Origin of the sequence: Pedobacter superstes, from assembly GCF_037622515.1 — a bacterium.
GTDB classification, from domain to species: Bacteria; Bacteroidota; Bacteroidia; order Sphingobacteriales; family Sphingobacteriaceae; genus Paradesertivirga; species Paradesertivirga superstes.
On sequence record NZ_JBBJCN010000002.1, the window covers coordinates 518,705 to 576,375 of the forward strand.

Consider the following 57,671-nt stretch of genomic DNA (forward strand, 5'->3'; position numbering starts at 1 on the left):
TCCAGCTCAAAAGGTGTTTGGATAACATTTGCAATACTATTTTTAATCGCCACAATTGGGGGTCTTGCTTATTTCTTTTATCCGCAATATTTTAAGAATATCAAGTTCTCTGCGAATAATACGCCAAAAAATAAAATCACTGCCCCGGTTGTCAGACGGGATTCAATTAAAGATTCAGTATCCTTTGCTGATAGTATTGTAAGACAATTGGAATCTCAGGGTATGCAAGGTGCTCAGGTCGAAAAAGCGCGGGATACGTTCAAAATCAGCAGTACCGTTACCTCTCCAGATACCTTAAAAGCGGCACCACAGGCCGAAAAGGTTTATGAAATCATCGTCGCTTCATTTGGATTAAAAAGAGAGGCAGAAACATCCTTAAGAAATTTACGGCATAGGGGGATCGATGCGAAAATAGTATTCGATGTACGCAGGCCTAAATTTAAAATCAGCATCGGTACATTTCCTTCAATGGAAGCAGCCAGTAAAGAAAAAAAACGTATACAGCAGGACTTATTTAGAGACGCCTGGATTTTAACTGTAATTAATAAAAAAAACTAATACACACATGTTTTTACTACAATCAGATTCATTAAATAATATAATGCCCGACACAGTTGCAAGCGCAGCTACTCAAACCGCTCAAGTAGTTGAAGAACTAAGATTTATTGATTTACTGATAAAAGGTGGATGGGTTATGATTCCCATCGGGATTTTATTTTTTTTAGGCTTGATTATTTTTATTGAAAGATATATCACAATCAGAAAAGCGTCAAGGGACGAATCCAACCTGATGATGCAGGTTAAACAAAATATCTTATCAGGAAAACTTGATACTGCCATTGCATTTTGCCGGAACAGCAATACACCTCTGGGCCGTATGCTTCAGAAAGGATTAACCCGTATTGGCCGGCCGATTAAGGATATCGAAGGTGCTATTGAAAACATTGGCAAGCTTGAAGTTTCAAAGCTTGAAAAGAACATTAGTATCCTTGGAATCATTGCCGGCATTGCACCCATGTTTGGGTTCGTTGGAACAATATCAGGGGTAATCAGGATATTTTACAATATTTCATTATCTGATAACATCAGTATGGGAATCATTGCCGGCGGGTTATATGAGAAAATGATCACCTCAGCCGCAGGTTTAATGATCGGTATAGTAGCTTATATCGGCTATCATGTCTTAAATATTATGGTCGACAGAGTTATTTTGAGGATGGAAACCGATGCTATTGAGTTTATTGATTTGTTAGAAGAACCGGGACGATGAATTTAAAAGGAAGAAAACGCCCTCATGCAGAATTGCATACTTCTGCAATGAATGACATCATGTTTTTTTTGATGTTGTTCTTTCTTATTGCTTCAACAGTAACCAATCCGAATATTATAAAACTGATGCTCCCAAAATCAGATTCCGGACAATCAGTTTCCAAAAAAACCGTTACAATATCAGTAACTAAAGAGCTTGAATACTTTCTGGATAAACAACAGGTTACTCTGGATGAAATACCCGGACGGCTTTCTGTTTATAAAAATCAAGCCCAGGAGCTAACCATTGTTTTGTATGTAGACCGGACAGTGGCAATTCAGGATGTGGTTCAAATAATGGATATAGCTAATAAAATGTCTATTAAATTAGTATTGGCAACAGAACCTAAATAATATGCGTTATCAGGAAGAAAATAATTATCCAAAAGCCTTAGCCTATTCTACAGGATTAATGGCTTTGATTATTTTGATAAGCTATTTTATAGTTTTTGGGATGCAGGCCCCGCCACAGGATTTAGGAATGGGGGGAATTGTTGTGAATTACGGAACTTTACCTGAAGGAATGGGCGATGACTTTAATAGTATTGAGGAACCGTCTGTTTCGCCTAATGCAAACCAAACAGCCCCCGATAAAGTTGTACAAAACCCCGAAGAGCAAACTAATCCCACTTCAGAAACAAGTGATAAAGCTGTTGTAACGCAGGATTTAGATGATGCTCCGGCAATAACAACCACCAAAAAGAGTAGTACTTCTGCACCAACGACCTCTCCGGTAACAAAAGAAAGCAAGCCAACGGTTAATGAAAATGCCTTGTATAAGGGTAAAAAAAATGACGGTACAGGTCAGGGCGATGGAACAGGCAGCACGCCGGGAAATCAGGGTGATCCTGATGGCTCCACATTAGCACCTAATTACGGTGAGGGCGGTACTGGATTTGGTAACGCTCGTTTGCCTAACAGAACATCTGTTATTAAACCTAAAGTAGAGGACACCGGTCAGGCGTCGGGGAAAATAGTCATTGATATAAGAGTCGATAAAAATGGTTCCATTATATATGCCAGGGTTGGCAAAGGAACAACGCTAGGAGATTATCAATTGCAACAAAAATGTATAAGAGCGGTTCAAGGCGCTAGATTCAACCGTTCCGAGAGCGCCCCCGAGATTCAGCAAGGCAGTTTCGTATTCAACTTTAAAGTAGATTAAGCTTTTGCTTTTCAGAGTTAATGGATTATCAGCAAACCCTTACTTATCTTTATTCGCGCTTACCCATGTTTTCCAATTTGGGCGCTTCTGCAATTAAAAAAGATTTAGTTAATACTATTGAGCTTTGCTCCCGCTTAGGGAATCCTCAAACTCAGTTTAAAACTATTCATGTTGCCGGAACAAACGGAAAGGGTTCTGTATCGCACATGCTGGCTGCAATATTACAAACAGCCGGATTTAAAACCGGTCTGTACACATCACCTCACCTTCGGGATTTCCGGGAACGAATCCGTTTAAACGGAGTCATGATTCCCGAAAATGAGGTTATTCAATTTGTCGAAAATCAGAAAGAAACAATTGAAGAAATAGAACCCTCTTTTTTTGAAGTAACCGTTGCGATGGCTTTTCAATACTTTGCAACAGAGAAAGTCGATATAGCAATAATTGAAGTCGGCCTTGGCGGGCGCTTAGATTCAACAAACATCATCACTCCTCTCCTATCTGTTATTACCAATATCGGATACGACCATACCAATATCTTAGGCAACACACTTTCAGAAATCGCTTCTGAAAAAGCCGGGATAATAAAATCAGGCGTTCCTGCTATTGTCGGGGAGCGGCAGCAGGAAATTGAGAATATATTTATAGATAAGGCAGGATCAATGGGATCAAATCTCGTATTTGCATCAGATGAATGGTCTGTGCTTAAATCTGAACAAGAAAAAACGGCAAACGTCCTGAGTTTCGATGCTCTTCAGCTCTCTGATCAATCAGTCATTTCCCTAAATCTTGACCTCACCGGAAGTTACCAGTTAAAAAATATTAAGACGGTATTAAGTTCAGTTAACCTAATTAAAAAACTCGGCTACACTATTACTGATGAACATCTTCAAAAGTCTTTAAAAGCAGTGAAATCCCTTACGGGATTGATGGGGCGATGGGAAACCATTGGCACAAATCCACTGATTATTTGCGACACGGGACATAATGAACATGGGATCAAAGAAGTGATGAAAAACATTCTGGCTACGCCTTATAACACCCTCCACATGGTTATTGGGATGGTTAAAGATAAAGACGTCACCAAGGTTCTTTCCTTACTTCCTGCAACAGCGAAATATTATTTTTGCTCGCCAAAAATAGAGCGTGCAAAACCTGCCGGTGAATTAGCTAATGAAGCAGAAATATTTCATCTGCATGGCGAAGTCTTTCCTACTGTTAAGGATGCGGTAGAAGCGGCGAAAAAGGCTGCAGGAGAAAATGATTTGATTTTTATTGGAGGAAGCACTTTTGTGGTGGCCGAAATCATCTGATCAGCATTCCAAAAGTTTAAAACTTCTGGAATGCTTACAATTCAGACCGCAGGTTCTTGCTGGCTGAGGCAATGGAAACTACCTAATCCCCATATAATCTCAGTCGAATCAATACCAACTACTTCCCGCTCCGGAAAACACTGGCCAATAGTTTCGAGGGCTTTATCGTCCTTATCACATCGGTAAGTAGGTACAATTACATGTTTATTACTGATATAGAAATTAGCATATGAGGCCGGCAGGCGCATTTCATCATAAACAACTTCGTCTGGCATCGGCAGTTCAACAACATTAAGCTGCTTGCCATTCAACAATCTTAGTTTACTTAAAGATCTTAAATTCTTCTGAAGCAATTCATAATTCTCATCATTCACTTTGGTTTCGACCACAGATAAAACTGTATCCTCATTTACGAATCGGATAGTATCGTCTATATGTCCATCGGTATCATCACCAATTATTCCTTCATCCACCCAAAGAACCTGGTCTATTCCGTAATAATCTGATAAATATTTTTCAATCTGATCTTGCTTAAGATGCGGATTTCTGTTTTCATTAAGCAAACAGCACGTTGAAGTTAATACCGACCCCTTACCGTTAAATTCAACAGAACCTCCTTCCATTACAATACCCGGATGAAAAACAGGCGTATTATAGTGTTGTCCGATTAAAGATGGGATCACATCATCCAAATCATAAGGAGGATATTTATTCCCCCAGGCATTGTATCCCCAGTCAACAATTACTTTTTTTATATCAGCATGGGGGTTTATTAAAAAAGCCGGACCATGATCCCGGCACCAGGCATCGTTAGTGGGATGAAAGAAAAATTCTATTTTACTCAAATCAACTCCGGCTAACTCAAGATGACTTAAAGCAAAGTTTTTCATTTGCTGATCCTTCACGTTAATCCTAACTTTCTCGCTCAATGCCAGGATCTTCACAAACTGACAATAAGCAGGATAAATTTCATGAATTTTACCCGGCCAGCTTTCTTCTTTATGCGGCCAGCTAAGCCATGTGGCTTCATGTGAAGCAAATTCTGCTGGGAAATAGTAGCCTAATTCCTTTGGTGTTTTAAGAGTATCCAATAATCTGGGATTAAATATAAGAATTAGTCCTCGTCTATATAACGTTTTGTAATTGGGGAATATGAATCAATACGTCTGTCACGCAGAAATGGCCAGTGAGTGCGGTAGCCGTCAGATTTTGATAAATCCAATTCCTGGACATGTATCTCTTCTTCCTTATGGGAAGCCTGATAGAGCACCGTTCCAAAGGGATTTGAAACGAAAGAACCTCCCCAGAACTTCATAGGACCTTCATCGCCCGAACGATTCACACTCACCACATATACGCCATTTGCAACTGCATGACTTCGTTGAATAGTTTGCCATGCATTGTACTGCTCAGTATTTGTTTCCGTCTCCTGGGATGAAGCCCAGCCTATAGCAGTAGGATAGAATAATATTTCGGCTCCCATTAAAGATGTGATCCTTGCTGCTTCAGGATACCACTGATCCCAGCATATTAACACCCCAATGGTTGCGTACTTCGTTTTGAAAACTTTATATCCTAAATCGCCTGGTGTAAAATAAAATTTTTCATAATATCCGGGATCATCAGGTATATGCATTTTACGATACTTTCCCAGATATGCCCCATCTGCATCGAGAACAGCAGTAGTATTATGATATAATCCTTCAGCCCTCTTTTCAAATAAAGAAGCTATTATAACTACATTCAATTCTTTTGCTAAATCTGACAAAGCATTCGTGGATGGCCCGGGGATAGATTCCGCAAGAAGAAAATTATCATAATTTTCCTCATCACAAAAATACAGCGAAGTAAAAAGCTCTTGCAAACACACAATTTGTGCACCCTTTGCTGCGGCTTCCCTGGTCTTGGAAATAGCTTTTGCAAGATTCTCATCCTTATTTGCGGTGCAGGTCATTTGCACTAATCCAACTTTAACGTTACGTTTCATTGAGTCAATTGAACCACAAAAATAATTAAATGGTTGATTGGACCGGCTAAAAAAGTTAAGAATAATCTGCATATTTACCTTGCATAAACATATACTTATTATTTACACAGCTATTTAGCACAAGTACTTAAATGGAACATGAAAAACCAACTGATACTTTTTTTAAAGATGAAATAAAAAAGGTATCGGATTTTAAATTCAGCAATAAAGTTGCTAAAGTTTTTGATGATATGGTCAGCAGATCTGTACCATTTTATGGGGAAATCCAGCGAATGATATCAGAAATTGCAGCTGATCATATACAACCAGGAACGAATGTTTATGATCTGGGCTGCTCTACCGGCACAACAATGATCGGAATGGATACGATGATTCCTGATGATATTAAATTTATTGGTCTGGATGACTCTAAAGAAATGCTTGAAAAGTGCGATCAAAAACTCAAGGAGGCTTGTTTTAAAAGGCCATATGAATTGATTGAAGCTAATATGCAGGAAGGCTTTAAGGTAGAAAATGCTTCCGTAGCCGTCCTTTGTCTGACCTTGCAATTCATTCGGCCAATAAGTCGCGAGAAAGTATTAAAAACAATATATGATGGCCTGAAACCTGGAGGTGTATTGATTTTGTCAGAAAAGATTTTAGCTGAAGAAAGCCTGTTCAACAGGAACTTTATAAAATATTATTATAATATGAAGCGACGGAACAATTACAGCGAAATGGAAATATCCCAAAAAAGGGAAGCTCTGGAAAATGTTTTGATCCCTTATAAACTGAGTGAAAATATTTTAATGCTTCGCGATGCGGGATTTGCACATTGTGAAGTTTTTTTTAAATGGTACAATTTTTCAGGATTAATTGCAATAAAAAACTAGGATGATCGGAATAGGAAATTTCTTTTTCAAATACAGAAACTATTTATTTATTTTTTTATATCTGGCCATATTTATTCCCTCCAGATTGATTTTCACCGAAAGTCAATTCGGAGAAAATTATTATCTGATTCCTATAATATTAGGATTGATCATCACCTTCTCAGGGCAATTAATCAGAGGACTAACAATTGGATTAGCCTATATCGTTCGTGGCGGACAAAATAAAAAAGTCTACGCAGAAGATCTTGTCACCGGCGGAATTTTCAACCACTGCAGAAACCCTTTATATGTAGGTAATATTTTAATGCTGCTTGGAGTGGGTATTATATCCAATTCTTTGCTCTTTGTAGCTTTTTTTATGCCCTTATTTCTTTTTATATATCAGGCTATTGTACTTGCGGAAGAAAAGTTTTTAAGAGGCAAATTTGGCGAACAATTTGATGTCTATTGCCAAAGAGTAAGCAGGTGGTTAATCAATTTCGATGGGATAGGTGACACAATTAAAAGCATGAAATTCAACTGGAAACGCTGGATACTTAAAGAATACAACACCCAGTTTGTATGGCTCTCAGGAATTACCCTTCTTCTTCTGTTAAAATATCCTCAAATAATCTACGAAGACATCGATTTAAGAAATTTACTTATAGCTGTAGTTCTTAGCGTATTGCTTGCTGCTTACCTATTTATCAGATATCTGAAGAAATCAGGGAGAATGGTTGCGTAACCTGACTTAGTAATTTTCAAAAAATAATTCAGCTGTACCCTAAACAGTACAGCTGAGCTTTTAAACGATAAATTTCTTAATGGTTGCCTGAACTTATGCAGGCAATCGGCGGACTATTACTTTATTGCAGTATCTGATTTTCTCCACAGATAATAAACCGGCAGTCCAATCAATACAATGATTAATCCTGGCCAGGTATATTCAGGCTTGAAAATAATCAGCAGTGTGCAGAACGCCAGACCCATTAGTATATATATTGCCGGTAACAAAGGGTATCCAAAGGCTTTATAAGGCCTTTCTGCTTCAGGCTGTTTTCTTCTTAGAATAAAAATTCCAAAAATTGTAAGCACATAGAAAATTACGACCACAAATGAGATCATATCTAAAAGGTTGCCATATTTTCCGCTTAAACATAAAATACAAGCCATAATACACTGAATCCAAAGTGCAAATTCAGGAACTGAATTTTTGTTAAGTTCAGCGGTTTTCTTAAAAAATAATCCATCATTAGCCATAGTATAATACACCCTCGCTCCTGCCAGAATAAGTCCATTATTACATCCAAAAGTTGAAACCATTATCAGCAGCGCCAAAAGCGTTGTTCCTAAAGCTCCGAAGATTTCATTAGCTACCGACAAGGCAATCCGATTATCTTTTGCAAATGCTAATTGTTCAATGGGTAAAACAGCCAGGTACATCAGATTTGCAGCAACGTAAATCAAAGTGACGATTAAGGTTCCAAGAAACAAACTTAAACCAATATTTCTTTGAGGATTTCTGACTTCACCTGCTATAAAGGTTACGTTGTTCCAGGCATCACTGCTAAAAATACTCCCAACCATGGCAGCAGCAAAAGCGCCCATAATAGTTAGGCCAGTTAAATTCACCCAACTATTTTCGGCAATACTGACGTCAAGACGAGAAGCATGCTGCTTCATAGTCCATGCATCCTGCCAGTTAGCATTCCATACACCTGAATTGGCGGCTATAAAACCAAAAATAATTAACCCGAACAGTGCAAGAAGTTTTGCAGAAGTAAAAACAGTTTGAATCAACTTTCCTGTTTTTATACCGCGTGTATTTATGTACGTGAGAAAAACAATGAGGATGATACCTACTGCCTGAGCAGCCGAAATCTTGAAACTTTCATTTAGGGAAAACAATATATTGTTATCACCAAAGTCTTCATTCAGATATCCAAGGAATTTCCCAAAAGCCACTGCAACTGCAGCAATAGTTCCGGTTTGAATAACCGTAAAAAAACTCCAGCCATATAAAAATCCAATCAGTGGATTATATGCTTCCTTTAAATATACGTATTGTCCGCCGGCTTTGGGAAACATCCCGCTTAACTCACCATAACTAATGGCAGCAATTAAGGTCATGATCCCGGTAATCAGCCAAACCAGAATTAACCAGCCGGATGATCCCACATCCTTTAGCATATCTGAACTGACTATAAAAATACCTGAGCCTATCATGCTTCCGGCAACTAATAATGTCGCATCCAGCAAACCGAGCTCACGTTTCATTGTTGAAGTATCCTGTAGTTTAGTCATAATAAAAAGAGTACCTTATGTCGCTTCTAAGATATTTAAAAATAAACCCCCTTTGCAAATGATTTAATTTAAACTTATAAAAGTGTTGCTTTTGCACTATTTAATTTGGAAAGTTGATTTTCCCTTTTATTTTTGATTTTCACTAAACAATTAATCTAACTCGACCGCGTATTTATGCAATTTTTACATGAAAATTTAATTTACTCTATTCCTTTGTTTGGATTGATCGGCATCCTGGTAATGCTGTATAAATCGGCATGGGTAATTAAACAAGATGCAGGTGATGAAAATATGCGAACCCTTTCAGGTTATATAGCCGATGGGGCTATGGCCTTTCTTAGGGCAGAATGGAAAATTTTAGGATATTTTGCGGTTATAGCTGCAATTATACTGGCATTTTCCGGCACTATGGTTGAAACATCGAGCCCTGTAATAGCAATTTCATTCCTTATCGGAGCTTTCACCTCTGCCTTTGCCGGATATATTGGAATGAACATCGCTACTAAAGCTAACGTTCGAACCACGCATGCTGCACGCACAAGTTTAGCTCAGGCACTTAAAGTCTCATTTACTGGAGGAAGTGTAATGGGAATTGGTGTAGCCGGTCTCGCCGTATTGGGTTTAGGAAGTTTGTTTATTGTCTTCTACCAGTTATATGTTGTACAGACTGGTGGCAATGTTAACGGTCCTGAAATGGAGAAAGCCCTTGAAGTGCTTGCAGGCTTTTCGTTAGGCGCCGAATCGATTGCCTTGTTTGCCCGTGTTGGAGGAGGCATTTATACCAAAGCTGCGGATGTTGGTGCCGACTTGGTTGGTAAAGTGGAAGCAGGCATTCCGGAAGACGATGTGCGCAATCCTGCAACCATTGCCGATAATGTTGGAGATAACGTAGGTGATGTTGCCGGCATGGGTGCCGACCTTTTCGGATCCTTCGTAGCAACAATTCTAGCGACCATGGTATTAGGGCGCGAAATTAAGTCTGTAGATAATTTTGGAGGAATAGCTCCGATTCTATTACCCATGTTAATTGCCGGTCTGGGTTTAATATTTTCTATAATTGCCACCTCCTTTGTGAGAATAAAAAATGAAACGGATAGCGTTCAGAATGCACTTAATATGGGCAACTGGTCGTCTATTGTATTAACAGGTGCGGCCTCCTTTTTTGCTGTTAAATGGTTATTGCCCGATACCATGAATATAAGAGGCTATGATTTTACCAGTACAGACGTTTACCTCTCTATTGTCGTTGGTTTAACAGTGGGAACATTAATGAGTTTAATAACTGAATATTATACCGCGATGGGTAAACGACCGGTAAACTCAATTATTCAACAATCCTCTACGGGTCATGCAACAAATATAATTGCTGGTTTGGCAGTTGGCATGGAATCTACTGTTCTTCCAATTTTAGTTCTTGCCTCAGGCATTTACGGTTCGTATCATTTTGCCGGATTATATGGTGTTGCCATTGCAGCTGCAGGTATGATGGCTACCACGGCTATGCAGTTGGCAATTGATGCTTTTGGACCTATCGCAGATAATGCCGGAGGTATAGCAGAAATGAGCCAGCTGCCTGAAGAAGTTCGTCACCGTACAGATAACTTAGATGCTGTTGGAAACACTACGGCTGCTACCGGGAAAGGCTTTGCTATTGCATCAGCAGCATTGACGTCTTTAGCACTATTTGCAGCTTTCGTTGGAATTGCAGGTATAGACCGGATTGATATTTATAAAGCAGATGTACTTGCCGGCTTATTTGTCGGAGGAATGATTCCTTATATTTTTTCTTCTTTGTGTATTTCTGCTGTGGGCCGCGCAGCCATGGAAATGGTTCAGGAAGTACGGAGACAATTCCGCGAAATTCCCGGGATTATGGAATACAAAGCAAAACCAGAATATGAAAAATGCGTAGCTATTTCCACTAAGGCATCGTTAAGAGAGATGATGCTTCCTGGTGCCATTGCATTAATTGTTCCGGTAATTGTAGGCTTTTCGCTTGGCCCTGAGGTTTTAGGGGGCTTACTTGCAGGTGTAACGGTTTCTGGTGTGTTAATGGGAATGTTCCAGTCAAATGCCGGCGGCGCCTGGGATAATGCTAAAAAATCATTTGAAAAAGGAGTTGAAATTGATGGCGAAACTTATTATAAAAAATCCGATCCGCATAAGGCCTCTGTTACAGGTGATACAGTAGGAGATCCCTTTAAAGATACATCCGGACCGTCAATGAATATCCTTATTAAACTAATGTCGATTGTTTCATTAATAATTGCGCCCCATATTCATGTAAACGGAAACGAAACAACAAAGGTAAAATCTGAAGTAAAAAAAGAGATCAGAGTTGTCCAGGGACATCCAGGAATAGATAAAAGCTTTAATAATCAAAATTCACAATAATATACGCTTCGCTTTCAAGCTATTCTATAATAATACTAATTTGCATTCATGAGTTTATTTATAAAAAAACCAATAAATCAGCTTCTCGCAGATTCTGCTGAGTCTGAAAAAGGATTAAAACGTACACTTAGTGCCACTTCCCTGGTAGCATTAGGCATTGGAGCTATAATCGGTGCGGGATTATTTGTAAGAACCGCAGCCGCTGCAGCTCAAAATGCAGGTCCTTCGGTCACCCTTGGATTTATTGTTGCAGCGATAGGCTGTGCATTAGCAGGACTCTGTTATGCAGAACTCTCTTCTTCTATCCCTATCGCAGGTAGCGCATACACTTATAGCTATGCTACAATGGGGGAATTAATTGCATGGATAATCGGATGGGATTTAATACTCGAATATGCTGTCGGCGCCGCTACTGTAGGTATTGCCTGGAGCGAATACCTCAATAATTTACTGGTCAATGTATTGCACTTACCACCTATTCCCTACGAGCTCAGCCACTCCCCTTTTCAGCAATCACTTGAGGGAGTTTCAGGAGTAATCAATCTTCCTGCTCTGGCTATTGTTTCTTTATTGACGATGCTATTAATTAAAGGAACTCAAGAATCCGCATTTGTAAACGGTATAATAGTGGTTGCCAAAGTAGCTATCGTTGTATTAATAATTGTTGTTGGCTGGGGTTTCATAAATCCGGCAAACCATCAAAATTACATACCTGAGCCTAGTGTGTATGTTGACCATCAGGGAATTTCACACAATTTTGGCGGTATTATGGGAATCTTAGGAGCCGCGGGAGTCGTGTTTTTTGCATTTATTGGATTTGATGCTGTGAGCACAACTGCCCAGGAAGCTAAAAACCCTAAAAAAGATATGCCTATTGGAATTTTGGGATCGCTGGCAGTTTGTACCATCTTATATATTCTATTTGCTCATGTATTAACAGGTGTTGCAGGAATCGAAGATTTTAGAACTACAGGTAAAGAAGCATCAGTAGCATTTGCAATTGAAAAATACATGCCAGGATATAGCTGGCTTGCTCAGCTTGTAACTGTTGCTATTCTGGCTGGCTTTTCTTCGGTAATTCTTGTAATGCTATTAGGACAATCAAGAGTATTTTATTCTATGAGCCGTGATGGCTTACTTCCTAAAATGTTCAGCGAAATACATCCCAAATACAAAACACCATATAAAGCCAACTGGTTCATCCTGATTTTAGTAGGGTTATTTGCTGCATTTGTGCCCGGAGATATTGTGGGCGACATGACGAGTATAGGAACATTATTCGCATTTATGCTGGTTTGTGCTGCTGTCATAGTTCTACGAAAAACAAATCCTGACCTACCACGACAATTTAAAACCCCATGGGTGCCCTTTATTCCTATATTGGGTATTCTGGTTTGCGGCGCTATGATATTTGGTTTAGGCTGGACAAACTGGCTGCGTTTATTTGCATGGCTGGCCGTCGGCTTTATAATATATTTCATGTATAGCAGAAAGCACTCCATTCTAAGAAACCAACATAAAGTGGTTTTGCCTAAAGATCCAAATCCAAAGATTATAGAATAAAATTAGAAAAGGCTTCGGATATACGGAGCCTTTTTTGCTTGCTTGATTTTATTAATTCCTCAAATCTGTATTTTTAATCATGGACAATTTCTTCAACCTTGATCAAAAGCAAATTTTATCAGTAACAATGATTCTGTTTGCGATTATTGATATAATAGGCGCTATACCTGTTGTAATTTCATTAAGAAAGAAATCAGGACATATTCAATCTGAGAAAGCCAGCCTGGTTGCTCTCGTACTAATGATTTTGTTTCTCTACCTCGGGGATGAATTATTAAGCCTTATTGGGTTGGATGTAGCCTCTTTCGCTATTGCAGGTTCAATTGTTATTTTCATCATTGCTATGGAAATGATCTTAGGCATCAACCTATTCAAAGAAGAAGTTCCAAAGACTGTTTCTATTGTGCCACTGGCATTTCCACTTATAGCAGGGGCAGGAACTATGACTACATTATTATCATTGCGATCTGAATATGAGATTCAAAACATTTTGGTGGGCGTAGTTATTAATATGCTGTTTGTATACATTGTTTTAAAAAATACGCTCACCATAGAGAAACTTATTGGTCTCTCTGGCCTGAATATTCTTAGAAAAGCATTTGGCATAATTTTACTGGCTATTGCTGTCAAATTATTCAGAAATAATACAGGTTTATAAACGAGAATAAAATTCAGAACCCAGATAGCTTAATCAAACTCTGTTAATTAGCCTTTCTTCCTCTACTAAAATTAAAAAGATCATCTTCAGCTTGATTCTCACCCGTATCTTCTATAATTTTCAATACATCCTGTGGAGAGATTGGCTTCATAAAATAGCCATATAAATTACTGTTTCTGAAATCAAGGTCAAATCGTTCCATGGATGCCGAACATACATAATGTCGGGTGTTTTTTGCAAGCTCGGGCTTAATTTCGCAATATTTTTCAAGATATTGCCATCCGTTAAGAAAAGGCATCCTAACATCAAGCAGAACTATATCAGGCAGATTATTGACGTTGTGAGCATTTACCTTAAAATAATTTAAAGCCTCAAGGCCATTAGAAAAATCAATAAATCTATAATTAGGGCAAGTTAAGAGTATAATCTTCTTATAAATATAACGATCAAGCTCATCATTGTCAATAACAGCAATAAGGTTATTCTTCATATTCTCTTATACTCAAATCATAAAAAAAGGTTAGTGAAATTTTAGAACATTTTAAATGAAATGATAGTTATTTAATAAAACTGAACCCTTAATCAAAGATCCGATGAAGCTTAACGATTTCTTTAAATTATCTATTGATGAGCAAGTGGAAACAGTTTCACAAGGGGACTTTTTAGGAGAGAGAGAAGCCAAACCATACGTGGTCTTCCTCTTTAACATTGATAATTTTTATGCGGAAGTATTTTACGATGAAATAAAAAATAAAATCACGCGCGTGAAGCCCTTTAAAGCGGTACGAATTCTTGATCCATATCTTGAAAAAGTGGATATTGACAATCTTTTGAACTGATCTCAGGTATTAGTCGGCGAAAATAAAAAATTTACGAGAAGCTATTTTAAGCAATATTACAATTGACGTAACCAGCCGATAATCCATCCTACAATAGAAATAACTATTAAAGCAATGGCAAAACCTCTAAGATAGATAACAATCTTAGGGAGCTTTTTATATGTACGAAAAATCATCATAATAAAGTTTCAGCAACTACAAAATACGAAAGTTTCAAGATTTTGTTTCAAAAAAAATTTTAAGTTATCTAACAACGCTCTTAAGAATCATCCGTAGATGAAAACGTGAATTTTTAGCTTTGACAAAAAAATACAGAAGAAATCCATTACTATTGTTAAATGAGCACTCAAGAGATTACACCTCGTAACGATGCAGGTAGAACGTACATTAATAATCAAAAAATTTATTGGGACTTTAACGATAGTAACCTGCTTGAAGTGGAGATCGCTTCAATTTCCGCAATTGGTGAATACACAACGGTTCATGCTTTACACAGGAACGAATGGTTTATCGTATTTATCCTGAACCAAAAAGAAGCGTTGCAGATTTCTGCCTATGCACAGGGAATGCAGGAAGTTTTAGAAAAATTGTCTGAAATACTATCTTCTGAAATAGCAGGCAAACTGGCGATGGCTTCCGATTTTAAAAGCAATGTTATTTACCCCGAACAATTGGCCGGACAAGAATTATATGAGCTAAGAATAATTGAATCTAAAACATGGTTCGACAGGTTTAGAGCACGGATGGGTTTTGGAGATCCTTTAGAATTAGTACTTAAAAAATATGTGAATGAATGGGTAGAAGAAAGACAATAGAAAAAAACCGCTATCAAATCACTATTTAAATCAGATAGTTTGTGCGGCAAGATATTTTTCAATGGCCTCACCTATCTCAGCAGCTGGTAGGGCAACAGAGTTTGAACTCTGCAATGAAGCCTCCCATTTCCCATCGGACCCTTTACCTATCATACCTGAAGTATTGGCATTACTTACAGAGTAAAAACCTTCATGTAATTGCGGTATAACAGAATATTCAAGTCCGTTGACATTAACTGTAAATGCGTTCATTAAAGTTTAATAACGGTGACCCTGATTTTGTTTTCAAAAAACCTGAGGTAAAAAAAAAGCATCCGCTTGAGGCGGATGCTTACGATTTATATATTAGTGCTGTTTAGCTAACTTTTACATTTACCGCGTTAAGACCTTTTTTACCTTGTTCTACATCGTAGCTCACGGTGTCATTCTCGCGAATGTTATCAATTAGGCCTGAAGAATGAACGAAGATTTCGCTACCACCATTACTAGGTGTGATGAATCCGAAACCTTTAGTTTCATTGAAAAATTTTACTGTTCCTTGTTGCATTATTTTATTTATTTATAAGTTGTAAAGGTACAATTAAATAATCTATAAATCAGGATTTTATTTCATTTAATAATTTATCGTGGTATTAAAGGAAAATTATATTTGCCACATGAATATTCAAAACTATAAAAATCACACACGATACTATTATCCGCATCATTTTATTTTTTACCCTGTTGTTATTTTATTAATCATATTAAGTGTTCGGGCTTATACAAATTATAAAGAACTTCAATTAGAATTCGTTTTACTTGCTTTCGCATTCACCCTGATAGGCTGGCTGTCATTTATGATGAGACAACATTACGCTCTCAATAATCAGAACCGTATTATCAGGCTGGAGCTCCGATTACGATATTATCAGCTAACCAACCAGCGTCTGGAAATTCTGGAAGACAAATTGTCTATGGCTCAGCTAGCCGCCCTCCGGTTTGCATCAGATGAGGAGTTTCCAAGCCTTGCTCAGTCTGCAGCAGATAATAATTTATCCCCCGCCATCATTAAAAAATCTATAAAAAATTGGCTTCCTGATAATATGCGTGCCTAAATAGCGTGAATTTAAAACTAAAACTCAACCCTGTTAGTTCTAATTAAAAGCTTTTACATGGAACAGGAAGAAAGAATCATTAATGCCCCCAATGAGGACAAATTATGGCAGGAGTTAATTTCCGATTTTAACAAAAACCCTGATCAGTCCGATTATCATGTAGTTCTGGAACAAAACGAAAGAAGGGTTATTCTGGATATTTGCAACAATCATGGAGTTGGATTTGAAGCGGTGGAGTATACTTCTTTGAGTGCCTATCTTTATAGCCGTAATAATTTTCGATTTGCCATTCATAACCAAAACTTCAAAGATGAAGTAGGCAAATTCTTTGGAATGCAGGATATAATTTTAGGTTTTACAGAATTTGACGGGAAATTTATCATTAAAACTAATGATGAAAATAAAACGGCATTAATTTTCGCAGACAACAAAGTAAGGAATACACTTCAAAGTATACCGGATTCGACTTTTGGTATTGTAGAATATACTTTGGAAGATGGAAATGGAAAGGTACCCTTTCTTGAATTAAGAATTGAAAAAGCTATTACCGATTTAACTCAGCTGAAAGCAATTTATACTGCTTTCTTTAAGGTATTAGTAATGATCGAACAATAGCTATTCATTGCGATTAAAAAGTCTTCCGCTATTAGCTAAGCGTTTTTAGAAGAAGACTTTTTGTTTTTATTCTCAAAAAAAGGAACAACCACACATAGTACCAGTAAAGCTACAATGAACACATAAATATCAAGATGGCTATTTCCAGAATTGGTCCCGGCAGTATTACTTAAGTCGCTATCCACAGGATTGCCAACGGCGAAAGCATTAGCACAAAACAATATGAAAACAAGTGTTAACAGAGAGGAAAGAGCAGTGATTTTTTTAGCTATATTCATGATGTATTTATGACATTCTATTTCAAGTACAATGGTATTAAAAAAACTTTATTTAAGCATAATCTAGTTTTGCAAAAGTACTATTTTAATAATCTAACCTCATAAAGATCCTTTCTTCTGTCCTTAAGTATTTTTACGGTTCCAAAATGGTGCAGTTCATCCAACAAATGAAGATCTACGTCAACGACCAGCATCATCTCCGTATTTGGTGTAGTTTCCGCTTTAACCGCATTGGTTGGAAAAGCAAAATCTGATGGAGTAAATACCGCCGACTGGGCGAATTGAATATCCATATTATTTACTTTAGGTAAGTTACCAACGCAACCAGCTATTGCTACATAACATTCATTTTCTATCGCTCTGGCCTGTGCGCAATGCCTTACCCGGGTATAACCGTTTTGAGTATCCGTTAAAAACGGAACGAATAAAATTTGCATCCCCTGATCAGCATAAATCCGGCTCAGCTCAGGAAACTCAACATCATAACAGATCAGTATACCTATCTTCCCGCAATCGGTATCAAACACCTGGACCTTATCTCCTCCAACCATTCCATAATATTTCTGTTCGTTAGGAGTTATATGAATCTTTCTGTATTCTTCGGTTTTACCGGTACGGTGACAAAGGTAGGTGGCGTTGTATAATTTATTGTTTTCGATTATAGGCATGCTCCCCGAAATAATGTTCACATTGTAAGAAAGAGCATAGGTTTGAATTTTACTGACAATTTCTTCTGTTAGTTCGGCCAGCTTACGCATAGCTTCCATTTCAGGTAAATGATTATAAGGCTGTAAAAGGGGCGTATTAAACAGTTCAGGGAACATAATGAAATCCGATTTATAGCCACTCACTGCGTCGACAAAAAACTCAACCTGCTCATAGAAACTTTCCATATCAGGAAACAGACGCATTTGCCACTGAACCAACCCAATACGTATGGTTTTAGCCGAGCGTGCCGAAGCATCAAGTCCCTGATAATAAATGTTATTCCATTCAATAAGAGTAGCAAATTCTTTAGATTCATGATCGCCGGGCAGATAGTTCTTAAGCACTTTTCTAACGTGGAAATCATTGGATATCTGAAAAGTTAGCGTTGGATCGTACAACTCTTTTGCTTTTACCTTATCGATATACTGCCTTGGACTTAGTTCGTCTGCATGGGCATGATACCCGGGTATTCGCCCTCCGGCAATAATACTTTTGAGGTTTAATGTTTCACATAGTTCTTTTCTTGCTTCATATAATCTCCTTCCTAAACGCAACCCCCTGTACTCAGGAGAAACGAAGATTTCGATCCCATACAATGTATCGCCATTTGAATTATGGGTGGAAAAAGTATATTCACCGGTTATCAACTTATACGTATGCTTATCACCATACTGATCATAATCAACAATTATTGCCAAAGAGCAGGCCACTACTTTATTATCTACCGCAATACATAACTGGCCTTCCGGAAATAATTTTAACAGTTTAGCTATAGTGGACTTACCCCATATTTGCCCGCCAAGAGTATCATATGCCTGCTCCATAGACTCTTTTAAGTCATCGTAATCTGCAAGAGTAAGTTTTCTAAGTTCAATGTTCATTTTTTAAATTCTAATTCACAAATCGATTTATTCATGAATTTCTGCTAAAATAACAAATAATGACATGGAATTATGAGTTCCCTTTCCCCATAGAAATAAAAAGCAGGCAAATTTTCCACTTAAAAAGCGATTCTAAAAAAGTCTCAATATTTTATTCTCAAAAAAAGTAAAATCAAATCACATTCAGGCATTCCTGAACAGATGATTACCTTTGCATTTTGAAATTCACAGCATCCATCAATAATTCAACTTGATATCATGATAAAAATTGGCACCTATAATTATCTAAAGGTTAAAACCACGTCCCCTGAAGGATTAATCCTTACAGATGGAGAGCGGGAGGTGCTGCTTCCTGATCTGAAACAACCTGTGGAAACCGGAGAAGAATTATTAGTTTTTGTATATCATCAAAAAGATGGAAATATAATCGCCACCACTAAAAGGCCGTATGCCTGCGCCGGAGATTTTGCTTTTCTGAAAGTTGTTGATAAAAATGCAAGCGGGACTTTTATGGATCTGGGTATCGATAAAGATCTTTTTATCCCTTCAGAAAAACAGCTTTATCCGCTTGAAAAGGGCAAAAAATATGTAGTGTATGTTTATCTTGATAAGATAGAGGGCAAATTAACAGCCACTACCTGGTTTGAGGACAAAGCAGACACTGACTTAAAAGATCTGGAGGAAGGTGACGAAGTAAGTCTTTTGATTTATGATAAAAGCGACCTGGGATACAGTGCGATTATTGACAACAGGTATATTGGCTTATTATATCGTAATGAAGTTTATGAAGAACTGGAAATTGGCGAAACCAGGGTTGGATATATTAAAAAGATCAGGGAAGAGAATAATAAAATTGACCTAAGTCTGCGTCAGGTAGGGTTTGACTTTATACTTGACTCGAGAGATGTTGTACTGAATATTCTTAAGAAAAATGGAGGAGTACTGAATCTTGGCGATAAAAGTTCGCCGGAAGAAATACGGGAACGATTAAAAATGAGCAAAAAAGCATTTAAGCAGGTTATTGGCGGATTGTATAAACAGAGATTAATAACGATGTCGGAAAATGAAATCAGACTTTCGCCTGTAGAATTTGATAAAGAAGCGGAATAATATTAAAAGTAATACTCATAAAAAAACCTCCTGATAAATTTCCGGAGGTTTTTTTATGAACAAGAAATTCAATATATTTTAATAAAATTAAGCAGTCGCTACCATTTTACTGGTACTTCTGTAAACATATGAGTTGAAAATATGTCTTCTTGCGAATCTTCCCGGAGAATCAGCGTTTATCAGTTTTATATACACGGCTTTAGGAACATCAAAATATTCGTAAACACTGCCATCAAAAAAATTCACTGTCAACACCTGAGATTTATATTCAAAATCCGCAATATTTGATGTTGTAGTTGTAAGGGTGTACTCTTGTAAAGACTGCTTACGTGTTTCCGGAGCAATACTTACTAAAAAGTGATAGGCTTCTATAATGGTTTTACTTTTTTCTTCAGCTTCCAGCTTACTATCTACACAATCCTGAAATTTATCAGGGTGCCAGTTTTTCATTAAAGTGCGGTACACCGTTTTTAATTCTTGCAGCTCTGCAGCCTCATTCACTCCTAAAAGTTTTCTGTAATCGACAATTTTCTTCATGTAATCAATTGTATTATTGAAATTAAAGCAAACGAGAATTTCAAAGCTTTTTCAATAAAATAATTTGCAAAGGTACATATTATATATTAGCCCGAAGAAAAAGATAGTTCAAAAAATAAGTAAGATACTAGACCTTACTTTCGGGGTTAAACATCTGATTGACAATTGAAAACAACTCAGGATGTTTTTCTTCAAATTGTTCGGGTTTCTCAAAAAAATATTCTGCAACAACCGCAAAAAATTCTGATTCATGAGTAAGGGCATAAGGGTCAATATCAGACTTACCACTTTGAATCCGTCTTATTTCTTGCTCCATTGCCGTGATCCAGGGAAGGATATAACTGTTCTGAAGTAACAGTTCCGGAATGCCGTCAATATAACCATCCGCCTTGTCGAGCAGATGTACAAATTCGTGAATAGCTGTATTCTGAACGCCTCCTGACAGATCAAAGCCTTTATGCAGGGCTATTTTCGACAGAACCATCTGTCCATTAAGATATCCTGTACCCACCATACCTAACAAGCTGCGGTTTTCTCCTTCATATTCAAATTCATGATTGAACGTATCACGGTATAAAATTACGTTCGTCAGGTTTCTGTATTCCCAGTTGCCGAAATTGAAAATCGGAATGATAGCGCTGGCAGCAACTAAAACCCTGTCCTTATCATCTATTGCTGTACCAATACCTTCAATTGTAGTTCTTCCCAGGAATGAACAAACCTTTTCTACAAATCTTATCTTTTTACTCTCATCGAGTTTTCGATAGAATAATACATTTTGCTGAAGCAGACTACTATACCTTTCTTTTTGATCAGTATCAATAGTTTTGTTTGTTGATTTCCTATAGAATATAATAAGACTAATTAATATAGCGAAAGCTGTTATGATAATTAGTGTAAACATTTTTAGAGTATTTTATAATGTTTCATAAGCTGAAAGAGGTTGAACTTACATATATATAAATTTATATGAGATAAAAAAGCTCACAACATATTAACGCCGGATAATCCGGATATTGATATACATTCGCAGCCTGCATGAAAATTCTTTAACTCCACCGGACCAACTAAAAAAAGTTTCCAGTCTAAAAATTGATATTTTGGGAAAACGATAAATGAAGTATGCTGCCTTTAATAAATTCTTAAATAACTGATATCATCAAAGTTTAAAGTCACACCTTTAACCACCCTAAAGTTTGTCGCATAAAAAAAGTCTTCTGATTACTCAGAAGACTCATCTTTAAACCCCAACCTAGTAGTAATAATTTCCGTTTTTTTCTTGTTTCTTCCTTTGTCCGGGAGGCATTCCATGCGGGTGATTTCCCTTATTACCCTTTTTTGAATCATAATCGCCATTCCGGCCATTTGTGTAAACTTTAACACGGTCCGTTCTCATTTCGTAATGCCCAGGTATGGTACGTACACCAATTCCCAGAATTCCCCTGGTTTGGTATTCTGGAATCCAGACACGTTTTTCAATTAATTGCCAACGATATTCACCACGTTCATCACTATAAGTCCCGGATTCGTATGTTCTGCTCACAACCTGTTCTCTGTTTTGCGCCATTGCGCTGTTAGCCGTTAATGCTGCAAAAACAGCCAACATGTAAATCAGTCTTTTCATCATTTAGATTTTGAAAGTTTTAATATTAGCAAGGTAAAGCGAGAAGATGAAGTGAAGATGAATTTCTCCAAATATTTGATTTTTTTTGCCGATTTTCCTTAAGGTACCAAGGGCAATTTCAGAAATCCTATGGTTCTGATAGATAACATCCTCAACTAAATTACAGCCGCAACATTAAACCCGATCTATATTTTTTCTGAGTAGAAGTTTTATCATGCCTCAAAAAGAGATAGGGTTATGACCACGAATATCTATGTAATCTTCAAAAAGAATTTTTAACGGGGGATAATCATATGAATCAACAGATAGGACTTCTGCTGTTTTTAAGTTCAAATACACAGCCATTAAGCTGTTGAGTAACCTTTATTTGACAGGCCAACCGGCTTTTATAATCGGAATCAGGAAGAAGATCCAATGTATCTATCTCATGATCACCAGCCTCGGTCAATTGATCAAATCCATTTAACACTACCACATGACAGGTAGCACATTGAGCAATTCCACGGCAAGTTGCCGCTATCGGATATTCCCATGCTTTTAACACTTCCATCAAACTCAGATTGATATAATCAGGAATCTCAATACACTGAACATGGGCATTAATGTCTTTTACTTGAAAACTTATCATATAGCCTGTATCACCTTACAAAGGAGGGCATACTAACAGGTAAATAAAATGACGGAAATCACATTTCTATATGATTTAGTCTGCGTTTCAAAACTCGTCTTTAATGTTTAAAATCATTAATCTATTTGATTAAGAACACCCTTATACTACAAAATACCTGGTATTTTGGGCAGGTAATGGTAAACATGAAAAAGGAAATATTAAATTTTATTAAAGAAAATAAAATCGCGACCATAGCATGTTCAGATGAAAACAATAAGCCCTATTGTTTTCATTGCTTTTACATTTTTGATGAGATAAATAACATGCTATTTTTCAAATCTTCATTGAACACCTACCATTCAAAGGCCATTATTAACAATCCAGGCATAGCAGGAAGCATATTGCCGAATAAAATTGATTTCATCGCATTAAAAGGCATACAATTTACCGGCATCATTTTGACAAAAGATTTTCCGGATGATGTTAATCCTAACCATTATTACCATAAAAAACTACCGCTTGCATTGGCTAAACCCGGAAACGTCTTCTGTATTAAATTAGAGATGGTTAAGATGAGTGACAACACAAATATTTTTGGTGAAAAACTACTCTGGCAACGGTCTGAACTAATTTCGGGCTAAAAGTTCACTTGCCCTTTGATGGCCATTTGTTTTATTATGAATTTAAAATCTTGAGGGTGCTTTTTATGCAATAGCTGCCTAATTAATACCTGCCGGGAATCTAATTCCTACAAATCCAAAGCAAATAGGCATATAGTCCATGTTTTTTGGGGAAAATGCGGACTAAACGCGGACTATATGCGGACTTGCTAAGCATCAGGGGTTAACTTGGTAACACGAATAAGTGGCATTAAGCCAGTCCTCCCAAGAGCCAAGCGCTGAAATTAAGTCTCATTGTATCAACTTTGTTTCTGTGATACTAAATAAGTGAATTAAAAGAATCGATAGCCTTTACGAGGAATGCCCAAAGTTATTTAGCCCAGAATTCATTCGGATAGCTTTCTGAATAAGGCTGATGTATGTCAGCTATTAATTCTCCCATTTCATCTAATTGCTGCACTGATAAAGTCTTTTCGATATATGGAAACAATTCGCGTTCCTCAAAACGAATATGAGCTTCGATCAGATCTGCAAGTTTGAGCAATATGTCTTTATCATTTTCTGGCAAATTATTTATCAGATCCCTGATTTCTGAATGTTCCCGTATTGTTCTTTTGCGATATTCATCATCTGAATCAAGATAAATAAGAACCTGATTTTCCTCCTCTTCAAAATGAGGAATTAATGCTTCGCCAGCAAAATGGGAAACGTAGTTTGCCAGCTCGCCGACTGAAACATTGCGTTTTAATCCCTCTTTGATCTTCCATCCCAAAAGAAGTCCGTGATGATGATCGCGTGATAACTCGATCAGGTTCTTATTTCGTTTCATAAATTTGGTATTTAGGCGATTTATAGACTTAAATCCAGTTCTTTTTCAAGCTGAATAGCTTTTGGGAAAAGGATATTATTTTCAAGATGCACATGATTAAACAGGTCGTCTTCAAACTCCATCAATTTTTTATAAAGTATTGTATAGGATGCACATGCATCAGCAGGCAGGGTGTAATCATTACTTGCTGCACGAATAGCGGCGAAATCCTCCCCTGCCTGCTCATGCTCCATCTCCATCATTTGAGTCGGATTATCTACACTTCCAAATGCTGCGGGACTAATTGAGGTTTTATTTTTAGAAGCAAAGACTAATTCTTTAATAAAAGGAAATAGAATTTTCTCTTCTTTCATCAGGTGCAGAGTAAAATCGGAAGCTACACGAGAAAAGATCTGTGCTACCTCAATTAACTCAGGATGTGTGTCGCCATGAACGCTTGCCACCTTATTAGCAAGTTCAGTAATAAAAGGAATATTTTCTTTAACATACAAATGATGCGTATTAATAATGTAATCGGTTAAAAAATCCAGATCCCATTTATCAAAAGGCAGTGAGCTCCCCTGTCCAAAATCTTGCACATTTGCTAATTCGGCTCTAACCTTTTCTACATCAATATCTTTTGCTTTACAGACTTCTTCAATAGTTTTTTTACCACCGCAACAAAAGTCAATACCCAGCTTTTTAAACACCTGAGCTTTGCGGAAATCTTTTGCCACTATTTCTCCAATAGTTTCATTAGACTGAGCGGTACTAATTTTACCGATTTTTACATTCCACCATTGCGGACCGTTTTCCAGATATTCCCATGTGAACACCTTACCCCTCTCACTCAGAAATTTGTAATAAAGTGGTTTAGGGTCGTGATCATTACGAATGATAAATACCTGGCCAGGATTTAATGCATCAAATTTTTCAAAAATCCGGGGATGCTTAAAACTGGGTTCAATTTGGGTTACATCAAGAGTTAAAACAGTTTCCATAATTAATCTATAAATAAAAGATATTTTTGTCTTCTATTTACAAAGAAGGCTATTTTTAAATAAGAGGAAAATGATTTGAATCACTTTTTGAAGATTTTGAATAAAAAATGCCAGGCACAAAATTGAGACTGGCACTTGGTTTAGGTTTCAGAATATTTTACTGGCTGGAAGAAATCAGCTCCTGGACATCAAAGCTATAGGCATAAGGCATTATCAATAAGGGTACTTTAATAGAATGCGCAAGTTGTTTACTTATGCTAATATGAAACAGCCCCTCAAAGAAGTCGTATCGTTTATGAACAAGAGTTAAAATATCTACTTTATCCGAATTACTAATTGCAAGCAAGCCTTTGGGAACATTATCTCCTTTAATGGTTTTGTATGTTAACTTGATATCTTCTTCATTTAATTGTTCAGATATAGAATATTCAACCACTTTTTCGGATTCACTCAGCGGGAGATCTAATGGAGAGATATGGCTCACGGCTATCTCTGCGTTAAATGCTTTTGCAAGTTTTGCCAGGTAAGAAATCACTGTCGAATTATCAAAAGTAAGATCGGTCGCATAGGTAATATTCCTGATATCTTTAAAATACGCGTTTTCAGGGACAATTAAAACCGGGCAATTAATACTGTCAATAATATCGCTGGTATGGCTGCCAAAGAATTTTAACAGACCTTTTGATTTATTTGAGCCAATTACTACAAGGTCTATTGATTTTTCATGGACAACATTTTCGGCAACTTCTCTCAACATATCCAAATCATTGATATATGATATCGATGGACAAAAACTTAGAGGTTCCTGATTAAAAGAAAGTATTTGATGTAAATGCATGCCAATCTCTCTGAGACGTTTAATAGTCTGGTTACGTAAGATCAATTGATCTGCCAGTGGATATGATAATTTCTCTTTAATTTCTAAAGCATGGCATAGAAAGATATTGGCTTTAATTTTTAATGCCATATGCATTGCATATTCTGCAGCCGATTTAGAGCGATCAGAAAAATCTGTTAATACCAGGATATTTTTCATACCTAAATTTATTTTCTTATGATATAAAAATCGACTGATACTACGAACAATTGAATGACAGAAATCATCCCAGGACATGATCATAAACAGAAATATAGTATATTCTACTTGCGACCTTTAAAAAGATAAGCCACATACGTTTTTGATTCAGGCTAATTCGCTGATCTACCTTGAAACTGCAGAATTACGTTAAAACCACCGAATATGAAGAATAAAGTCTATTCTATTGAAAAAAAGGCAGGAATTTGGATTAACCACACCTGTGCACATGTTTATCAGTTAAATGATAATTTTCAGTACGAATTAAAAACCTTTTTTTCAGAACCTGAACAAAGCCAGGAAGAACAGGGAGGAAAAAAACATTCCAGGTTTAAACGAATGTTTATGAATCAGGCCAGGATACAACGTCGGGAACACCAAAAAATGTTAAAGTTTTTCGACTTAATAACACATCAGATACGAGATATAAACTATTTATATCTGTTTGGGCCAGGTAGTTCAAAGCATGAGTTGAGTAATTTTGTAGAGAAAGCGGGTAAAAAATTTTCTATCAAAGTTATGGCTGTTGATGCAGCCGATAAAATGACTCCGGCTCAAATGCTTGAACAGGTAAAAAATTATTTCAGAAGCTTAAGTTTCGAAGATTCACAAAGACAGTTATTATCAACTGAGCACTAATAATAAAGCTTTCAGCATTATTACAGAATTGAGAAGTGCAATGCTGCATGTAGCACACCGGAAATTGCTGATTAGGATTATAAAAAGATGTGATCTGTATCATTTCGCCAATGGGCATAGAAATGCAACTTTATCGATACAAATAAAGGATTTAATTAGTTGAAATTCAATTAATTAATACCTGACCCCAGGTTAAGATAAATCATTTTTATGTACGATTAGCAATGAGAAAAATACTATTAATTGACGATGACGAAGATTTCAGAGAAGGTGTGGCTGAAATACTTCAATTATCTAATTACGTAACCTTAACCGCCCCTGATGGAAAAACCGGAGTTGAAAAGGCGCTAAAAGAAAAGCCGGATTTAATTATCTGCGACGTATCCATGCCTCATATGGATGGATTTAGTGTGCTTCATATTTTAAGCCGTCATCCGGAAACAGTAGCCATTCCCTTTATTTTCATGACCGGAAAGAATGAATTAACAGACATTCGAAAAGGTATGGGTATGGGCGCTGATGATTACCTGGTAAAACCATTTGATGAAACTGATCTCTTGAATTCAATAGAAATGAGATTGAGTAAAACTAATGCACTTAAAGGTAAACTTACAGACATTCAGCAAAACATAGTTACATTTATTAAAGAAATCCGGTTAAACGGCACAGCAAATCTGGCCGTTATTGATAGCTCTGTTCATAAATATAAAAAGAAACATATTCTTTATTCTGAAGGTCAAAAGGCTTCGGCCGTGTTTTTCATGGTAAGCGGAAAGGTGAAGGAGTACATGATTAACGAAGACGGGAAAGAGCTGATCACGAATATGTATGGTAAAGGAGATTTTATAGGTTATACAACCGTTTTAGAAAATAGCCTGTATAATGAAGCTGCCCAAATTATAGAAGATGCTGAGTTGCTGTTAATTCCAAAAAAAGATTTTCTTCAACTATTAAACAATAACCTTCAGGTAGCAAATGAATTTATCAATATGTTATCGCATAATGTTGTAATCAAAGATCAAAAGCTATTACAGCTTGCCTACAGTTCGCTGCGTAAAAAAGTAGCCACCGGTATTATTGAGGTTATTGACAAATTTAAAGATAAAAGAGATGGCAAACCTGTTATTGAGATTTCTCGTGAGGACCTTGCTAATGTGATCGGGGCAGCGCAGGAATCGCTTAGCAGAACTCTTAAAGAGTTTAAAAATGAAAATCTGATCGATATGCTTGAGGGAAATATAGTGGTTTTAAACGACACCAAGCTCAGGCAGCTGGGGTTTTAGGGGCGCCAGATTTTAATCATTCCAATTCAGACCGTCTTTGCATGGGGAAATTTTCAAATATTTTGGGAGAAATATTTATATCTCTTTAATGCTTTTTAAGGTCGGCAAAAAAGTCAAATTCCAGTGATAATGGCCAGAACTTGATAACAACCTGGTAATCAAAAATTAAACAGAGGTTTTATATTAATAATTTCAGATGGAAACTATTTTAGTTCTTACGGATTTTTCATACAATGCATTTAATGCTGCCAGATATGCTGTTAACCTTGCAAACCAATTGCATGCAGCTAAAGTGATTATATATCATTCATTTAAGCTGGTGCCTTCTGATAATCCACCTCCATTCGCCTCTGAAGTTGAGGATCTGTGGAGTCAGACTGTCGAAAGATTAAATGAACTTAAAAGCTCATTACAGTTTTTTACAAACGAAAACACTAGTATTGAAACTCTTACGGATCAGAAGTCCCTACAATCGGCTATTGAATATATCAATAAGGAAGAGAAAGTTGGACTGGTTATAATGGGAAGTATTGGAAACAATAGACTTAAGGGTTTATTTATCGGAAGTAACACCCGCTCGCTATCTGATAGCTGCGAACTTCCTTTATTGATAATATCTCCTGATACAAGGATTGAAAGGCTTGAAAAAGCTGAAAGATCTGAGCTTGCCTGCAGTTGATAAAACACGGGGCAGAATCCGGCCCATCGGATCCACCAATTTGAACAAGAGCTTCATTCCAAATCATCAGTTTTTTATTTTTTAGAGATAAAGCAGAAATTTTAGGGTCTCATACATATAAACAGAACAAGCGTTAAACAGGCTGCTTGAACTATCATTACTCTTACAATTTTATTGTCAGAAAGGTCCTTGCTGATATAAACCGGCCATCAGATTTTACATCTTAAACCAATCAGTATTTAACGATAGGCCTGCCCCGAGGAGCTCCCTGGCTTATCAACTCCCGCGGGGTGCAAAAGGGTTCAGTACATTTTCTCAGACCCCATTCTCATTATAAAAATTTTATTTTAAATGTATAGCATAAAAAAAGCGGCTTAAGTAAAGCCGCTTGATAACAAATCAATTTAGTGTTATGCTACTTCCAGTTTTTTAACTTTTTGGCCTGGCTCTGCCGTTTTGCCTTCAAAAGCCTTTATGTAAATCTCTTTCAGTTCGCTGATCAAAGGATACCGCGGATTAGCTCCTGTACACTGATCATCGAATGCCTGTTCAGACATGGTATCAATAGTTGCATAGAATTTAGCCTCTGTTACTCCAAATTCCTTAATCGATTTTGGGATACCAACTTTCACTTTAAGCTCTTCAATAGCCATTATTAACAGCTCAACTTTCTCTGTCTCATCTTTTCCGCCAAGATTCAGGTAATCAGAAATACGAGCATATCTCCACTTAGCATTTGGATATTTATATTGTGAAAATGTGGCTTGTTTACGAGGATTATCTACAGCGTTAAAACGTATAACCTCTGATATTAACATCGCGTTTGCAACACCATGCGGTACATGATGAGAGGCTCCAAGTTTGTGAGCAAGAGAGTGACAAACACCAAGAAATGCATTTGCAAATGCCATTCCTGCAATGGTAGAAGCATGGGCCATTTTCTCTCTGGCCTTGATATTAGTTGTTCCTTCATTATAGGCTTCCGGAAGATATTTAAAGATCAGCCTGATAGCTTCCAGTGCTAAACCATTTGTAAATTCTGAAGCCAGCACAGATACGAATGCTTCCAGAGCATGGGTCAGAGCATCTATTCCTGATGCAGACGTTAAGCTTTTTGGCATATTCATCATCAACTCTGCATCAACAATGGCGATATCGGGAGTTAACTCATAATCCGCCAAAGGATACTTAATATCAGTGGTTTCATCTGTTATTACCGCAAATGGCGTTACTTCAGAGCCAGTACCTGCAGACGTTGGAACAGCCACAAATAATGCTTTCTCTCCCATTTTAGGAAAAGGATAAACACGCTTGCGGATATCCATGAAACGCATGGCCAGATCTTCAAATCGTTCAAGAGGATGTTCGTACAGAACCCACATAATTTTTGCAGCATCCATAGGAGAACCTCCGCCTAAAGCGATTATAGTATCAGGCTGGAAATTAATCATTTCTGCTGCGCCTTTTCTTGCGGTAGAAAGGGTTGGATCTGGTTCCACATCAAAATAAACCGTATGCTCAATTCCTTGTTCGTCCAATATTTTGGTTACATGATCAGTAAAACCCATATCAAACAAAACCTTGTCTGTAACTATAAACACTCTCTTTTTACCCAGTTCTTTTAACTCTCTAAGGGCCACGGGAAGGCATCCGTACTTAAAGTAAACCTTTTCAGGCATTCTGAACCATAACATATTTTCACGCCTGTTAGCAACGCTTTTAATGTTTAATAAATGTTTAACACCTACATTTTCTGATACTGAATTACCACCCCAGCTGCCGCAGCCAAGCGTTAATGATGGTGATAATTTAAAATTGAAGATATCGCCAATCGCTCCCTGAGACGATGGCATATTGATAATTGTTCGTCCGGTTTTCATTGCCGCACCGAATTTTTCTATTCTATCATGGCTTTTAACTGCATCCGTGTAAAGAACCGAAGTATGACCAAAGCCACCTAATTTTACTAACCGCACGGCTTTAACTATGGCGTCGTCGAAATTTTTAGCCTTATACATTGCTAAAACCGGAGACAATTTTTCATGTGAAAAGGGTTCTTCCAGCTCTACAGATTCAACCTCGCCAATAAGTACTTTGGTTTCTTCTGGTACTGTAATTTCGGCGAGGGCTGCTATTTTTGCTGCTGATTGTCCTACAATATTTGCGTTTAAAATGCCATTTAATAATAATATAGCACCTACTTTACTAACCTCATCCTTTTTAAGGATATATGCACCCCGGTCTAAAAACTCCTTTTTAACCTCTTCATAAACCTGGTCAATCACAATTACGCTCTGCTCTGATGCGCAAATCATCCCATTATCAAAAGTTTTAGAAAGCAGAATAGAACTTACAGCCATTTTGATATGGGCGGTTTCATCCAAAATTGCAGGTGTATTTCCTGCTCCAACACCAATTGCAGGTTTACCTGAAGAATAAGCTGCTTTGACCATCCCCGGGCCACCGGTTGCCAGGATTAAATCTGCATTAGCCATTACTATTTGTGATAATTCTACAGATGGCTCATCGATCCAACCAATAATTCCTTCAGGAGCACCTGCTTTAACTGCTGCATTCAGAACGATTTTAGCAGCCGCGATGGTTGAATTCTTAGCTCGCGGATGAGGTGAAAATATAATTCCGTTACGTGTTTTTAAAGCGATGAGTGCTTTGAATACAGCGGTTGATGTAGGGTTTGTTACAGGCACAACTGCTGCTATCACACCTATGGGTTCAGCTATTTTAGTTATTCCAAATGCCTCATCTGTTTCAATAACACCACAGGTTTTTGCATTTTTATATTGATTGTAGATATATTCTGACGCGAAGTGGTTTTTTATCACTTTATCTTCCACCAGGCCCATACCAGTTTCTTCGACGGCCATTTTCGCCAATTGAATCCTGGCATTATTTGCGGCGATAGCAGCCTGTCTGAAAATCTCATCTACCTGCTCCTGGTTAAATGTTGAAAATTGTCTCTGCGCCTCCCTGACCTTCTCGATCTGCTGGAGTAATTTTTCTGAATTAGTGGCTTTCATAACTGTGAACTTTACACGCATTGCTGCTGATAAACTTGATTAAATGTTTCGGATCAATGCTCGGTCTGGAACAATTGATTTTACCAATAATAAAGTTCGTGTAAATTGTACACTATCGTGATGATGTGAGTCAAAGTTAAAAATGACACTAATCACAATGCCGTTTTGGATAGTTTTTAAATTCGGTGGAAGGAGTCTGGAAACACACCCCTGCTTGAGCGGGGCACAGCCCTACTTCAAAATCACATTATCAAAGTACTTATCAAAAATTCCTTTTGTCTGGTCTTGAATTTCCTTTGAAGGAGTGGGTGTATCTTTCAGAGGATATGTTATGTTCATTAATTCCCATTTGTGCATGCCCAGCTGATGAAATGGAATTATCTCTACCCTGTCAACAGTTTTGTAGTTACTAAAATACTGTCCCCATTCTTCAATATATTCCTCCTGATCTGACCAACCCGGAACCAATACATATCTGAGCCACATTCTTTTTCCTGTTGACTCGCGGTAAGCAGCCAGTTCAAGCGTATTTTTATTCGGTTGCCCGGTCAATTTACGATGCCATTTATCATTGATATGTTTAACATCCAGCAGCAGCAAATCCGTGTGTTCTAAAAGTTCATGCACTTCAGGAGTATTTAAGCGACCGTTCGAATCCAGGCAGGTATTAATTCCATTCTCTTTCAGCTGTTTAAAAAAGGCACAAAGTTTACTTCTCTGAAGCAATGGCTCGCCGCCTGATACGGTAACGCCGCCTTCTTCACCAAAATAGTTTTTTTGCCTGATGGCACGCTTTACAAGTTCATTAATTTCAACAAGGGTTCCGCCTTTTACATCGAGAGAATCAGGATTTTGACAATAAAGGCAGCGAAACTGGCATCCCTGAACAAATACAACCATCCGTATTCCTGGCCCGTCATGAGTTCCGAATGTTTCCAGAGAATGTATCCTTAGATGTGGGGGATCATTCTCATTTAATTTAGCGGCTTCAATATCCTGTAAAGGCAGATACATTATTTTGAGTTTTATATAGCAGGTGAATTAAGCAAATAGGCTGTATCATACCGGAGATTTTTAAATCCTCTGATGAATATCAGTAAACATAGCTGATTCATCTGATGACTAGTTAAAAAAAAAGTCAGGGGCTTGCTTAAGGCCCCAAACTTACAACATATAAAAAACAACATTAATTACATACTTTCATGGAAAGTACGGGTAATTACCTCTAACTGATGAGCCCTGGAAAGCCTTACAAAGTTCACCGCATACCCGGAAACTCTTATGGTTAATTGCGGATATTTTTCGGGATGTTCGTAAGCATCCATAAGTGTTTCTCTGTTTAGAACATTCACATTCAAATGATGGGCGCCTTGTTTGAAATAGCCTCCCAAAGTGTTTGATAGATTGTTAATCTGCTCTTCACGATTATCACCTAAGGATTTTGGAACCATTGAAAATGTGTTAGAAATACCATCCTGTGCATCATTATAATCCAGTTTACAAACAGAGTTTAATGAGGCGATAGCACCGCTTGAATCGCGACCATGCATTGGATTTGCTCCGGGGGCAAATGCTTCGCCGGCTTTTCTTCCATCAGGGGTTGCTCCGGTATTTGTGCCATACATTACGTTTGATGTAATGGTTAGCAAGGACAAGGTTGGAGTAGAATTTTTATAGGTAGCATGCTTGCGAAGCTCATTTACAAAAAATGAGGTTACTTCTTTAGCAATATTATCCACACGGTCATCATCGTTTCCAAATTGAGGATATTCACCTTCAATTTTGAAGTCAATGGTCAATCCTTTTTCATTTCTTAAAGGAGTTACCTTTGCATATTTAATGGCAGACAGGGAATCGGCAATAATTGAAATTCCGGCCGCACCATAGGCAATATCAATATGCGGATCGGTATCAACAAGAGCCATTTGCGCTCTTTCATAATAATACCTGTCGTGCATATAATGTATAATATACATGGCTTTTGCATACACACGGGCAAGCTCGCTTAAAGTTCGTTTAAACACATCCCAGGTAATGTCATAATCTAATTGACCTTCCGGAATTACAGGAATATTTTTAATTACTTCTACACCATCGTGCTCTTCCCTGCCACCGTTTAAAGCAATTAGCAAAGCTTTAGGCAAATTGGCCCTTGCGCCGAAATGCTGAATTGATTTGCCGATTTCCTGGTAAGAAACACAGCAGGCAATACCGTAGTCATCAGAACCACGCGTAGACCTCATTAAATCATCATTTTCGTATTGTATTGATGAGGTATCAATAGAAACCTGTGCACAGAATTTTTTAAAACCTTCCGGGAGTTTGTCAGACCACAGAACAGTTAAATTTGGTTCTGGTGATGGACCTAAATTATATAAGGTTTGAAGGAAACGGAACGATGTTTTAGTAACCTTCGTACGTCCATCATGTAAGATCCCTCCGATAGACTCAGTAACCCAGGTCGGATCTCCACCAAAAATTTCGTCGTAAGAAGAAGGGCGTAAATGACGAACCAATCGCAGTTTCATTACAAACTGATCAATTAACTCCTGTGCACCTTCTTCATTCAGTAAGCCGGCTTCAATTTCTCTGTCGATATACACATCAAGAAAAGACGATACATTACCTAATGACATTGCAGCACCATCCTGTTCTTTAACAGCAGCGAGATAAGCGAAATATACCCATTGAACGGCTTCTGTTGCGCTTTCTGCGGGGCGACTGATATCACATCCGTAATCAGCAGCCATGCTAATCATATCTTTTAAAGCATTAATCTGGGCATTGATTTCTTCACGCAAACGAACTTTATGTTCACTCATTTCGCCATCAATTTTTGCCAGATCAGCCTTTTTAGCTTGAATTATCTGATCGACACCATAAAGAGCCAAACGGCGAAAGTCACCGATAATACGGCCGCGGGCATAGTTATCAGGCAATCCTGTTAAAATGTGTTTAGAACGAAAGGCGCGGATCTCAGAATCGTAAGCGTTAAATACGCCTTCATTATGATTTTTGGCATAACTAAAAATATCTGTGACCCTGTCTGAAACTTTTAAACCACGTTCTTTTACAGCAGACTCAACTAATTTAATCCCACCGTAAGGTTTCATGGCCCGTTTAAGTAATTGATCTGTTTGAATACCAACAATTACTTCATCCTCCTTATTTATATAGCCGGGAGCGAAAGCGGTTATCGAAGAAATTGTATTTGTATCAATAGCTAAAACCCCGTTATTTTCTCTTTCCTGCAATAACGAAACTTTAACAGCATCCCATAATCTGATTGTTTTTGAAGATGGCCCCTTAAGGAAAGATCCGTCGCCCTGATAAGGCCTGATGTTTCTTACAACAAAATCATAGACATTTATTGTTGAATTCCATTCTCCGGATTCAATGGGGACATAGTTGAGATCTGTTTTCATACTGTTTTTATTAATATGAGTCAAATTTATGGTTGTGTTCCCATGATAAACATGACTTGCATCACGAAGAATAGTGATTTAGCTATTGATTTAAAATCGATCAAATTTTTACAAAATAAGTCGATATCGAATTAATTTATTACCGAATTCATAATTTATACGCTCTTATGGATAATAAATTAATGCTTTGACAATGCTGAATTTTCTAACTTAAAATTAAATGAAAAAGCCCCGGGTTTTTAGGGATTCCCGGGTGCTTTTTACTAACCAACTAACCGTCTATTGAAAAATTTTAGGAAAAACTTCTGGATTAATCTACAAACTCGGGTAAATAAACATCCTCGTACTCAATCTCTGGTTCAACAACTTGTTTTTTAATTGCATTTAGTTTTTTAATTTCTAACCGTATTAAGAAAGAAAATGCGAAAGCCAGAACTAATAAGGCTGCAAAACCATATAAGATTCCGTCATAACTGTTTGTTGCCGTGCGGATTGTTGCTGCCAACAAAGGCCCTGCCAGTCCGGCCGCAGCCCAGGCAGTTAACAGATACCCAAGAATGGCCCCCAGCTCTTTAGTACCAAACATGTCTCCGATATAAGCAGGAACAGTAGAGAATCCTGCGCCATAGCAGGAAATAATTAAAAATATAACAGCCTGGAATAAAAATGCACTATGCAAACCCGGCAGAAGAAAATATGCAGCTATCTGCAAAGCAAAAATCAGTGTAAATGTATTTTGCCGACCAATGAAATCTGAAAATGCGGCCCAGCCGATTCTTCCTCCTCCGTTAAACAAGCCCATAATACCAACCATAGCTGCTGCAGCGACAGGAGTTATGCCGGTAAATTCCTGGGCCATGGGAGAAGCAACTGATATTATTGTTATTCCGCATGTTATATTGATAAAAAACATTGCCCACAAATACCAAAACCGTTTTGTTTTAATCGCTTCATTGGCTCCTAATTGAATGACATCAGATGTATATACTTTTTTTCCAGATTCAGCTTCAGATTTCATTCCTTTCGGGAACCAGCCTGCCGGCGGGGATGAAAGATATTGGGATGAAAGAAAAATTATCACAAAGTAAACACTTCCCATAATGAAAAAGGTATTTGCAATACCTAAAGAAGATATCATTTCAACAATTAGTGGTCCGCTAACTAAGGCAGCGAATCCGAAGCCCATAATGGCAAGTCCGGAAGCCAGCCCTGGTTTGTCCGGAAACCATTTAAGCAGGGTGGATACTGGTGTAATGTAACCTATCCCCAAACCTATGCCCCCCAATACACCATAGGAAAAATATAATAGTGGCAACGAGCCCAGCTGAATGGCCAAACCGGATCCTATTATACCTAAACCGAAGAAAACTGCAGCCATTACTCCAGATTTTTTCGGACCTAGCTTTTCTATAAAACGGCCCAAAAATGCGGCCGAAATACCCAGAAAAAATATTGCCAGGCTAAAAGTAAATTGAGTCTCCTTTAATCCCCATCCGAATTTCTCTATCAAGGGTCTTGTATACACACTCCATGCGTAAACCGAGCCGATTGATATATGAATCCCTACTGCTGAAGCAGCAATGAGCCACCTGTTTTTTACTGTATTCATATCTTTAACGATAAATTTATGACGCAAAGTAACACAGGCTTAAACTGATATTAGGTGATCTCAATCACGATAAAAATTGATTGACATTCTAATAAATCAGAGCGGAGAATTTTCTGTACAAAGAATCTTATTTCATAAAAAAAGCTGCACAATGGCAGCTTTCTCAATCCTATTTCGAATTATTATTACGAATACTGCAATAAGCTAATACATTGGTTGGCTATTTCCAGCTCTTCATTTGTAGGAACAACCAAAACTTTAGTTCTTGAATCAGGAGTATTTATTTCCCTTATCCCCGGAGATCTTTGAGCATTCTTTTCAATATTCATTTTAATCCCGAAAAACTCCATATTCTCACAAACAAGCTCCCGGGTATAGGCATCATTCTCCCCTACTCCCGCAGTAAAAATTATGGCATCAAGTCCTCCCAGTGCAGCAGTATAAGAACCGATATACTTCTTGATCCTGTAGGCATACATCTCATAAGCAAGCCTGGCATTTTCATCACCGTCTTTCATCGATTTGGTAATATCACGCATATCACTAAAACCAGTTAAACCAAGCATACCACTGCGCTTATTCAGTAAATTGCTTACTTGTTCAATATCGTAACCTAAATGTGATACCAGATGAAAAACAACCGACGCATCAATATTCCCGCTTCGGGTGCCCATAATTAAGCCGTCTAAAGGTCCCAGTCCCATGCTCGTGTCAATACATTTTCCCCCATCTACTGCGGCCATACTGCAACCATTTCCTAAATGAATTGTAATCAGTTTGGCCTCAGGATTACTTAGGTATTGCGATGCCTGTTCAGCAACATATTTATGACTTGTTCCATGAAAACCATACACCCGAATGCCATAATCCTTATAATAAGATACTGGTATTGCATAGCGATAGGCTTTTTCGGGCATTGTTTGATGAAATGCCGTATCAAATACAGCGATCTGGGTTGCCCTGGTAAAAATCTTTTCAGCCACTTCTATTCCCAGGTAATGACCTGGGTTATGTAAAGGAGCCAGAGGAAATAGTTTTTTTATTTCCGCTTTCACTTCATCACTGATAATGGTAGTTTTTGAAAAGCTTTCCCCGCCATGCACAATCCTGTGACCAACTACTTCAATCTCTTCTGGGTTTTGTATAACTCCTATGCCCGGCTCAGTCAATAAATGACCTACTTCAATCATTCCAGCTTCATGATCGGGTAAATCAAGGATACGGGTAACCACTTTTTCTTCCCCCTCTGTATAAACTTTATGAGTTATCACAGAGCTTTCCAGGCCAATTCTTTCTACTAATCCGCTGCATATTGGCTGTTCAGACGGCATTTTAAAAAACTGATATTTTATAGAGCTGCTGCCCGAATTGATTACAAATATGTTCATGGGAAGGAAAATTAAAAAGGAAAAATTAAAAAGTAAAAAGTAAAAGTAAAATTAAAAAAAGCTATTATGCCTCCTCTTGAGCTTGAATAGCGGTAATTATTACGGTATTAAAAATATCATCAACGGTGCAGCCCCGGCTTAAATCATTTACCGGCTTGTTAAGCCCCTGTAACATGGGACCAATTGCTAAAGCCCCAGTTTCTCGCTGTACAGCCTTATATGTATTGTTTCCTGTATTTAAATCAGGGAAAATAAGTACGCTGGCTTGTCCGGCTACTTCAGAACTCGGCATTTTTTGCTTTCCGACAACCGGATCAACGGCGGCGTCATACTGAATCGGTCCTTCAACCTTCAAATCAGGTCGTCTTTCTTTTATTATTTCTGTAGCCCTTCGAACTTTTTCTACATCTTCACCCACGCCGGATGTTCCTGAAGAATAGGATAACATGGCAATACGGGGCTCGATACCAAAACGTTTGCTGGTTTCAGCGGATGAGATCGCTATTTCAGCAAGTTGCTCGGCAGTGGGATTCGGATTCACCGCGCAATCTCCAAAAACTGAAACACGATCTTCAAGGCACATAAAAAACACCGACGACACAGTAGAAATACCTCGTTTAGTTTTAACGAACTGCAGCGCTGGTCTGATCGTGTGCTGCGTTGTATGAGTTGCTCCGGAAACCATGCCATCTGCATGCCCTTTAAAAACCATCATGGTACCAAAATAAGATACATCGGTCATTAAATCCCGTGCCATCTCTAAGGTAACGTTCTTATCTTTTCTTAACTGATACAGAGTCTCAACATAATCCGTGTAGTATTCTGAATTTGCGGGATCAATCACTTTTACCCGTTCATCCAGATTAAGGCCCAATCGTTTTGCTGAAGCACCGATTTCTACCGGATTGCCTAATAAGGTTAGCGTAACGATCTCCTGAGCAATTAAACGGCCGGCAGCTTTTAAAATCCGGTCATCATTCCCTTCCGGAAGAACTATATTTTTTATCTTCCGTTTTGCCCATTTACCTAATTGGTACTGGAACATGTGCGGGGTCATACCATCCGACTGGTAAGTAATAATCTTTTCATCTAATGACTGAACATCTACATACTTATTGAAGGTATCTATTGCCAGCTGGATCTTTTTTACATTCTCTGTGGTGATACGAGGTTTAACAGACGCAATTTCAGTTATGGTCTGGAAAGTTCCGGTTTGAACGGAAATGATTGGCACCACATTTTGGAGACCATTAATAAGTCGCACAATCGGCTCTTCAGGTTCTGAACCAGCAGTTAAAACTATACCTGCTACTTTGGGATAACTGGTTGATAAATTGGCCTGTAAAGATCCTATAATTATGTCTCCGCGGTCGCCTGGAGTAACAATCAGAACATTTTCTTTTATGTGATTTAAAAAGTTGGGAACATGCATAGCGCCCGTTACGAAATTATCCACCTGGTTGGAGAGATATTCTTCACCGAAAAGAAGCTTCCCGCCAAGATGCTGATAAATATCCTTTATTGTAGGGTTCTGCAGGCCCTTATCTGCAGGAATTACCGCTAAAATTGTGTCTTCGGGAAGCTGGCTGCCTAATATCAAACGCACGTCGTCAACCTGTTCCGGATCAATTTTATTAGCCACAATAGCCAGTACCTGTACTTCGCGCGCAAGGAAGTTCCGTAACAGATTTAAAACATCATTAACAACCTGCGCAGTAGTTTTTTTCTCTCCGGATACGACAAGAATAACCGGGGCATTCAGGTTTTTAGCGATTTTTATGTTCGATTCAAACTCAAAAGCAGCACCTTCGCCTTCAAAATCGCTTCCCTCTAAAATAGTGAAGTCGTAATTTTCCTCCAGTTTTTTAAACTTACTGATAATTGTATCGATCATTTCACCCTGACTTTCACTTTCCAGATGCCCCATTGCTTGCTGACGGGTAAACGCATAGGCATCCTCAAAATTAATGGGCAGACCGAAATGCTCTATAATGGTTTGGATATGAACATCTTTTTTTTCATTAGGATCATGGTTTATGATGGGCTTGAAATATCCTATCTTTTGAGCTTTACCCAGTAACATATTAACTAAACCCAAAGCAATGATAGATTTTCCACTGAAAGGTTCTGCTGATGCTATAAAAATTGTTTTAGTCATGTGAATTGATCGACGAGATCTTTAAAATTTTAATACTTATAAATAATATTGCGAAGGGATAACTCAGCTTATCGCCCTGAGTTTCATCTTTTACAATAATTTCCAAATCTCATTTTTATACTCTTTATTTTAAGTGACTCATGTCAAAACTTAAAATGATCATCATCAGTTTTACCGATGAGCTTTCAGCACCTAAAAAATTCAATACCGGTACGCTGACCCTAAATATTATAATCCAGCCGGATATGGTAGATGCTCATCAGCATGCTTTTAAATATTGATTTTATTACTGTAAGGTCCTTAAATGTAATGTTACTGTTATTAAGTTGTCCCTGATCCAGTTTATAGTCTATAATTCTGTCTACAAGGGAACTAATACTTTGAGCATCGGGCTCTTTTAAACTTCTGCTTGCGGCTTCTACAGAATCTGCGAGCATTAATACGCCTGTTTCTTTGGAAAAAGGAATAGGTCCCGGGTATCGGAAGATATTTTCATCGATAAATTTTTCAGGGAAATTTTTCAGAAATGACTGATAAAAATAATCCATTCTGGTATTTCCGTGATGTGTTTTTATAAAATCGATAATGAGTTCGGGAAGATTATTTCTCCGGGCTATTTCGACTCCTTTATTAACATGCCTGATAATGATCTGGGCACTTTCTTCATAAGATAAATTATCGTGAGGGTTACCTCCTTTATTCTGATTTTCAATAAAATATTGTGGATTCTCCATCTTTCCGATATCGTGGTATAAGGCGCCCGCCCGAACCAGCAAAGCATTACCACCAATATTAAAAATCGCAGCTTCTGCAAGGTTTGCAACTTGTAAAGAATGTTGAAATGTGCCGGGAGCCTTATATGATAACTCTCTCAGAAGCTTTGAATTGGTATTGGTCATCTCCATCAAAGTAACATCAGATGTTATCCCAAACACACGTTCAAAAGCATAAATTAGCGGATAAGCTAAAAGTGATAATAAAACACTGAATATAAAGGGAACGAAATTAAGCCATTCTATGGCAAGCAATGAACCATTTCGAAGCAGTGATATGCCTAAATAAGCTACGAAATAACTGCTTAATATTAATAATGCTGAAATGAGAAACTGCTCTCTCTTTACAAGATTTTTTATACTGTAAATGGCAGTGATTCCGGCAATAGTTTGCAAAAAAGCAAATTCAAAACTATTTGAAACAACAAATCCGGCAATTAATACAACCAGTAAATGAATATTGAGTGCAAGGCGGGTATCAAATAAAATCCGGATAATTATCGGAACTATGCAATAGGGTATGTAGTAAATACTCGGTATTTTAAGCTTAATGGCCCAGGTTAAAAATATGAGCATACTCGTTATAACCAAAAGAATTAACGACAGCTGGCGGTTATCACTATAAATATCCTTTCTGAAGAGGTATAAGAAAACGATCAGCAAGATCACGACAAGACCAACCAGCAAAAATTGCCCTAAAAAAATCAGCTTTTTATTGCCGTTAATTTTTGCGTCATCTTCATACGTTTCTCTTAGGGATTCCAGTTTTTGAAAGATCTCAGGTGTTATTACCAAACCATTAGAAACAATCAGTTCACCTTTCTGAACCATTCCTCTGGTCAATGAAATATTATTTAATGCTTCATCTTCTATTTTATCACTTAACTGTTCATCGTATAAATAATTCTGCTGGATATGATCACTGATTATATCCAGCAGCCATGCCTTGTTTGTGATATTTTGATGGATCTGCAATTGATCCTCTGCATATTTCAACGCACTATCAGTACTTAATACCTCAAGAGAATTTACTTGTTTTGCAATATTCCCTGTTATCAGATTAAAGTTATAATGAGTTGCATAGAGCTGATACTTCTTGCTTAAACTCATCACGCCCTGGCTATAAACATCTGTTAAAATAGCCAACCCTACCTCCTTGTAAACATCTTTGAGTCTGGGATTAACTCCTGAAGTGTTCCATTTAAGATCAAAATCTGTTGCGTACCCTTCAAGCTCTGATTGTACAAGTTGTAAATTGTTTTGATAAACAGGCAGAACAGATTTTAACACCTCAGCTTTATCTGCATTTATTTCTTCCGGAGTTTTTTCTATGGCGAAACTGTATGGCGATATCAAATCTTTATTTTGCCATATCTTTCCTTTTTCATACTCAAATCTAAACCGTGCATGCTTGGGTAAAATTGTAGAAATTACCAGAACACATAAAATCATCATTACATACTTCGATGAAGATGAATACTTCCGGTATAAAATGAGATGAGAATTTTTTTTAAATTTTGCCACAGCCTGATTCTAATTCTATCAAAAATAAATAAGTTTTCATAAATAGCTAACTTAGTACAAAAGTAGCTTATACGTATCGATTAATAATATCGTTTATTATTCAGGTCCAGCAGCATTATCCTATGAAAGATGTTTACATTTTATCCGCTGTCCGCTCCCCGATAGGAAGTTTTGGAGGAAGCTTATCTTCTTTATCTGCGACCCAAATTGCCGCTGTGATTATTAGAGCAGCATTAGAGAAAGCAAAAATAGATCCCGCCCTGGTACAGGAGGTTTTCATGGGAAATGTATTGCAGGCCAATTTAGGGCAGGCTCCGGCCACGCAGACGGCAAAATTCGCGGGATTACCCGACATTCCGGCCACTACTGTCAATAAAGTTTGTGCCTCTGGTATGAAAGCGATTATGCTGGCTGCCCAGGGAATCGCTTTAGGAGACATAGATATCGCTGTAGCGGGAGGAATGGAAAGCATGAGCAATGTTCCCTTTTATCTGGACAAAGCCAGAAACGGTTATAAATTAGGTCATGGTCAATTGGTCGACGGGCTGATAAAAGATGGCCTATGGGATGTTTACAACGACTTTCATATGGGCGCAGCTGCTGAGCAATGCGCCTGCGATAATAATATCAGCCGTGAAGATCAGGATAATTTCGCTATCGAATCATATAAACGATCTCAAAAGGCGCAATCGGATGGAACCTTCAACGAGGAAATAATTCCTGTTGAAATATCAGGTAAAAAAGGTGAAAAAACTTCAGTGGCTGTTGATGAAGAACCAGCAACGGTTATTTTTGACAAAGTATCTTCTTTAAAGCCGGTATTTAAAAAAGAAGGAACAGTAACCGCGGCCAATGCTTCTACGTTAAACGACGGAGCTGCTGTACTGGTATTAATAAGTGGCGACAAAATGAAGGAACTAGGTTTAAAGCCCATGGCAAAAGTTATCAGTTATGCTGACGCGCAACTTAGTCCGGAAAATTTCACAACTGCTCCTTCCAAAGCTATTCCCCTGGCTTTAAAAAAGGCCGGCATCGATATTTCTGCAGTCGATTATTTTGAAATCAATGAGGCTTTCGCGGTAGTTTCACTGGCAAATAATAAATTATTAAATATCGATTCATCAAAAGTGAATATAAAAGGGGGAGCTGTATCTCTCGGCCATCCGCTTGGTGCTTCCGGAGCAAGAATTATGGTAACACTGATCCATATTCTGAACCAAAAGAAGGCAAAAATAGGAGTTGCCGGAATTTGCAATGGTGGCGGTGGCGCAAGTGCAATGGTAATTGAAAATGTAAATTAAATAAATGAAGTCTATCTTTTCGACAATACTGATTTTCATCAGTTTAACAATTAAAGCGCAGCATTCTGTACCAGTTAATACAAAGGAACGATTTAACATTTACCTCGACAGCTTAAAGGCTTTAAGTTTTAAGGTGATAAACAGTCCGGCAGAACCCGAGCGATACAATGCCAATTATACCATGGTGAAAACCCTGGTCAGTGCGTTAAAGCTTCCAAACTCCTTTAATTTCAGTTTTGATTCTTTAAAAACCATATCAGTACTTACATCTCCAGATCGCCGATTCAGGCTTTTTACCTGGCACATAATGAACCAGGATGGCAGCTACCGGTATTACGGTACTGTTCAAATGAATAATCCTTCAGGGAAACTGCAAATGTTCCCTTTGGTGGATAATACCCACACTTACAAAAAACCTCAGGACACCATCACTTCCAATGAGAACTGGTATGGCTCGCAGTACTATAAGATCATTCCCGTTCTTTATAATGTGCGTACGCCATATTATATTTTACTGGGCTGGAAAGGTAACAATGTAAAGTCAACAAAGAAGGTTATCGAAGTTCTCTCATTTAAAGAAAATAAAGCAGTATTCGGCATGCCTGTTTTTGACGGAGATAAAGAACGTTCAGGGAAAAACCGCATCGTATATGAGTATAACAGACAGGTTTCTTTTATGCTGAACTATCTTCCGAAAGAAGGAACAATTGTTTTTGATCACCTTGCTCCACCCGATCCTAAATTGCAGGATAAACCTGAGCTATTCGGACCCGACATGTCATACGATGGATACAAACTTGTTAACGGAAGATGGAAATATGTTTCAGACCTTCAGTTAAAAAACTCTCCCTCAGAAACTGATGAAATTTATAATGACCCTAAAAAACCATCAAAAAATGTGGTTAACAAACTAAAATAGCGTTATATGGTTTATAGATAATTTAATGCTTTATTTAATTAATTTGTGAGATTAAATGGCCTCTTTTTATATCTGTGTTTATGACGCATAGCTTACGATCAAACAGTGCACTCCATTTTCTAATCTCCCTTTTATTTCTCTCGATCAATACAACTGCACAAACAGTTAAAGAAATTACGCTGCAGGATATTTTTAAAGACGGCGTCTTTTCGGCGAAAACCATCCAGTCTTTACCGTCTATGAAAGATGGTAAAAGTTATGTCTCCGTTAAGTACGATATAACAGGCAGAAAATACCTGGCTCAAAATAGTTATAGTACGGGCAACGAAATCAAGGTACTGTTTAAAGAAACGGATCTTATAGTTAATAGCGACACCCTTGAAATAAGCGCCGATTTTAGTAACGATGAAAGCAAAGTTATGCTTTCAAGTGGTGAAGAGCCTATCTATCGTCATTCATCACGTGCAAATTATTACGTTTTTGATATCGCTTCCAAAAAAATTATTCCGGTTTCACTTAACGGAAAACAATTATTCCCTACGTTCTCCCCTGATGGAAGCAAGGTTGCTTTTGTAAGAGATAATAATATTTTCATTAAGGATCTTTCAAGCGGAACTGAAAATAAAATCACTAAAGATGGTCGTAATAACAGCATTATAAACGGCCGGTCAGATTGGGTATATGAGGAAGAGTTTTCCTTCGCACGTGCTTTTTACTGGAGCCCCGACGGAAATAAAATCGCCTTCTACAAGTTCGATGAAACTGAAGTACCGGAATATTCTATGACGTTATTTAACCAGCTCTATCCTACAGAATATAAATACAAATACCCTAAAGCAGGGGAGAAAAATTCGCTTGTTAGTGTCTATGTCTATAATTTATCTATAGGTGATACTAAAAAAGTAAATACCGGCGCAGAGCCGGATCAATACATCCCACGGGTAAAATGGACCAATAATCCTGATGTTTTACTGGTTTTAAGAATGAACCGGCATCAAAACAAACTCGACTATCTTATAGCCGATGCCAGAACAGGCAGCTCGAAAGTTGTTTTAACTGAAGAAGACAAGTATTTTATTGATGTCGAGCAGGAACGTATAAGCTTTTTGAAGAACGGAAAGCAGTTTATAAATTTAAGTGAACGGGACGGTTTTAACCATATTTATCTGTATAATCTTGATGGAAAAATCATTAAACAGTTAACCCGTGGAAACTGGGAAGTGACCGATGTGTATGGAATTGATGAAAACAATGGTGTAGTCTATTATCAATCGACTGAAACCTCCCCCCTTAGCCGGAATGTGTACTCCATAAAACTGGATGGTTCAAATAAAACAAAAATCAGCACGAATGTGGGAACAAATGAGGTTTCCTTCAGCAACGATTTTAGTTTTTATATACTGAGTAATTCAACAATAAACAATCCTCCATTTATAACATTAAATGAAAAAAACGGGAAGGTAGTCAGGGTACTTGAAGAAAATACGAAAGTTAAACAAGCACTTAAAGACTATACTATCAAACCAGCAGAGTTCTTTAAATTTAAAACCTCTGAAGGCGTAGAATTAAACGGGTATATGATTAAACCTCCGGATTTCAACCCTGGCAAAAAATACCCTGTTTTAATGTATGTTTATGGTGGCCCCGGGAGTCAAAATGTTGCAGATGCATGGGGCGGCTCAAGACCCGTTTGGTTCAATTTACTTGCACAAAAAGGTTATATTGTGGCTTGTGTTGACAATAGAGGAACTGGTTTCAGAGGTGCCGAATTCAAGAAAATGACTTATAAGCTTTTGGGGAAGTATGAAACTCTTGATCAGATTGAAGCGGCTAAATGGCTTGCCAGGCAAAGCTATACAGACCCTTCACGAATAGGTATCTGGGGCTGGAGTTACGGTGGATACCTGGCTGCGCTATGCATTACCAAGGGTGAAAATGTATTTAAAATGGCTATTTCTGTTGCACCGGTAACAACCTGGAGGTTTTACGACACCATTTATACTGAACGATATCTGAGAACCCCGCAGGAAAACCCTGATGGTTACGACAATAATTCACCGATAAATTTTGTGGATCGCTTAAAGGGTAAATTTCTGCTTATTCACGGCACAGGCGATGATAATGTTCATTTTCAAAACAGCGTAATGTTGTCTGAAGCTTTGATTCAGGCGAATAAGCCCTTTGAACAGGCATATTATCCGAACAAAAACCACGGTATTTATGGAGGCAACACAAGTATTCATCTTTATACAAAAATGACTGATTTTATTCTCAAAAATTTATAAATGACGGAAATAGCAGATCCTTCTCACCCTTCGCTGGAAATCATTCAGAATTTTAAAGGTAAATATCCAAAACAGCTCTGGTATTTATTCTTCTCCGAAATGTGGGAACGCTTCTGTTTTTACGGCATGAGAGGAATGCTTATCTACTTCATGGTAACAGAATTATTAATGAAGCAGGATACCGCAAATTTACAATATGGCGCCACACAGGCATTTGTGTATGCTTTCACTTTCATAGGCGGACTTTTTGCAGATAAAATTCTGGGATTTAGAAGATCTCTGTTTTGGGGAGGTATTTTAATGATCATCGGGAGTGGTATTCTTGCCTATGATCCGCATCAGTTCTTTTTTCTGGGCATAAGCTTTACTATTGTTGGAACAGGGTTTTTCAAACCAAATATTTCTACAATGGTAGGATCATTATATAAAGCCAATGATTCAAGGAGAGATGCAGGTTTTTCCTTATTTTATTCGGGAATTAATATCGGTGCATTGATTGGAGGATATGCATGTATAACCATTGGAAAAGAATATTCCTGGCATTTGGCATTTGGTCTTGCCGGAATAGTAATGACTATTAGTCTCCTAACCTTTTTGTTTACACAAAAAAGCCTGGGGCCAATTGGCTTAGCTCCTGCGAACGGTTCGCTCGTAAAACCTATACTTACAGAAAGCATTGGCAGCACCGCACCTACTCAAGCTGCAATAATTTCAGAAAGGCCACATAATAAAAACTGGCATACCTATGCCGTTTATATCGGTTCAATAGCGGTCATACCTGTAATCATGATAATGGTAGCGCAAACCCGGTATACCGATTGGTTTATGTATATCATTGGTCCGGCAACGTTAATTTACCTTTTCTATGAAATGCGGAAATACAATTCTGCAGAAAGAAAAAAACTTTTTGCAGCCTTGTTTTTCATAATTTTCTCCATTTTTTTCTGGGCATTTTTCGAGCAGAGCGGCGGCTCTTTAAGTTTATTTGCCGCTTATAACCTTGATAATAAACTGTTGGGGAGCGTTGCCGTAGATCCAAATGGTGTCAATAATGCAGCAAATTCACTCTTCGTAATCATCTTCGCTCCTTTGTTAGGCTTAATATGGGTTGCCATGGATAAAAAGAGGATTGAACCAAATACAATTATAAAATTCGGATTGGGCTTTTTATTTCTGGCCGGCGCGTTTTATATTTTTTATACCACCCGTTTTTTTGCCAGTTCACAGGGAATAGCTTCGCTGGATGTTTTCACCCTTGCATACCTGGTAATTACTTTTGGTGAACTTTGCCTGTCGCCTATTGGTTTATCTGCAATGACGAAACTTGCGCCGGCAAAACTGCAGGGTGTAATGATGGGTATGTGGTTTCTGGCTAGTGCATATGGTCAATATGCCGCAGGAATCATTGGAGCAGGAATTTCCCAGGGAGATGAAAATGACTCCGTATTTCAAAAATTAATAACTTATACAGACGGGTATAAACAGCTGGCTGTTTATGCATTAATTGCCGGTGTTTTAATGATAGCAGTTTCACCGCTAATTAAAAAGTTAATGGGCGATATTAAATAATTATTTTCTAAATAATCTATATGTCAAATCAAACCAATGACAATTTATTCTACTCAAAAGTTTTAGGGCATCCGGAAGGATTGTTTGTACTTTTCTTCACCGAAATGTGGGAGCGGTTTTCCTATTATGGTATGCGAGCCTTGCTGGTACTCTTTTTAACCTCCTCCATTCTTGGTAATAATCCAGGCTGGGGCTGGCCAAGGGAAAGTGCACTGGCTATTTACGGATCCTATACATCCCTCGCTTATTTGACACCAATTTTGGGAGGTTATATCGCCGACAGAATAATTGGCTACCGCTGGGCCGTGGTTGCCGGAGCATCTCTTATGACAATGGGGCATTTATCCATGGCAATGGAGTTCCATCCTGCTTTTATGTATCTCGGGCTTATTCTGTTAGTAATGGGAAATGGTTTTTTCAAGCCAAATATGACTTCCGTTTTATCGGAAATGTATAAAAAACACCCGGAGAAAAAGGATGGAGCTTATACTATTTTTTACATGGGCGTTAATGCAGGGGCATTTTTAGGAATGTTACTTTGTGGCTATATCGGTGAAAATCCAAACTGGGGATGGAGCTATGGTTTCGGACTGGCCGGAGTATTTATGTTTATTGGCATGCTTCAGTTTTATTTCACTCAAAATATTTTTGGAACTATTGGATTGAAGCCTGTTACTGATAAAGAAAATAGTGAGGAGGAGCATGCTGATGAAATAACCCGCAATCCATTTTCACAATTAGACCTGGTACTTATCGGAATTATTTCAATCACTGGTCTAGTATGGGTTATTAACGACCCACTTTCTAAAATCACTTCATTCAATCTATTTAGGTTTACTATCGGCGATTTAAGCGGCAGCAACTTTGCGATTATAATAGCATTAATCCTGTTTGTTTTTATCCTGATAAAAAGGATTAGCCAGTACACACCGGTACTTCGCGACAAAATGATTGCCGTAATCATTCTCGCCTTTATAACTATTTTCTTTTGGGCCTCCTTTGAACAGGCTGGCGGCTCGATGACTATTTTCGCAAAAGATTATACAGCAAGAATCTTGGAAGGCAACTCCAAAATAGCATTCAATGTTGTAAATACATTAATCACAGTAATACCACTTGCAATTATTTCTTACGTACTGATTATGCTGTTCAGGAAAACGTTTGGAAGATTTGCTTTAGGCAATATCATACTTGCCACGGGTTTTCTCCTGATCTGGGGAATTGTTATTTACATGCTAAAAAATCAGTATAATGACGTACAGGCAGAAGTTCCGGCCACATGGTTTGGTGTATTAAACTCTTTATTCATCATCACCTTCGCACCGATGGTTTCCAAAATTTGGGAAAGCAAATACAATCCCTTTGCAACTTATAAAAATGGTTTGGGTATGATCCTTTTAGGGATTGGTTTTGCTGTACTTGCCTATGGATCAAGCACTATTCCATCAGGAGCTAAAGTTGCGTCCGTAAGTATGATCTGGCTGGTACTTGCTTATTTCTTTCATACTATGGGTGAGTTGTGTATTTCACCGGTGGGCTTATCGTATGTAAGTAAACTGGTTCCGGGACGTATGATTGCCATTATGTTTGGTATCTGGTACCTCGCTATAGCTATAGGAAATAAAATCGCCGGTACTCTGGGTGGAATGATTGATGAGATCACTGCGCAATATTCAATGACAACATTTTTTCTGATTTTCACTTTAATACCCGTAGTTATAGGCTTACTAATAATGCTTTTAACTCCCCTCTTAAAAAGGCTTATGCACGGAGTCCATTAATAATTAACAATTTTTAACCCCTGGTTCTGTCAGGGGTTTTCTTTTTCTCTGTTTTTAACCCTACTTTTACCTCTTTAAAACCAACTGTGTTATCCGATAGCTTAGTACTCATCCCCACTTATAACGAAAAGGAAAATATTGAAAAAATTATCCGCAAGGTGTTTTCCTTAACACATGTTTTTCATATTCTGGTTATCGATGATGGCTCGCCGGATGGGACGGCAGAAATTGTTAAACATCTGCAGGGAGAATTCGCCGGAAAACTTTATCTCGAAGAGCGAGCCGGAAAACAAGGGTTAGGTACTGCCTATATCTTTGGATTTAAATGGGCGCTCAAACATGATTATGATTTTATTTTTGAAATGGATGCAGACTTCTCCCACAATCCCAACGACCTAATTAAATTGCGGGAGGCATGTATTCAAGGGGCTGATGTTGCGATTGGTTCACGATACATTAAAGGGGTAAATGTGGTAAACTGGCCTATGAGCCGTGTTTTAATGTCTTACTTCGCTTCTGTGTATGTTCGATTTATTACAGGCATCCCGATACAGGATGCCACTGCCGGCTTTAAATGTTACCGTCGAATTGTACTGGAAACTATAGATTTAGATAATATCCGCTTTGTAGGATACGCCTTTCAAATTGAAATGAAATTCACAGCGATAAAGCATGGATTTAAAGTGATAGAAGTACCTATTATTTTTACCGACAGAACCGAAGGTACTTCTAAAATGAGTACACATATTTTCAGAGAAGCATTTTTAGGGGTTATAGAAATGAAAATGAGAAGCTGGTTCAGGAAATATCCGAAAGTTCATTCAAACTCTAAGTCAGAAGTTCCTGTCTGAAGTCTTTATTACTCTTAATTGATGCAATTTCTTATCTTTAATACAACCTCACATAAGCTGTATGAAGAAAGATCTCTATACCTCTCCGGATTATTATTTGCTTGATGACTTACTCACAGAAGAGCACAAACTAATAAGGGAAACAGTAAGAGAGTGGGTAAAAAAAGAGTTAAGTCCCATTATAGAGGATTATGCTCAAAAAGCAGAATTTCCTAAAATTTTACTTCATGGTCTTGCGCAGATAGGAGCTTTCGGACCAACAATTCCACAGGAATATAGCGGAGCAGGTCTGGATAATATCGCCTATGGCATAATGATGCAGGAACTTGAGCGCGGTGATTCAGGCATTCGTTCTACAGCATCCGTTCAGGGATCGCTGGTTATGTACCCGATCTTTTCATTTGGCTCCGATCAACAAAAACAAAACTATCTCCCAAAGCTAGCCTCCGGCGAATTGATGGGTGCATTTGGCTTAACCGAACCCGATTTCGGATCTAATCCTTCCGGCATGACTACAAATTTTCGGGAGGATGGAGATTCTGTTATTCTGAACGGATCTAAAATGTGGATCTCAAATGCCCCGTTTGCAGACATCGCGATAGTTTGGGCACGAAACGAACAAAATGAGATAAAGGGCTTAATCGTAGAAAGGGGCATGGAAGGTTTCAGCACGCCCGAAACTCATAATAAATGGAGCTTAAGAGCTTCTGCAACAGGAGAATTGGTATTTGATAATGTTAAAATACCCAAAGCAAATATACTTCCCGGAGTAAGCGGCATGAAAGGCCCATTAAGTTGCCTGAACCAGGCAAGATATGGAATAGCATGGGGAGCATTAGGAGCTGCTATGGATTGTTACGATACAGCTTTACGTTATGCTAAAGAAAGAATCCAGTTTAACAAGCCCATAGCCGGATTTCAGCTGCAGCAAAAGAAACTTGCTGAAATGATTACCGAAATAACGAAAGCTCAGTTAATGGTGTGGCGCTTGGGCGTACTTAAGAACGAGAACCGTGCCACGCCTGCCCAGATATCGATGGCTAAGCGTAACAGCGTAGAAACAGCTATAAACATAGCCAGGGATGCCCGGCAAATTCTTGGTGCTATGGGCATCACCGGAGACTATTCAATTATGCGTCATATGATGAATCTTGAATCGGTAATTACTTATGAAGGAACCCATGATATTCATTTATTAATAACCGGGCAGGATATTACGGGGATTAGTGCGTTTGAGTAAAAGGATTACACAGATTAAGGGGATTACACTGATGAGAAGGATTACACCGGTTGAGGGGATAATTAAGGGCCCTTTACGTAGTATCCATAAAATCCCTATATCTTTGCAGAATGTTTCCGGACAGGCAGAAATACAGTAAGATAATAAAAGACGAAGCAAAGCGACTTGGGTTTTTATTTTGCGGTATTGCCAAGGCTGAATTTCTTGAAGAAGAAGCGCCGCGGCTGGAGAACTGGCTTAAACAGGGCTTCAACGGCGAAATGGCGTACATGGAAAACCATTTCGATAAACGGCTTGACCCCACAAAGCTTGTAGAAGGTGCCCGGTCGGTAATTTCTATGGGTTTAAATTATTATACAAATAGCATTCAGGCTAATCCCGATGCTCCTAAAATTTCCAAATATGCTTACGGCACCGATTATCATACAGTAATCAAAGAAAAACTTAAAGAACTCCTGCAGGTAATTAATGAAAAAATCGGAGAAGTAGGCGGACGTGCTTTCGTGGATTCAGCACCAGTGCTTGATAAAGCCTGGGCAAAAAAATCGGGACTGGGCTGGGTTGGAAAAAGCACAAATCTGATTAACAAAGAAGCAGGATCATTTTTTTTCCTGGCCGAATTGATTGTAGATATTGAACTCGAATATGATATCCCGTCCACAAAAGATCATTGCGGAACCTGTACCCGTTGTATTGATGCCTGTCCTACCGATGCCATTGTCGGGCCATATATCGTGGATGGAAGTCGTTGCATTTCTTATCTCACCATAGAATTGAAAAACGAAATCCCGGCAGAGTTTCAGGGCAAAATGGATAACTGGATGTTCGGCTGCGATGTTTGTCAGGACGTTTGTCCATGGAACCGATTCTCTACCTTACATAATGAAACTGCGTTTCAGCCAAACTCTGAACTGCTGCAAATGACTGCACGCGATTGGGAAGAAATCACAGAAGATGTGTTCAAGAAAGTATTTCAAAAGTCGCCTGTGAAAAGGACAAAATATTCAGGGTTAAAGAGAAATATCGATTTTTTAAAAAGCAGGGAAGCCCTCTAAAAAGAAAAAAACGGCCATATGGCCGTTTTTCGATCATTCAATAGGTATAATAATCTTTATTCTATGAAGCTTCCGTCGCCTCTGCGGTTAATTTGTCTTCCGTTTCTTGAAGGAGGAGTCCCTGTCCATTTTTGAGGTGTCCATCTGAAATTGATCATAAAATAACGGCTCAAAGCATTTGATTTAGTATCAGTAAATCCATTTTCACCGATAGTCCGTGTAACAAAATTATTTTGATTCAGTACATCGAACGCCTGAATACCTAAAGAACCATTATTCCTCTTGAAAAATTGACGTTCAATAGATCCATTAATTACAAATGGGTTATTGGTAACATTGGCATTTATTCCACTAACAAAGTTTTTCCGGGCGCTGAAATTTAAAAGATTTCTTTTTAGAACATATAGCCTGCCATCACCACTTATTGCCAGTGTTTTCGTTAAATTATTATTCGTTGATATGGTGTAATTAGCCTTTGTGACATTATAACTAACGTTTGGATTCAACTCTAACCAGTTATTCGGATTAATCTGCAAAGCGACGCGCTCATTAAAATTCCAGGATCTGCCATTATTAATAATCTGGTTGCTCATTGATACAGATTTATTATAACGTATTGAACCATTAAAATCCAATTTATACTTACGCTTGGCAAAGCTTTTCGATATACCATAATTGCCGCTGAAACTATGTGCGCCGTCTAAATTCACATACCTGGTTTCCCGGATCAAGTCAGTACTATCCAAATCCTCAGGTTTAAAATACTCTACGATATTGGTGGTTACCCGGTTTGGATTAGTGGTACCTGTAATATTCGCGAACAAAGTCAGATTTTTGTTTGCTATAAAGTTGTTATAGTTAGCTGTTACGTTATGATTAAAAGCCACCTTCAAATCTTTATTTCCGACTTTTGGATTATTGGGATCTGTATCGTCCCTAACGGGTTGAATCTGGTCAAAAGTGGGTTCCTGCGGTGACCCGTTATATCGGATACCAAGTCTGTGAGTACGGGATAGCTGGTATTCAAAATTAGCTATGGGAATCATCGTTAAATTTGTTCTCTTCAGAGAAATTCCGAGATGCTCTTTAGTACCCTGCAGAACACTTGGTACAACGGTTATACCCAGTGAACTATTATATTTTGTTTTTCTAACATTATAATTCAAGCCGAATCTGGTAGTTGTAAAGCTGTAATTAAAAATATTACTTAAAGAATCTACCCTTACAGGTGCCCCGGTTATTATATTGTCTGTAAACCTGGTATTATCATATTGGCGCTGATTAATACTTACATTGAATTGTAACCTTGAAGTATTTCCCTGAACTAATTTTAATGGCTCAGTAAAGGTAAAACTGGCTGAACTGGTATTTCGCAGGTTTTTACTGAGCACCAATCTTCTCACGGTTGAATCCGGAAGAGGAACATTATCATTGAACAATTGAACGATCGCATCAACATCTGTTTCTGCCTCCGTACTGTTGTCGTCCCTGCCTAAATTTAAAGAAGCACTTCTCCCACGTTTTAAAAATTGGTGTTGATAAATTAAACTCCCGCCAAAATTAGGAGTAGTAGTCGTCTGATTATTGGTACCTAAGTCTACACGATGCTGGTAGCCTGTTTTAGCTTCGTTAGTAAACGAATTATTAAGAGACGTGACATAACTCACACTCGGCGAAAAACGCAGAAAATTAGCGCTGTCAATCTCATACTCCAAATCAAAACTAAATGTATTAGTCTTGTCGTTTCTCCCGCGTTCGTTTTGTGTATTAAGGAAAGTGGTTACCCTTGATGTATCACCAGAATTATTATCCACAAGAATACTATAGCGTTCCGAATTACTAAGATTAGTGGAATTGTTATCGTTAAAACGATAGGAATAACTGGTATTTAAACTAATCTTTTTCCCGAACTGGTCACGAAATCCTATAGATCCTCCTCCACTTTGATTTATTCCGCCGCTTGAACCTCCACCCTGGTTTCCGCTGAAACCTCCGCCTTGTCCGCCGGCCCCTCCGCCTTGCCTTCCGCCGCCTTGTCCACCACCACCTTGTCCTCCGCCAGAAAATCCTCCGCCGCCACCAGTAAATCCACCGCCACCGGCAACACCGGTTACTGTGTTGTTAAAAGTCAGATTAACATTAACTTGCTGATTCCCGTTGATACGATTTCCGCCGATTGAGGTACCGTAACGTTCATTATTGCCCAGACCTGCTATTAACCGGCCATTATTCCCTACTGAACGATCTCTCCTTGTAGTTAAATTTAAAACTTTAGTTGGCTCACCATCCTTTATTCCTGTTCGTGCCGCTTCGTTCCCAAAATCGTCTACAAATTGCGCTTTCTCAATTATATCTGCAGGCAAGCTCTGAATGGCTGTTGCCACATCACCGCCGGCATAATCCTTACCATTAAGCCTTAATCGTTGAACATCGACACCCTGATGCGTTACGGTGCCATCAGCTCCAACTTCTACACCCTCCATTTTCTTAAGAAGTTCGTCTACCGTAGCATTCGGCTTTACCACGTAATCACTTGCTCTGTATTCTACAGTATCTTCTTTATATACAATAGCAGGGGCTCCGTTTATAGTTACCGTATTTAGCAAATTCGAAGTCTCCTTTAAAATGATAGGATCCAGAACCAGTTTAGCCGCTCCATCATTATAAAGAAAGCGTTTATTGAAACTGCGGTAGCCTATACTTCTAACAGAAATAGTAAACTGCCCCGATTTTACATCCTTAAATACAAAAACCCCCGAATTACTGGTGACTCTTTTAATAGAATCTGTTCCGGTAGTTAATACTACAACGGCACCGATAACTCCGTTATCTGTACTGTCTTTAACAATACCACTTACTTCACGCCCGGGTGCGGCAGGGGTTTGAGCGTATATTTTACCCGTGAGGAAAATAACTGCAAGGAGAATAAAAATCTTTTTCATTAGAATACAATTGTTTTTTAAAGGAGATGAAGCTATCATGAGCATATATTCATTGCTGTTGGTAAGCGGTATGCTCATGATGGTTTCATTATGTTACTGCTTAGTATTATTTCTTAGCTAATGTATACTTACCCCAAAAATCGGTAGGAAGAAGTGCCGAAGGATCAAAACCTCCCCTTCCACCGCCGCCGAAGCCGCCGCCTTGACCGCCTCCGCCAAAACCGCCTTGTCCACCACCGCCTTGTCCGCCACCGCCAAAGCCACCACCCTGGCCTCCCCCGCCAAAACCACCTTGTCCGCCGCCGCCAAACTGACGACCATTTATTTTTATATTGTAAGCGAATTCTTTACTGTTTAATGTTAAGCCCAACGATTTTAACGGAACAGCGAGTTCATATACAAAAGCTCCTTTATCATCGAATTTTGCTACAGCATTGATATCATATTCATTGTATATTGAAATCAGACTATCGGTAATATCCTTAAATCCTAAAACTTTAATTTCTTTAACAGCGGCCAATTGCTGTTTGCGCATTGCTAACATTGCTGAATCCGCAGATGCGCCTTGCGCCTGGCCAAATCCACCTTGTCCTTGCTGACGTTGTCCACCACCCTGTCCTCCTTGTCCGCCCTGGCCACCTTGCCCCCTTTGCCTTTGCTGTCTGACGATTACCGGGTAAGTAATCGCAAACCCTTCTTTTTCTTTTTTCTTTCCGTCGGTATTAATGGTAAGTGTGATCCCTCCCATCATTATTTTATTGTTGTTTATATTGTCTGTAGACTTAATAACCAGATACAGGTTCTTATCGTCGTTAGACATGGTATATGATATCAACGTGCTTTTGTTGGATGCCTGAAAAACATCTTCAGTGATTTTCCCGTCAACTTTTATTGGTGTTGAAGCCCATACCGGGTTATCCTGAATATTTGGAGTTTTCTGGGCGAAAGCGATAGTATATAACCCTGACAAAAGCAAAGTACAGATAAGGATCCTGGGAGAGAGCTGATTAGTATTCATCGTTTATATTTCTTTGGATACACAATGATAACAATA

Annotated in this window: 51 protein-coding genes (1 of these 51 cut by a window edge); 27 read left to right on the forward strand and 24 right to left on the reverse strand. The window is 38.2% G+C overall.

All coding sequences use genetic code 11. The features are described 5' to 3' along the window. The 5 genes in view from WG906_RS07645 to WG906_RS07665 are tightly spaced (at most 20 nt apart) and all read left to right on the forward strand, a layout consistent with a single transcriptional unit that may run on beyond the window. Positions 1 to 558, forward strand: partial view of an HU domain-containing protein gene (locus tag WG906_RS07645; protein WP_339991974.1) — the 3' portion only. Its footprint begins 474 nt before the window's first position; only the last 558 of its 1,032 coding nucleotides appear in the window; its start codon lies beyond the left edge, outside the window; its stop codon occupies positions 556 to 558. Positions 559 to 565: 7 nt separating this feature from the next. After that, positions 566 to 1,270, forward strand: coding sequence for a MotA/TolQ/ExbB proton channel family protein (locus WG906_RS07650; protein WP_339991975.1), 705 nt, complete (start codon positions 566 to 568; stop codon positions 1,268 to 1,270). After that, positions 1,267 to 1,662: an ExbD/TolR family protein gene (locus tag WG906_RS07655; RefSeq protein ID WP_339991976.1), complete on the forward strand. Its 396-nt coding sequence runs from the start codon at positions 1,267 to 1,269 to the stop codon at positions 1,660 to 1,662. Before WG906_RS07650 ends, WG906_RS07655 begins: the two co-directional genes overlap by 4 nt. A 1-nt stretch (position 1,663) precedes the next feature. Further along, positions 1,664 to 2,473 (forward strand): energy transducer TonB, encoded by an 810-nt coding sequence (locus WG906_RS07660; RefSeq protein ID WP_339991977.1) that lies wholly within the window; start codon positions 1,664 to 1,666, stop codon positions 2,471 to 2,473. A 20-nt stretch (positions 2,474 to 2,493) separates the two neighbouring features. Continuing rightward, a complete protein-coding gene (locus tag WG906_RS07665; protein WP_339991978.1) occupies positions 2,494 to 3,786 on the forward strand; it encodes a bifunctional folylpolyglutamate synthase/dihydrofolate synthase in 1,293 nt (430 codons plus the stop codon). A gap of 41 nt (positions 3,787 to 3,827) precedes the next feature. Here WG906_RS07665 and WG906_RS07670 read toward each other — a convergent pair whose 3' ends face one another. Next, positions 3,828 to 4,877 (reverse strand): agmatine deiminase family protein, encoded by a 1,050-nt coding sequence (locus WG906_RS07670; RefSeq protein WP_339991979.1) that lies wholly within the window; start codon positions 4,875 to 4,877, stop codon positions 3,828 to 3,830. Positions 4,878 to 4,900: 23 nt separating this feature from the next. Beyond that, complete coding sequence (locus WG906_RS07675) at positions 4,901 to 5,773, reverse strand: carbon-nitrogen hydrolase (RefSeq protein ID WP_339991980.1); 873 nt, start codon at positions 5,771 to 5,773, stop codon at positions 4,901 to 4,903. A 131-nt stretch (positions 5,774 to 5,904) separates the two neighbouring features. Between WG906_RS07675 and cmoA the strand changes: the two genes are divergently transcribed. Continuing rightward, the gene (gene cmoA / locus WG906_RS07680; RefSeq protein WP_339991981.1) at positions 5,905 to 6,645 is read left to right on the forward strand and encodes a carboxy-S-adenosyl-L-methionine synthase CmoA; all 741 of its coding nucleotides are present in this window, start codon (positions 5,905 to 5,907) and stop codon (positions 6,643 to 6,645) included. A gap of 1 nt (position 6,646) precedes the next feature. After that, complete coding sequence (locus tag WG906_RS07685) at positions 6,647 to 7,369, forward strand: methyltransferase family protein (RefSeq protein ID WP_339991982.1); 723 nt, start codon at positions 6,647 to 6,649, stop codon at positions 7,367 to 7,369. Positions 7,370 to 7,485: 116 nt separating this feature from the next. Here WG906_RS07685 and WG906_RS07690 read toward each other — a convergent pair whose 3' ends face one another. Continuing rightward, a complete protein-coding gene (locus WG906_RS07690) occupies positions 7,486 to 8,928 on the reverse strand; it encodes an APC family permease (RefSeq protein ID WP_339991983.1) in 1,443 nt (480 codons plus the stop codon). Positions 8,929 to 9,102: 174 nt separating this feature from the next. On the opposite strand from WG906_RS07690, the gene WG906_RS07695 reads away from it, so the two are divergent. The 3 genes from WG906_RS07695 to WG906_RS07705 all read left to right on the forward strand — a co-directional run bounded on the left by WG906_RS07695 (position 9,103) and on the right by WG906_RS07705 (position 13,543). Further along, entirely contained in the window at positions 9,103 to 11,322 is a 2,220-nt protein-coding gene (locus tag WG906_RS07695; RefSeq protein WP_339991984.1) for a sodium-translocating pyrophosphatase, read from the forward strand. A gap of 48 nt (positions 11,323 to 11,370) precedes the next feature. Beyond that, complete coding sequence (locus tag WG906_RS07700) at positions 11,371 to 12,885, forward strand: amino acid permease (protein WP_339991985.1); 1,515 nt, start codon at positions 11,371 to 11,373, stop codon at positions 12,883 to 12,885. Positions 12,886 to 12,964: 79 nt separating this feature from the next. Beyond that, positions 12,965 to 13,543: a MarC family protein gene (locus WG906_RS07705; protein WP_339991986.1), complete on the forward strand. Its 579-nt coding sequence runs from the start codon at positions 12,965 to 12,967 to the stop codon at positions 13,541 to 13,543. A 43-nt stretch (positions 13,544 to 13,586) separates the two neighbouring features. Here the strand turns inward: WG906_RS07705 and WG906_RS07710 are convergent, their stop codons facing one another. Next, complete coding sequence (locus WG906_RS07710; protein WP_339991987.1) at positions 13,587 to 14,033, reverse strand: response regulator; 447 nt, start codon at positions 14,031 to 14,033, stop codon at positions 13,587 to 13,589. A 103-nt stretch (positions 14,034 to 14,136) separates the two neighbouring features. On the opposite strand from WG906_RS07710, the gene WG906_RS07715 reads away from it, so the two are divergent. Continuing rightward, positions 14,137 to 14,382 (forward strand): hypothetical protein, encoded by a 246-nt coding sequence (locus tag WG906_RS07715; RefSeq protein WP_339991988.1) that lies wholly within the window; start codon positions 14,137 to 14,139, stop codon positions 14,380 to 14,382. Between the two features lie 338 nt (positions 14,383 to 14,720). Further along, positions 14,721 to 15,197: a hypothetical protein gene (locus WG906_RS07720; protein ID WP_339991989.1), complete on the forward strand. Its 477-nt coding sequence runs from the start codon at positions 14,721 to 14,723 to the stop codon at positions 15,195 to 15,197. A 30-nt stretch (positions 15,198 to 15,227) separates the two neighbouring features. Here WG906_RS07720 and WG906_RS07725 read toward each other — a convergent pair whose 3' ends face one another. Together WG906_RS07725 and WG906_RS07730 are read right to left on the reverse strand one after the other, a co-directional pair. Continuing rightward, positions 15,228 to 15,449 (reverse strand): hypothetical protein, encoded by a 222-nt coding sequence (locus WG906_RS07725; RefSeq protein WP_339991990.1) that lies wholly within the window; start codon positions 15,447 to 15,449, stop codon positions 15,228 to 15,230. Positions 15,450 to 15,552: 103 nt separating this feature from the next. Next, positions 15,553 to 15,744 carry a cold-shock protein gene (locus tag WG906_RS07730; protein WP_339991991.1) on the reverse strand — a complete coding sequence of 64 codons (192 nt, stop codon included), beginning with the start codon at positions 15,742 to 15,744 and terminating at the stop codon, positions 15,553 to 15,555. Between the two features lie 109 nt (positions 15,745 to 15,853). Here WG906_RS07730 and WG906_RS07735 point away from each other — a divergent pair, with 109 nt between their 5' ends. Beyond that, positions 15,854 to 16,291 (forward strand): DUF6526 family protein, encoded by a 438-nt coding sequence (locus tag WG906_RS07735; RefSeq protein WP_339991992.1) that lies wholly within the window; start codon positions 15,854 to 15,856, stop codon positions 16,289 to 16,291. 57 nt (positions 16,292 to 16,348) lie between these two features. Further along, positions 16,349 to 16,906, forward strand: a complete 558-nt coding sequence (locus WG906_RS07740) for a hypothetical protein (RefSeq protein WP_339991993.1) — start codon at positions 16,349 to 16,351, stop codon at positions 16,904 to 16,906. A 35-nt stretch (positions 16,907 to 16,941) separates the two neighbouring features. Here WG906_RS07740 and WG906_RS07745 read toward each other — a convergent pair whose 3' ends face one another. Both WG906_RS07745 and WG906_RS07750 read right to left on the reverse strand, forming a co-directional pair. Next, positions 16,942 to 17,184, reverse strand: coding sequence for a hypothetical protein (locus tag WG906_RS07745; RefSeq protein WP_339991995.1), 243 nt, complete (start codon positions 17,182 to 17,184; stop codon positions 16,942 to 16,944). Between the two features lie 80 nt (positions 17,185 to 17,264). Next, a complete protein-coding gene (locus WG906_RS07750; RefSeq protein WP_339991996.1) occupies positions 17,265 to 18,773 on the reverse strand; it encodes a carbon-nitrogen hydrolase family protein in 1,509 nt (502 codons plus the stop codon). Between the two features lie 258 nt (positions 18,774 to 19,031). Here WG906_RS07750 and WG906_RS07755 point away from each other — a divergent pair, with 258 nt between their 5' ends. Continuing rightward, complete coding sequence (locus WG906_RS07755; RefSeq protein ID WP_339991997.1) at positions 19,032 to 19,883, forward strand: CvfB family protein; 852 nt, start codon at positions 19,032 to 19,034, stop codon at positions 19,881 to 19,883. Between the two features lie 87 nt (positions 19,884 to 19,970). Here WG906_RS07755 and WG906_RS07760 read toward each other — a convergent pair whose 3' ends face one another. The 4 genes from WG906_RS07760 to WG906_RS07775 form a co-directional block, all read right to left on the reverse strand. Then, on the reverse strand, positions 19,971 to 20,420 hold the full coding sequence (locus WG906_RS07760; protein WP_339991998.1) for a KTSC domain-containing protein: 450 nt from the start codon (positions 20,418 to 20,420) through the stop codon (positions 19,971 to 19,973). A 127-nt stretch (positions 20,421 to 20,547) separates the two neighbouring features. Beyond that, entirely contained in the window at positions 20,548 to 21,324 is a 777-nt protein-coding gene (locus tag WG906_RS07765; RefSeq protein ID WP_339991999.1) for a M90 family metallopeptidase, read from the reverse strand. A 348-nt stretch (positions 21,325 to 21,672) separates the two neighbouring features. Further along, on the reverse strand, positions 21,673 to 22,047 hold the full coding sequence (locus WG906_RS07770; protein ID WP_339992000.1) for a hypothetical protein: 375 nt from the start codon (positions 22,045 to 22,047) through the stop codon (positions 21,673 to 21,675). Between the two features lie 295 nt (positions 22,048 to 22,342). Further along, a complete protein-coding gene (locus WG906_RS07775; RefSeq protein WP_339992001.1) occupies positions 22,343 to 22,672 on the reverse strand; it encodes a 2Fe-2S iron-sulfur cluster-binding protein in 330 nt (109 codons plus the stop codon). Between the two features lie 185 nt (positions 22,673 to 22,857). On the opposite strand from WG906_RS07775, the gene WG906_RS07780 reads away from it, so the two are divergent. Then, positions 22,858 to 23,295: a pyridoxamine 5'-phosphate oxidase family protein gene (locus tag WG906_RS07780; RefSeq protein ID WP_339992003.1), complete on the forward strand. Its 438-nt coding sequence runs from the start codon at positions 22,858 to 22,860 to the stop codon at positions 23,293 to 23,295. Positions 23,296 to 23,644: 349 nt separating this feature from the next. Here WG906_RS07780 and WG906_RS07785 read toward each other — a convergent pair whose 3' ends face one another. From WG906_RS07785 to WG906_RS07795, 3 genes are all read right to left on the reverse strand, one after another. Beyond that, on the reverse strand, positions 23,645 to 24,103 hold the full coding sequence (locus tag WG906_RS07785; protein ID WP_339992004.1) for a hemerythrin domain-containing protein: 459 nt from the start codon (positions 24,101 to 24,103) through the stop codon (positions 23,645 to 23,647). Positions 24,104 to 24,123: 20 nt separating this feature from the next. Beyond that, positions 24,124 to 25,083 carry an iron-sulfur cluster repair di-iron protein gene (gene ric / locus WG906_RS07790; RefSeq protein WP_339992005.1) on the reverse strand — a complete coding sequence of 320 codons (960 nt, stop codon included), beginning with the start codon at positions 25,081 to 25,083 and terminating at the stop codon, positions 24,124 to 24,126. A 157-nt stretch (positions 25,084 to 25,240) separates the two neighbouring features. After that, positions 25,241 to 26,119: a universal stress protein gene (locus tag WG906_RS07795; RefSeq protein WP_339992006.1), complete on the reverse strand. Its 879-nt coding sequence runs from the start codon at positions 26,117 to 26,119 to the stop codon at positions 25,241 to 25,243. 204 nt (positions 26,120 to 26,323) lie between these two features. Between WG906_RS07795 and WG906_RS07800 the strand changes: the two genes are divergently transcribed. The 3 genes from WG906_RS07800 to WG906_RS07810 all read left to right on the forward strand — a co-directional run bounded on the left by WG906_RS07800 (position 26,324) and on the right by WG906_RS07810 (position 28,759). Next, entirely contained in the window at positions 26,324 to 26,797 is a 474-nt protein-coding gene (locus WG906_RS07800) for a hypothetical protein (protein ID WP_339992007.1), read from the forward strand. A gap of 224 nt (positions 26,798 to 27,021) precedes the next feature. After that, positions 27,022 to 28,080 carry a response regulator gene (locus WG906_RS07805; protein ID WP_339992008.1) on the forward strand — a complete coding sequence of 353 codons (1,059 nt, stop codon included), beginning with the start codon at positions 27,022 to 27,024 and terminating at the stop codon, positions 28,078 to 28,080. 196 nt (positions 28,081 to 28,276) lie between these two features. Then, a complete protein-coding gene (locus tag WG906_RS07810; RefSeq protein ID WP_339992009.1) occupies positions 28,277 to 28,759 on the forward strand; it encodes a universal stress protein in 483 nt (160 codons plus the stop codon). A gap of 410 nt (positions 28,760 to 29,169) precedes the next feature. Here the strand turns inward: WG906_RS07810 and adhE are convergent, their stop codons facing one another. From adhE to WG906_RS07845, 7 genes are all read right to left on the reverse strand, one after another. Beyond that, positions 29,170 to 31,797, reverse strand: coding sequence for a bifunctional acetaldehyde-CoA/alcohol dehydrogenase (gene adhE / locus WG906_RS07815; RefSeq protein WP_339992010.1), 2,628 nt, complete (start codon positions 31,795 to 31,797; stop codon positions 29,170 to 29,172). 231 nt (positions 31,798 to 32,028) lie between these two features. Beyond that, a complete protein-coding gene (gene pflA, locus WG906_RS07820; protein ID WP_339992011.1) occupies positions 32,029 to 32,811 on the reverse strand; it encodes a pyruvate formate-lyase-activating protein in 783 nt (260 codons plus the stop codon). 176 nt (positions 32,812 to 32,987) lie between these two features. Next, positions 32,988 to 35,222, reverse strand: coding sequence for a formate C-acetyltransferase (pflB, locus tag WG906_RS07825; RefSeq protein ID WP_339992012.1), 2,235 nt, complete (start codon positions 35,220 to 35,222; stop codon positions 32,988 to 32,990). A 310-nt stretch (positions 35,223 to 35,532) separates the two neighbouring features. Then, a complete protein-coding gene (locus WG906_RS07830) occupies positions 35,533 to 36,831 on the reverse strand; it encodes an L-lactate MFS transporter (protein ID WP_339992013.1) in 1,299 nt (432 codons plus the stop codon). 185 nt (positions 36,832 to 37,016) lie between these two features. Next, on the reverse strand, positions 37,017 to 38,219 hold the full coding sequence (locus WG906_RS07835) for an acetate/propionate family kinase (protein ID WP_339992014.1): 1,203 nt from the start codon (positions 38,217 to 38,219) through the stop codon (positions 37,017 to 37,019). Between the two features lie 64 nt (positions 38,220 to 38,283). Further along, complete coding sequence (gene pta, locus WG906_RS07840; protein ID WP_339992015.1) at positions 38,284 to 40,377, reverse strand: phosphate acetyltransferase; 2,094 nt, start codon at positions 40,375 to 40,377, stop codon at positions 38,284 to 38,286. A gap of 221 nt (positions 40,378 to 40,598) precedes the next feature. Then, positions 40,599 to 42,674 carry an HD family phosphohydrolase gene (locus tag WG906_RS07845; protein WP_431844469.1) on the reverse strand — a complete coding sequence of 692 codons (2,076 nt, stop codon included), beginning with the start codon at positions 42,672 to 42,674 and terminating at the stop codon, positions 40,599 to 40,601. A 122-nt stretch (positions 42,675 to 42,796) separates the two neighbouring features. Here WG906_RS07845 and WG906_RS07850 point away from each other — a divergent pair, with 122 nt between their 5' ends. The 8 genes from WG906_RS07850 to queG all read left to right on the forward strand — a co-directional run bounded on the left by WG906_RS07850 (position 42,797) and on the right by queG (position 53,675). Continuing rightward, complete coding sequence (locus WG906_RS07850) at positions 42,797 to 43,975, forward strand: acetyl-CoA C-acyltransferase (RefSeq protein ID WP_339992016.1); 1,179 nt, start codon at positions 42,797 to 42,799, stop codon at positions 43,973 to 43,975. A 4-nt stretch (positions 43,976 to 43,979) separates the two neighbouring features. Next, positions 43,980 to 44,894, forward strand: coding sequence for a hypothetical protein (locus WG906_RS07855; protein WP_339992018.1), 915 nt, complete (start codon positions 43,980 to 43,982; stop codon positions 44,892 to 44,894). 80 nt (positions 44,895 to 44,974) lie between these two features. Then, positions 44,975 to 47,179 (forward strand): S9 family peptidase, encoded by a 2,205-nt coding sequence (locus tag WG906_RS07860; protein ID WP_339992019.1) that lies wholly within the window; start codon positions 44,975 to 44,977, stop codon positions 47,177 to 47,179. Continuing rightward, positions 47,180 to 48,748, forward strand: coding sequence for a peptide MFS transporter (locus WG906_RS07865; RefSeq protein ID WP_339992020.1), 1,569 nt, complete (start codon positions 47,180 to 47,182; stop codon positions 48,746 to 48,748). Between the two features lie 20 nt (positions 48,749 to 48,768). Then, entirely contained in the window at positions 48,769 to 50,529 is a 1,761-nt protein-coding gene (locus tag WG906_RS07870) for a peptide MFS transporter (RefSeq protein ID WP_339992021.1), read from the forward strand. Between the two features lie 86 nt (positions 50,530 to 50,615). Beyond that, a complete protein-coding gene (locus WG906_RS07875) occupies positions 50,616 to 51,380 on the forward strand; it encodes a polyprenol monophosphomannose synthase (RefSeq protein WP_339992022.1) in 765 nt (254 codons plus the stop codon). Between the two features lie 61 nt (positions 51,381 to 51,441). After that, positions 51,442 to 52,620: an acyl-CoA dehydrogenase family protein gene (locus WG906_RS07880; RefSeq protein WP_339992023.1), complete on the forward strand. Its 1,179-nt coding sequence runs from the start codon at positions 51,442 to 51,444 to the stop codon at positions 52,618 to 52,620. Positions 52,621 to 52,730: 110 nt separating this feature from the next. Next, positions 52,731 to 53,675 carry a tRNA epoxyqueuosine(34) reductase QueG gene (queG, locus tag WG906_RS07885; protein ID WP_339992024.1) on the forward strand — a complete coding sequence of 315 codons (945 nt, stop codon included), beginning with the start codon at positions 52,731 to 52,733 and terminating at the stop codon, positions 53,673 to 53,675. 56 nt (positions 53,676 to 53,731) lie between these two features. Here the strand turns inward: queG and WG906_RS07890 are convergent, their stop codons facing one another. After that, positions 53,732 to 56,617, reverse strand: coding sequence for a TonB-dependent receptor (locus WG906_RS07890; RefSeq protein ID WP_339992026.1), 2,886 nt, complete (start codon positions 56,615 to 56,617; stop codon positions 53,732 to 53,734). Positions 56,618 to 56,723: 106 nt separating this feature from the next. Further along, positions 56,724 to 57,635, reverse strand: a complete 912-nt coding sequence (locus tag WG906_RS07895; RefSeq protein ID WP_339992027.1) for a hypothetical protein — start codon at positions 57,633 to 57,635, stop codon at positions 56,724 to 56,726. Positions 57,636 to 57,671 lie beyond the last annotated feature (36 nt).

Bases quoted from the DNA above. Each gene is read 5' to 3' on its own strand.
- WG906_RS07650 (WP_339991975.1), top strand. From the start codon at position 566: ATGTTTTTACTACAATCAGATTCATTAAATAATATAATGCCCGACACA.
- WG906_RS07655 (WP_339991976.1), top strand. From the start codon at position 1,267: ATGAATTTAAAAGGAAGAAAACGCCCTCATGCAGAATTGCATACTTCT.
- WG906_RS07660 (WP_339991977.1), top strand. From the start codon at position 1,664: ATGCGTTATCAGGAAGAAAATAATTATCCAAAAGCCTTAGCCTATTCT.
- WG906_RS07665 (WP_339991978.1), top strand. From the start codon at position 2,494: ATGGATTATCAGCAAACCCTTACTTATCTTTATTCGCGCTTACCCATG.
- WG906_RS07675 (WP_339991980.1), bottom strand. From the start codon at position 5,773: ATGAAACGTAACGTTAAAGTTGGATTAGTGCAAATGACCTGCACCGCA.
- cmoA (WP_339991981.1), top strand. From the start codon at position 5,905: ATGGAACATGAAAAACCAACTGATACTTTTTTTAAAGATGAAATAAAA.
- WG906_RS07685 (WP_339991982.1), top strand. From the start codon at position 6,647: ATGATCGGAATAGGAAATTTCTTTTTCAAATACAGAAACTATTTATTT.
- WG906_RS07690 (WP_339991983.1), bottom strand. From the start codon at position 8,928: ATGACTAAACTACAGGATACTTCAACAATGAAACGTGAGCTCGGTTTG.
- WG906_RS07695 (WP_339991984.1), top strand. From the start codon at position 9,103: ATGCAATTTTTACATGAAAATTTAATTTACTCTATTCCTTTGTTTGGA.
- WG906_RS07700 (WP_339991985.1), top strand. From the start codon at position 11,371: ATGAGTTTATTTATAAAAAAACCAATAAATCAGCTTCTCGCAGATTCT.
- WG906_RS07705 (WP_339991986.1), top strand. From the start codon at position 12,965: ATGGACAATTTCTTCAACCTTGATCAAAAGCAAATTTTATCAGTAACA.
- WG906_RS07710 (WP_339991987.1), bottom strand. From the start codon at position 14,033: ATGAAGAATAACCTTATTGCTGTTATTGACAATGATGAGCTTGATCGT.
- WG906_RS07715 (WP_339991988.1), top strand. From the start codon at position 14,137: ATGAAGCTTAACGATTTCTTTAAATTATCTATTGATGAGCAAGTGGAA.
- WG906_RS07720 (WP_339991989.1), top strand. From the start codon at position 14,721: ATGAGCACTCAAGAGATTACACCTCGTAACGATGCAGGTAGAACGTAC.
- WG906_RS07725 (WP_339991990.1), bottom strand. From the start codon at position 15,449: ATGAACGCATTTACAGTTAATGTCAACGGACTTGAATATTCTGTTATA.
- WG906_RS07730 (WP_339991991.1), bottom strand. From the start codon at position 15,744: ATGCAACAAGGAACAGTAAAATTTTTCAATGAAACTAAAGGTTTCGGA.
- WG906_RS07735 (WP_339991992.1), top strand. From the start codon at position 15,854: ATGAATATTCAAAACTATAAAAATCACACACGATACTATTATCCGCAT.
- WG906_RS07740 (WP_339991993.1), top strand. From the start codon at position 16,349: ATGGAACAGGAAGAAAGAATCATTAATGCCCCCAATGAGGACAAATTA.
- WG906_RS07745 (WP_339991995.1), bottom strand. From the start codon at position 17,184: ATGAATATAGCTAAAAAAATCACTGCTCTTTCCTCTCTGTTAACACTT.
- WG906_RS07750 (WP_339991996.1), bottom strand. From the start codon at position 18,773: ATGAACATTGAACTTAGAAAACTTACTCTTGCAGATTACGATGACTTA.
- WG906_RS07755 (WP_339991997.1), top strand. From the start codon at position 19,032: ATGATAAAAATTGGCACCTATAATTATCTAAAGGTTAAAACCACGTCC.
- WG906_RS07760 (WP_339991998.1), bottom strand. From the start codon at position 20,420: ATGAAGAAAATTGTCGATTACAGAAAACTTTTAGGAGTGAATGAGGCT.
- WG906_RS07765 (WP_339991999.1), bottom strand. From the start codon at position 21,324: ATGTTTACACTAATTATCATAACAGCTTTCGCTATATTAATTAGTCTT.
- WG906_RS07770 (WP_339992000.1), bottom strand. From the start codon at position 22,047: ATGATGAAAAGACTGATTTACATGTTGGCTGTTTTTGCAGCATTAACG.
- WG906_RS07775 (WP_339992001.1), bottom strand. From the start codon at position 22,672: ATGATAAGTTTTCAAGTAAAAGACATTAATGCCCATGTTCAGTGTATT.
- WG906_RS07780 (WP_339992003.1), top strand. From the start codon at position 22,858: ATGAAAAAGGAAATATTAAATTTTATTAAAGAAAATAAAATCGCGACC.
- WG906_RS07785 (WP_339992004.1), bottom strand. From the start codon at position 24,103: ATGAAACGAAATAAGAACCTGATCGAGTTATCACGCGATCATCATCAC.
- ric (WP_339992005.1), bottom strand. From the start codon at position 25,083: ATGGAAACTGTTTTAACTCTTGATGTAACCCAAATTGAACCCAGTTTT.
- WG906_RS07795 (WP_339992006.1), bottom strand. From the start codon at position 26,119: ATGAAAAATATCCTGGTATTAACAGATTTTTCTGATCGCTCTAAATCG.
- WG906_RS07800 (WP_339992007.1), top strand. From the start codon at position 26,324: ATGAAGAATAAAGTCTATTCTATTGAAAAAAAGGCAGGAATTTGGATT.
- WG906_RS07805 (WP_339992008.1), top strand. From the start codon at position 27,022: ATGAGAAAAATACTATTAATTGACGATGACGAAGATTTCAGAGAAGGT.
- WG906_RS07810 (WP_339992009.1), top strand. From the start codon at position 28,277: ATGGAAACTATTTTAGTTCTTACGGATTTTTCATACAATGCATTTAAT.
- adhE (WP_339992010.1), bottom strand. From the start codon at position 31,797: ATGAAAGCCACTAATTCAGAAAAATTACTCCAGCAGATCGAGAAGGTC.
- pflA (WP_339992011.1), bottom strand. From the start codon at position 32,811: ATGTATCTGCCTTTACAGGATATTGAAGCCGCTAAATTAAATGAGAAT.
- pflB (WP_339992012.1), bottom strand. From the start codon at position 35,222: ATGAAAACAGATCTCAACTATGTCCCCATTGAATCCGGAGAATGGAAT.
- WG906_RS07830 (WP_339992013.1), bottom strand. From the start codon at position 36,831: ATGAATACAGTAAAAAACAGGTGGCTCATTGCTGCTTCAGCAGTAGGG.
- WG906_RS07835 (WP_339992014.1), bottom strand. From the start codon at position 38,219: ATGAACATATTTGTAATCAATTCGGGCAGCAGCTCTATAAAATATCAG.
- pta (WP_339992015.1), bottom strand. From the start codon at position 40,377: ATGACTAAAACAATTTTTATAGCATCAGCAGAACCTTTCAGTGGAAAA.
- WG906_RS07850 (WP_339992016.1), top strand. From the start codon at position 42,797: ATGAAAGATGTTTACATTTTATCCGCTGTCCGCTCCCCGATAGGAAGT.
- WG906_RS07855 (WP_339992018.1), top strand. From the start codon at position 43,980: ATGAAGTCTATCTTTTCGACAATACTGATTTTCATCAGTTTAACAATT.
- WG906_RS07860 (WP_339992019.1), top strand. From the start codon at position 44,975: ATGACGCATAGCTTACGATCAAACAGTGCACTCCATTTTCTAATCTCC.
- WG906_RS07865 (WP_339992020.1), top strand. From the start codon at position 47,180: ATGACGGAAATAGCAGATCCTTCTCACCCTTCGCTGGAAATCATTCAG.
- WG906_RS07870 (WP_339992021.1), top strand. From the start codon at position 48,769: ATGTCAAATCAAACCAATGACAATTTATTCTACTCAAAAGTTTTAGGG.
- WG906_RS07880 (WP_339992023.1), top strand. From the start codon at position 51,442: ATGAAGAAAGATCTCTATACCTCTCCGGATTATTATTTGCTTGATGAC.
- queG (WP_339992024.1), top strand. From the start codon at position 52,731: ATGTTTCCGGACAGGCAGAAATACAGTAAGATAATAAAAGACGAAGCA.
- WG906_RS07890 (WP_339992026.1), bottom strand. From the start codon at position 56,617: ATGAAAAAGATTTTTATTCTCCTTGCAGTTATTTTCCTCACGGGTAAA.
- WG906_RS07895 (WP_339992027.1), bottom strand. From the start codon at position 57,635: ATGAATACTAATCAGCTCTCTCCCAGGATCCTTATCTGTACTTTGCTT.